This window comes from Streptomyces sp. CWNU-52B (assembly GCF_047444975.1).
Classification (GTDB): domain Bacteria; phylum Actinomycetota; class Actinomycetes; order Streptomycetales; family Streptomycetaceae; genus Streptomyces.
The window spans coordinates 1-56,885 of sequence record NZ_JBLFJV010000046.1 but is presented as its reverse complement, the minus strand read 5'-3'; the positions used below and the strand labels follow the sequence as shown (position 1 = coordinate 56,885).

At 70.2% G+C, this 56,885-nt stretch carries 50 protein-coding genes, 1 tRNA gene and 2 pseudogenes (1 of these 53 running past the window's edge); 25 read left to right on the top strand and 28 right to left on the bottom strand.

The features are described 5' to 3' along the window. On the bottom strand, nt 1-587 hold the 5' end (the start) of the coding sequence (locus ACLVWQ_RS31020) for an amidohydrolase (protein ID WP_414112552.1). The gene continues 904 nt to the left of window position 1, outside the view; 587 of the gene's 1,491 nt are visible here — the first part of the coding sequence; its start codon is at nt 585-587; its stop codon lies off the left edge, out of view. Nucleotides 588-612: 25 nt separating this feature from the next. Then, nucleotides 613-2,610: an FUSC family protein gene (locus ACLVWQ_RS31015; protein WP_414112551.1), complete on the bottom strand. Its 1,998-nt coding sequence runs from the start codon at nt 2,608-2,610 to the stop codon at nt 613-615. A 185-nt stretch (nt 2,611-2,795) separates the two neighbouring features. On the opposite strand from ACLVWQ_RS31015, the pseudogene ACLVWQ_RS31010 reads away from it, so the two are divergent. Then, a pseudogene (locus ACLVWQ_RS31010) lies at nt 2,796-3,021 on the top strand (hypothetical protein); the annotation flags it as partial. Between the two features lie 26 nt (nt 3,022-3,047). On the opposite strand, the gene ACLVWQ_RS31005 reads toward ACLVWQ_RS31010, so the two are convergent. The 3 genes from ACLVWQ_RS31005 to ACLVWQ_RS30995 form a co-directional block, all read right to left on the bottom strand. Next, complete coding sequence (locus ACLVWQ_RS31005; protein ID WP_414112550.1) at nt 3,048-3,698, bottom strand: hypothetical protein; 651 nt, start codon at nt 3,696-3,698, stop codon at nt 3,048-3,050. 759 nt (nt 3,699-4,457) lie between these two features. After that, nucleotides 4,458-5,189 carry a hypothetical protein gene (locus ACLVWQ_RS31000; protein WP_414112549.1) on the bottom strand — a complete coding sequence of 244 codons (732 nt, stop codon included), beginning with the start codon at nt 5,187-5,189 and terminating at the stop codon, nt 4,458-4,460. Between the two features lie 126 nt (nt 5,190-5,315). Then, entirely contained in the window at nt 5,316-5,951 is a 636-nt protein-coding gene (locus tag ACLVWQ_RS30995; protein WP_414112548.1) for an ATP-binding protein, read from the bottom strand. A 187-nt stretch (nt 5,952-6,138) separates the two neighbouring features. On the opposite strand from ACLVWQ_RS30995, the gene ACLVWQ_RS30990 reads away from it, so the two are divergent. The 4 genes from ACLVWQ_RS30990 to ACLVWQ_RS30975 all read left to right on the top strand — a co-directional run bounded on the left by ACLVWQ_RS30990 (nt 6,139) and on the right by ACLVWQ_RS30975 (nt 8,417). Next, complete coding sequence (locus tag ACLVWQ_RS30990) at nt 6,139-7,011, top strand: helix-turn-helix domain-containing protein (protein ID WP_414112547.1); 873 nt, start codon at nt 6,139-6,141, stop codon at nt 7,009-7,011. Next, a complete protein-coding gene (locus tag ACLVWQ_RS30985) occupies nt 7,008-7,211 on the top strand; it encodes a DUF397 domain-containing protein (protein WP_414112546.1) in 204 nt (67 codons plus the stop codon). Before ACLVWQ_RS30990 ends, ACLVWQ_RS30985 begins: the two co-directional genes overlap by 4 nt. A 173-nt stretch (nt 7,212-7,384) precedes the next feature. Then, complete coding sequence (locus tag ACLVWQ_RS30980) at nt 7,385-8,041, top strand: DUF433 domain-containing protein (RefSeq protein ID WP_414112545.1); 657 nt, start codon at nt 7,385-7,387, stop codon at nt 8,039-8,041. Between the two features lie 28 nt (nt 8,042-8,069). Continuing rightward, nucleotides 8,070-8,417, top strand: coding sequence for a toxin-antitoxin system, toxin component, PIN family protein (locus ACLVWQ_RS30975; protein WP_414112544.1), 348 nt, complete (start codon nt 8,070-8,072; stop codon nt 8,415-8,417). 203 nt (nt 8,418-8,620) lie between these two features. Here ACLVWQ_RS30975 and ACLVWQ_RS30970 read toward each other — a convergent pair whose 3' ends face one another. Further along, a complete protein-coding gene (locus ACLVWQ_RS30970) occupies nt 8,621-9,277 on the bottom strand; it encodes a hypothetical protein (protein ID WP_414112543.1) in 657 nt (218 codons plus the stop codon). A gap of 67 nt (nt 9,278-9,344) precedes the next feature. Then, a complete protein-coding gene (locus tag ACLVWQ_RS30965) occupies nt 9,345-10,844 on the bottom strand; it encodes an alpha/beta hydrolase (RefSeq protein ID WP_414112542.1) in 1,500 nt (499 codons plus the stop codon). Between the two features lie 217 nt (nt 10,845-11,061). On the opposite strand from ACLVWQ_RS30965, the gene ACLVWQ_RS30960 reads away from it, so the two are divergent. Both ACLVWQ_RS30960 and ACLVWQ_RS30955 read left to right on the top strand, forming a co-directional pair. Continuing rightward, nucleotides 11,062-12,282: a sensor histidine kinase gene (locus tag ACLVWQ_RS30960; protein WP_414112541.1), complete on the top strand. Its 1,221-nt coding sequence runs from the start codon at nt 11,062-11,064 to the stop codon at nt 12,280-12,282. Next, nucleotides 12,283-12,917: pseudogene (locus tag ACLVWQ_RS30955) on the top strand (response regulator). It begins immediately after the preceding gene. 52 nt (nt 12,918-12,969) lie between these two features. Here ACLVWQ_RS30955 and ACLVWQ_RS30950 read toward each other — a convergent pair. The 4 genes from ACLVWQ_RS30950 to ACLVWQ_RS30935 all read right to left on the bottom strand — a co-directional run bounded on the left by ACLVWQ_RS30950 (nt 12,970) and on the right by ACLVWQ_RS30935 (nt 16,725). Beyond that, a complete protein-coding gene (locus tag ACLVWQ_RS30950; RefSeq protein WP_414112540.1) occupies nt 12,970-13,422 on the bottom strand; it encodes a hypothetical protein in 453 nt (150 codons plus the stop codon). Nucleotides 13,423-13,594: 172 nt separating this feature from the next. Then, nucleotides 13,595-14,137, bottom strand: coding sequence for a hypothetical protein (locus ACLVWQ_RS30945; RefSeq protein ID WP_414112539.1), 543 nt, complete (start codon nt 14,135-14,137; stop codon nt 13,595-13,597). Next, entirely contained in the window at nt 14,134-15,324 is a 1,191-nt protein-coding gene (locus ACLVWQ_RS30940; protein ID WP_414112538.1) for a helix-turn-helix domain-containing protein, read from the bottom strand. Before ACLVWQ_RS30940 ends, ACLVWQ_RS30945 begins: the two co-directional genes overlap by 4 nt. A 228-nt stretch (nt 15,325-15,552) precedes the next feature. After that, complete coding sequence (locus ACLVWQ_RS30935) at nt 15,553-16,725, bottom strand: peptidoglycan recognition family protein (RefSeq protein WP_414112537.1); 1,173 nt, start codon at nt 16,723-16,725, stop codon at nt 15,553-15,555. Between the two features lie 188 nt (nt 16,726-16,913). On the opposite strand from ACLVWQ_RS30935, the gene ACLVWQ_RS30930 reads away from it, so the two are divergent. Next, nucleotides 16,914-17,363: a MazG nucleotide pyrophosphohydrolase domain-containing protein gene (locus tag ACLVWQ_RS30930; protein ID WP_414112536.1), complete on the top strand. Its 450-nt coding sequence runs from the start codon at nt 16,914-16,916 to the stop codon at nt 17,361-17,363. Between the two features lie 140 nt (nt 17,364-17,503). Here the strand turns inward: ACLVWQ_RS30930 and ACLVWQ_RS30925 are convergent, their stop codons facing one another. Together ACLVWQ_RS30925 and ACLVWQ_RS30920 are read right to left on the bottom strand one after the other, a co-directional pair. After that, complete coding sequence (locus ACLVWQ_RS30925; protein ID WP_414112535.1) at nt 17,504-18,220, bottom strand: aspartate/glutamate racemase family protein; 717 nt, start codon at nt 18,218-18,220, stop codon at nt 17,504-17,506. 2 nt (nt 18,221-18,222) lie between these two features. Continuing rightward, entirely contained in the window at nt 18,223-19,734 is a 1,512-nt protein-coding gene (locus tag ACLVWQ_RS30920; protein ID WP_414112534.1) for an NCS1 family nucleobase:cation symporter-1, read from the bottom strand. Nucleotides 19,735-19,900: 166 nt separating this feature from the next. Between ACLVWQ_RS30920 and ACLVWQ_RS30915 the strand changes: the two genes are divergently transcribed. Together ACLVWQ_RS30915 and ACLVWQ_RS30910 are read left to right on the top strand one after the other, a co-directional pair. Further along, on the top strand, nt 19,901-20,590 hold the full coding sequence (locus tag ACLVWQ_RS30915) for a GntR family transcriptional regulator (RefSeq protein WP_414112533.1): 690 nt from the start codon (nt 19,901-19,903) through the stop codon (nt 20,588-20,590). Next, complete coding sequence (locus ACLVWQ_RS30910; RefSeq protein WP_414112532.1) at nt 20,587-20,994, top strand: (2Fe-2S) ferredoxin domain-containing protein; 408 nt, start codon at nt 20,587-20,589, stop codon at nt 20,992-20,994. Before ACLVWQ_RS30915 ends, ACLVWQ_RS30910 begins: the two co-directional genes overlap by 4 nt. Here ACLVWQ_RS30910 and pip read toward each other — a convergent pair. Continuing rightward, nucleotides 20,991-21,989 carry a prolyl aminopeptidase gene (gene pip, locus ACLVWQ_RS30905; protein ID WP_414112531.1) on the bottom strand — a complete coding sequence of 333 codons (999 nt, stop codon included), beginning with the start codon at nt 21,987-21,989 and terminating at the stop codon, nt 20,991-20,993. The two genes, ACLVWQ_RS30910 and pip, sit on opposite strands and share 4 nt — an antisense overlap. 32 nt (nt 21,990-22,021) lie before the next feature. Beyond that, entirely contained in the window at nt 22,022-22,861 is an 840-nt protein-coding gene (locus ACLVWQ_RS30900) for a uracil-DNA glycosylase (RefSeq protein WP_414112530.1), read from the bottom strand. 87 nt (nt 22,862-22,948) lie between these two features. On the opposite strand from ACLVWQ_RS30900, the gene ACLVWQ_RS30895 reads away from it, so the two are divergent. Next, nucleotides 22,949-23,551 (top strand): RNA-binding S4 domain-containing protein, encoded by a 603-nt coding sequence (locus ACLVWQ_RS30895; protein ID WP_414112529.1) that lies wholly within the window; start codon nt 22,949-22,951, stop codon nt 23,549-23,551. 10 nt (nt 23,552-23,561) lie between these two features. Here ACLVWQ_RS30895 and ACLVWQ_RS30890 read toward each other — a convergent pair whose 3' ends face one another. After that, nucleotides 23,562-24,245 carry a class I SAM-dependent methyltransferase gene (locus ACLVWQ_RS30890; RefSeq protein ID WP_414112528.1) on the bottom strand — a complete coding sequence of 228 codons (684 nt, stop codon included), beginning with the start codon at nt 24,243-24,245 and terminating at the stop codon, nt 23,562-23,564. Between the two features lie 148 nt (nt 24,246-24,393). On the opposite strand from ACLVWQ_RS30890, the gene ACLVWQ_RS30885 reads away from it, so the two are divergent. Then, nucleotides 24,394-24,657 (top strand): DUF6343 family protein, encoded by a 264-nt coding sequence (locus ACLVWQ_RS30885; protein ID WP_414112603.1) that lies wholly within the window; start codon nt 24,394-24,396, stop codon nt 24,655-24,657. A 57-nt stretch (nt 24,658-24,714) separates the two neighbouring features. Here ACLVWQ_RS30885 and ACLVWQ_RS30880 read toward each other — a convergent pair whose 3' ends face one another. The 4 genes from ACLVWQ_RS30880 to rpsA all read right to left on the bottom strand — a co-directional run bounded on the left by ACLVWQ_RS30880 (nt 24,715) and on the right by rpsA (nt 28,617). Beyond that, the gene (locus ACLVWQ_RS30880; RefSeq protein ID WP_414112527.1) at nt 24,715-25,098 is read right to left on the bottom strand and encodes a tetratricopeptide repeat protein; all 384 of its coding nucleotides are present in this window, start codon (nt 25,096-25,098) and stop codon (nt 24,715-24,717) included. 49 nt (nt 25,099-25,147) lie between these two features. Continuing rightward, the gene (gene coaE, locus ACLVWQ_RS30875; protein ID WP_414112526.1) at nt 25,148-25,756 is read right to left on the bottom strand and encodes a dephospho-CoA kinase; all 609 of its coding nucleotides are present in this window, start codon (nt 25,754-25,756) and stop codon (nt 25,148-25,150) included. A gap of 191 nt (nt 25,757-25,947) precedes the next feature. Beyond that, on the bottom strand, nt 25,948-26,886 hold the full coding sequence (locus tag ACLVWQ_RS30870; protein ID WP_414112525.1) for a PAC2 family protein: 939 nt from the start codon (nt 26,884-26,886) through the stop codon (nt 25,948-25,950). 213 nt (nt 26,887-27,099) lie between these two features. Beyond that, nucleotides 27,100-28,617, bottom strand: coding sequence for a 30S ribosomal protein S1 (rpsA, locus tag ACLVWQ_RS30865; protein ID WP_414112524.1), 1,518 nt, complete (start codon nt 28,615-28,617; stop codon nt 27,100-27,102). Nucleotides 28,618-29,045: 428 nt separating this feature from the next. Here rpsA and ACLVWQ_RS30860 point away from each other — a divergent pair, with 428 nt between their 5' ends. Further along, nucleotides 29,046-29,909, top strand: a complete 864-nt coding sequence (locus ACLVWQ_RS30860; RefSeq protein WP_414112602.1) for a class I SAM-dependent methyltransferase — start codon at nt 29,046-29,048, stop codon at nt 29,907-29,909. 4 nt (nt 29,910-29,913) lie between these two features. Continuing rightward, nucleotides 29,914-32,505, top strand: a complete 2,592-nt coding sequence (gene hrpB / locus ACLVWQ_RS30855; RefSeq protein ID WP_414112523.1) for an ATP-dependent helicase HrpB — start codon at nt 29,914-29,916, stop codon at nt 32,503-32,505. Here hrpB and ACLVWQ_RS30850 read toward each other — a convergent pair. The 3 genes from ACLVWQ_RS30850 to ACLVWQ_RS30840 all read right to left on the bottom strand — a co-directional run bounded on the left by ACLVWQ_RS30850 (nt 32,495) and on the right by ACLVWQ_RS30840 (nt 35,517). Next, nucleotides 32,495-33,487 carry a DUF3068 domain-containing protein gene (locus tag ACLVWQ_RS30850; RefSeq protein WP_414112522.1) on the bottom strand — a complete coding sequence of 331 codons (993 nt, stop codon included), beginning with the start codon at nt 33,485-33,487 and terminating at the stop codon, nt 32,495-32,497. The genes hrpB and ACLVWQ_RS30850 overlap by 11 nt on opposite strands. Nucleotides 33,488-33,534: 47 nt before the next feature. Then, entirely contained in the window at nt 33,535-33,669 is a 135-nt protein-coding gene (locus ACLVWQ_RS30845) for an SPW_0924 family protein (protein ID WP_414112521.1), read from the bottom strand. A 153-nt stretch (nt 33,670-33,822) separates the two neighbouring features. Continuing rightward, nucleotides 33,823-35,517 (bottom strand): lytic murein transglycosylase, encoded by a 1,695-nt coding sequence (locus tag ACLVWQ_RS30840; RefSeq protein ID WP_414112520.1) that lies wholly within the window; start codon nt 35,515-35,517, stop codon nt 33,823-33,825. A 352-nt stretch (nt 35,518-35,869) separates the two neighbouring features. Here ACLVWQ_RS30840 and ACLVWQ_RS30835 point away from each other — a divergent pair, with 352 nt between their 5' ends. Further along, nucleotides 35,870-36,742 (top strand): DUF4184 family protein, encoded by an 873-nt coding sequence (locus ACLVWQ_RS30835; protein ID WP_414112519.1) that lies wholly within the window; start codon nt 35,870-35,872, stop codon nt 36,740-36,742. Nucleotides 36,743-37,279: 537 nt separating this feature from the next. Here the strand turns inward: ACLVWQ_RS30835 and polA are convergent. Continuing rightward, entirely contained in the window at nt 37,280-40,003 is a 2,724-nt protein-coding gene (gene polA / locus ACLVWQ_RS30830; RefSeq protein WP_414112518.1) for a DNA polymerase I, read from the bottom strand. A 143-nt stretch (nt 40,004-40,146) separates the two neighbouring features. Here polA and ACLVWQ_RS30825 point away from each other — a divergent pair, with 143 nt between their 5' ends. The 7 genes from ACLVWQ_RS30825 (at nt 40,147) to ACLVWQ_RS30795 (ending at nt 49,427) form a co-directional block, all read left to right on the top strand. Beyond that, nucleotides 40,147-42,426 carry an FdhF/YdeP family oxidoreductase gene (locus ACLVWQ_RS30825; RefSeq protein ID WP_414112601.1) on the top strand — a complete coding sequence of 760 codons (2,280 nt, stop codon included), beginning with the start codon at nt 40,147-40,149 and terminating at the stop codon, nt 42,424-42,426. A 67-nt stretch (nt 42,427-42,493) separates the two neighbouring features. Next, a complete protein-coding gene (locus ACLVWQ_RS30820; RefSeq protein WP_414112517.1) occupies nt 42,494-42,982 on the top strand; it encodes a PaaI family thioesterase in 489 nt (162 codons plus the stop codon). Between the two features lie 746 nt (nt 42,983-43,728). Next, complete coding sequence (locus tag ACLVWQ_RS30815; protein ID WP_414112516.1) at nt 43,729-44,955, top strand: branched-chain amino acid ABC transporter substrate-binding protein; 1,227 nt, start codon at nt 43,729-43,731, stop codon at nt 44,953-44,955. Between the two features lie 143 nt (nt 44,956-45,098). Then, nucleotides 45,099-46,025 (top strand): branched-chain amino acid ABC transporter permease, encoded by a 927-nt coding sequence (locus tag ACLVWQ_RS30810; protein WP_414112515.1) that lies wholly within the window; start codon nt 45,099-45,101, stop codon nt 46,023-46,025. A gap of 5 nt (nt 46,026-46,030) precedes the next feature. Next, nucleotides 46,031-47,821, top strand: coding sequence for a branched-chain amino acid ABC transporter permease (locus tag ACLVWQ_RS30805; protein ID WP_414112600.1), 1,791 nt, complete (start codon nt 46,031-46,033; stop codon nt 47,819-47,821). 5 nt (nt 47,822-47,826) lie between these two features. Beyond that, the gene (locus ACLVWQ_RS30800; RefSeq protein ID WP_414112514.1) at nt 47,827-48,714 is read left to right on the top strand and encodes an ABC transporter ATP-binding protein; all 888 of its coding nucleotides are present in this window, start codon (nt 47,827-47,829) and stop codon (nt 48,712-48,714) included. Next, a complete protein-coding gene (locus ACLVWQ_RS30795; protein ID WP_414112513.1) occupies nt 48,711-49,427 on the top strand; it encodes an ABC transporter ATP-binding protein in 717 nt (238 codons plus the stop codon). Before ACLVWQ_RS30800 ends, ACLVWQ_RS30795 begins: the two co-directional genes overlap by 4 nt. Nucleotides 49,428-49,529: 102 nt before the next feature. Here ACLVWQ_RS30795 and ACLVWQ_RS30790 read toward each other — a convergent pair whose 3' ends face one another. Then, a complete protein-coding gene (locus tag ACLVWQ_RS30790; RefSeq protein WP_414112512.1) occupies nt 49,530-50,186 on the bottom strand; it encodes an ANTAR domain-containing response regulator in 657 nt (218 codons plus the stop codon). A 104-nt stretch (nt 50,187-50,290) separates the two neighbouring features. Here ACLVWQ_RS30790 and ACLVWQ_RS30785 point away from each other — a divergent pair. After that, nucleotides 50,291-50,363: transfer RNA gene (locus ACLVWQ_RS30785), tRNA-Leu, on the top strand. A 104-nt stretch (nt 50,364-50,467) separates the two neighbouring features. After that, entirely contained in the window at nt 50,468-51,214 is a 747-nt protein-coding gene (locus ACLVWQ_RS30780) for a helix-turn-helix domain-containing protein (RefSeq protein ID WP_414112511.1), read from the top strand. Nucleotides 51,215-51,217: 3 nt separating this feature from the next. Here ACLVWQ_RS30780 and pyk read toward each other — a convergent pair whose 3' ends face one another. Together pyk and ACLVWQ_RS30770 are read right to left on the bottom strand one after the other, a co-directional pair. After that, nucleotides 51,218-52,654 (bottom strand): pyruvate kinase, encoded by a 1,437-nt coding sequence (gene pyk / locus ACLVWQ_RS30775; protein WP_414112510.1) that lies wholly within the window; start codon nt 52,652-52,654, stop codon nt 51,218-51,220. A gap of 176 nt (nt 52,655-52,830) precedes the next feature. Next, nucleotides 52,831-53,544 carry an SIMPL domain-containing protein gene (locus ACLVWQ_RS30770; protein ID WP_414112509.1) on the bottom strand — a complete coding sequence of 238 codons (714 nt, stop codon included), beginning with the start codon at nt 53,542-53,544 and terminating at the stop codon, nt 52,831-52,833. Between the two features lie 142 nt (nt 53,545-53,686). On the opposite strand from ACLVWQ_RS30770, the gene ACLVWQ_RS30765 reads away from it, so the two are divergent. Beyond that, complete coding sequence (locus tag ACLVWQ_RS30765; RefSeq protein ID WP_414112508.1) at nt 53,687-55,507, top strand: bifunctional metallophosphatase/5'-nucleotidase; 1,821 nt, start codon at nt 53,687-53,689, stop codon at nt 55,505-55,507. 35 nt (nt 55,508-55,542) lie between these two features. On the opposite strand, the gene ACLVWQ_RS30760 is transcribed toward ACLVWQ_RS30765, so the two are convergent. After that, nucleotides 55,543-56,885 (bottom strand): lysine N(6)-hydroxylase/L-ornithine N(5)-oxygenase family protein (locus ACLVWQ_RS30760; RefSeq protein WP_414112507.1); only part of this gene is annotated, 1,343 nt, incomplete at its 5' end.

The window sequence follows — 56,885 nt, the reverse complement described above, 5'->3', positions numbered from 1 at the left end:
GAGGAGCCCTGGGAGGAGAAGAAGGCCTGGCCGAGGTTGGCGCGCAGGCCGCTCTCGGCGGTCACGGCGGCGACGGTGTCCATCGAGAAGTAGTGGTCCGCGAAACAGGTGACCCCGCCGCGGATCATCTCGGCGCAGGCCAGCCGCGCCCCCAACTCCACATCTTTCTCCTGGAGGTTGGACTCGATCGGCCAGACGACGTCGTTGAACCACTGCTCGATGGGCAGATCCTCCGCGATGCCGCGCAGGGCGACCATCGGGGCGTGGGTATGGCAGTTGATGAGGCCGGGCATCGCGACCTGCCCCCGGGCGTCGATGCGCTCGACGGCGACGAGGCCAGCCGGCGGCGGCCCGGCGGTGAGCGTCTCGATACGCCCGTCGCGTACGACGATGGTGGCGTCCTCGACGAAGTCGATCCGCTCGTGCTCGTCGTGTACGAGGGCGGCGGTACACCCGGTGATGACGAGATCGGCGGCCTCAGTGGGGGTCGCTTCCGCGGGGGTGGCCGGGAAGGCCGGAGGCTCGGTCTTCCCGCCGGACTGGAACTCGGACTCGAACTCGGGCTCGGGCGCGGACGGCGAGGTCATCACGCCACGGTACGGCGGTGGCGCCTCACGGAGTGGGGAGACCGGTGTGTTTGGCGGGTGCGGATGCGTTATGGCTGGTCGCGCAGTTCCCCGCGCCCCTGAAAGACGGGGCGGCCGCAAGCCCGGCGTTCTCCCTCCGGTCCACGAGTTCGTCGAGGAGTGTGGTGAGGCGCTCGGTGTGCTGCGGGGTGAGTCGGCCCGTGTCGTCGAGGTGCACGGCGCAGGCGGTGGTGGTGTCCACGAGGCGTTCGAGGGTGGCCGCGACCTCGTCGGTCCCCGCCGTCTGACGGGCCAGGGTGGGGAGCTCGGCGGCGGACCGGTCGATCGCGGCGCGGGCCTCGGCCAGCGTCCGGTAGGCCTCGCGGCGCAGCGCCCAGCGGGCGGCCCGGTCGTCGTCGGCCCGGTCGTCGGCGCCGCTCAGGACGTGGGTGAGGTAGGCGTGCGCGGCGTCGGTGGCTGCCGTGAGCCGGGCCCGTACGTTCCCACCGCGCTGCCCCGGCGCCGGCAGATGGCCGACCACCAGCACGATCGCGCAGGCGAGGAGGGTCTCACCGATACGGCCCCAGGAGGCCTGCGGCTCACCGCCGACCATGACGAGGGCGAGCACGAGGACGGTGATGACGGCCGTCTGGGCGGCGAAGTGCCGGGTGGCGACGGGGATGAGTGCCCCGCTGACCGCCACGAGCGCGACCAGCCCCTCGGGCCGGGGCAGCACGGCCGCGAGCCCCGCGAAGACGAGGGCGCCCAGGACGGTACCGGCGGCCCGGTTCAGCACGCGTGAGACAAGCGGACCGAGGTCCGGCTTCACCAGGAACACGGCGGTCGCGGGGAGCCAGTACCAGTGCACGTGGTGCAGGGCCTGCGCGACGGCGACGGCGACGCCGTAACAGAGGGCGACGCGGAACCCGTACTCGCGTCCTCCGCTGCCGGTGACGGTGCGCAGGAGTGCTGTGGCGCGCAGGGGCCGTAGGTGCAGGCGCCTGCGCGTGGTCTGCTCGGCGCCGCGCCCGAGCGGATGGCTGTCGACACCGGTGCGGGGACCCGGACCGCCGCGGTCGAAGGTTTCGGCGGCGTGCAGCAGGGCGTCGTCGAGGGCGCGGAGTCCCGGTACGGTCCGGGCGGGCGCGGGCAGCGGTCCGCAGGGTGCCCCGGTCCGTACGGAGGCGGCGAGCCGTCGCGGCCCTTCCCCCGTACGGGCGGGCAGGGACTCTCCGGACCAGGCCAGCGCGGTCGCGGCCTCGGCGAGGGGCAGCGCGGCGGCGTACTGGGCCCGCAGCCGCCGTTCGGCCGCGGAGCTGGCGTACCGCCGCAGCCGTGGCCCCGCGAGGCCGTCCTGGGCGTGGTCGAGCGCGGCGGTCAGCGCGGCCCGGCGGTCACCGGCCTGCTCCCCGCCGGCCCCGGCGAGCAGCTCGGCGACGGCGTCGTACACGTCGGCGACGGCGGCCCGTTCCCCGTCGAAGCGGAAGTCACTGGCCGTGGCGCCGAGTGCCCCGGGCGTGGGCAGCGCGAGCCGCAGCAGCACCAGCCAGCAGGTGCCGACGAGAAAGAACAGGGCGCGCTGCCACCCGGGCTCAGGCAACGGCATCCCGGCTCCGACGGCCGCGGCGACGAGCAGCTGGGTCGAGGCCCCGGACGCCACGGGCCCCACCGCGCTGACGGCCCCGGCGAGCAGCCCGAGCCCGGTGAGGACCAGGGTGAGCGACACCGCCCCGAGCCCGTCCCCCGCGTACGTACCGACGACGAGCCCTGCCGCCCCCGCGAGGCCGGGAACCCCGATCCGGTGCACGGCGACCCGCCGGCTCCCCGGCCGGTCGTTGATCCCGGCGAACATGGCACCGAGCGCGGCCACGACACCGAGGGACTCCCGCCCGACGAGCACGGCCACGACCAGCAGCGGCCCGGCGGCGAGCGCCCCTCGCACGACGGCGCTCCAGGGCACGGGCCCGCGCTGCGCCCGCAACGCGTGAGTGACCCAGGGCGGCAGCACGGCGGACACACCGACGGCGGAGAACGGTCGCGGCACGGGCACAGGGCTCCTGTCGGACGAGGGCGATTGCGGGTGGGCATGCCTTCGGGCGACGTCGGCCTGGGCGCGGTGATGTCCACCGTAGATCGGATTTCCAGGCGGAACGGGACGTATGCGTTTCGGGGGTGTGACGATCGGCGGAATCACCGCATTCTTTATGCACGCAATCAGAGCGCAGCAGAATCACGGACGGGGCGTTGGCGGCCGAACCGTCGAAGAACTATCGGTACTCCACCGATCACCAGGTCGTCATCGATGCCGACACTCGCCTGGTCGTTGTGGTCGGACGAGCACGTCTTTGCCCGGATGAAGACCTGGAAGTTTCTCCACGACTGCCGGCTCAAGGGCAACGGTGTTCACCACACCGTGCGCGGCATCGCCCGGCTGCGCGATCTCAACCTTGCTGGACAGGGCCGTGGCCGAACTCAGGCAGATCACTCACCCGCGTCCGCTCGCGGGGCGCGCGGCGTGTGCCGCGGCCACTGCGCGCCCACCTGTTCCACAACAGCGGCCCGGAAAGCTTCCAAAAGGACGCCTCCGGGATAGGTCCCGAACGCTCCGTACTTCCAGCGGTAGTAGCACGACCAGTAGCTCACCACGCGCCGCTCCGTGCGTGCGAAGAAGGCCGGGTTCCGAGCGATGAACTCCCCGTAGAGGCGGCGCTGGGCCGAGCCCGGGACCGCGAGTCCGGGAAGACCTCGGCCGATCGCTTCAAGGATCTCCAGCACGTATTCGCCGGCCAACTGCACCACGAACGGGACCACCCAGGGCTCGCCCGACGCCACAATCTGCTCAAGGTGTCGCTGGCGGACCCGGCCGTCGCTGTGCCGGGAGTACAGGCAGTGCAAAATCACCTGTTGGGTTCCGGTCAGGGGCAGTTCCAAGTAGGCGCCCGGCTCCTCGTGGTAGATGCGCGACGGGATGGAGACGGTCTCGCCCTGCACCTCGACCTCGAAAGGCATCATCGTCGCGAGTCGTGCCTCCGGCATGACCGTCAGGACACCCTGCACGTCGCCGGCAAGACGGGCCGGAAACGCGGCCTCCAGGGCATGGACGACGTCCGAAGGATCCCGAGGTGGCTGCACAACCGCAGGATAGGCGGCGAACCTCTCGGTCCCTCAATCGCCCGCCTCGACGTCGCGGGACAGCCCTCGGGACAGCCCTTTGGAGCTCTCGGATCTACACCGGGGATTTTTCGGACCAGACGTCGCTCATCAGTACACGTCTCTCCTCCGGTGCTGTCAGCCGCCGGAAGCTGTCCTCGCCATGGCGATTAAATGGCGTCGCGCCCCAGAACCTGGCGCGTCCCTTCGGATGCAGAGTCAGAAGTCGAGCCATGATCGCCGAACGTCTGAGCGGCCACCAGTTCCTGGAATCGCTGGACCGGCTCCGGCAAGGTGCTCGCGAACGCGGATGAGGAGCGGGTCCGAGGGCGTAGCCGGCCCCCGGACCCTGTGATGCCACCCATGCGGCACGCCGGCACGCTTGAGGACCCAGGTCAGTGTGATGTCGCCGCGTCCTGCCTTTGGACCACCGCACATCGAGCTGTGCGGGCCGGACTTGAACCGGCATTTCGACGTCCGGAGCCTGGGTCCGGTCGATCCGGCGATCGGCGGCGAATACTGAGTCTGGAGCAATAGTCTGAGATTGATCGCGGTCTGCCTCTGCCAGTTGGGCTACCGCGGCGCGAAGACACCTCGCACGAGTGCTTGGGGTGTCGAGCTGGTGCCGCGAGGAGGACTCGAACCTCCACTGGAACCGCGAAGTCACGACAAGCTTCAGGTTCAGCTTGCGCTCCTCGCGCACCCCGGCCGCCTTGAGTGACGGCCGAGGAGTTCTTGAGATTACCCGAACAGGTAACCGAACACGGCGTCCCCGACATGCTGGTCGGTGACGTCCACGCCGTTCGCCTCTTCCCGGGCGAACTTGACGGCCTGCTGCAGCTTCTCGACCCGGTCGAGCAGCTCGTTGACGCGCCGCGCGGGCAGAGCGCCGGAGAACTTCACGGTCGTCCAGTACCCGACCGGGATGTCCTCGTAGTACACCTCGACCTGCGCGGGGTGCTTCTCGGTGGCCTCGGCCTTGACGTGGTTCCGCGGGACCTTCTTCGTCCGCAGCGTCCGTACCGGCTCGGTCTTCCACGCGTCGGTCGACGGGTCCTGGACCCACGACTCGGAGGCGTCGAGCACGGGCAGCTTCCGCACGAAGGTGTTGAGATCGGTGAGCTGCTTCTCCAGGAAGAGCAGGTAGGACACCGGAACGTCGGCGACGAGCACCCGCCCGTCGACCTTGACGTCCGCACGGGCGGAGCAGTTGGCCCAGTCCTTGGTGGCGGTCACGTCGAACAGCCGGGTCAGCGTGGCCGCGGTGTCCCGCAGCACGTTCTCGGACTGCACCTGCACCCGCGTCGACTCGGGCGGCAACTGCTCGCCCTCTTCATCCTTGGGCTGGTACGTACGCGAGATGCCGGCCAGCAGGGCGGGCTTCTGCAGCCCGTGATGAGCCGCCGTCAGGTCCTGATGGGACTTGGACTTGACGCCCTTCTCCACTGCGATGATCTGATTGAGTTTCGCCACGTCGGTGACGGTAGCAGTGTCAACTTGCGGTTTTCGACGGGTTATTCGACGGCGTACGTTCGACAGGATGCCGATCTACGACGGCCTGCCACCAGCTGGCCGCCCCGACGCGTCCTTCCCGCCCGCTCACGCGGAGGACGCGCCGCCGTCCCGTACGGTCAACGGCTCGGCCGCGTGGACCCGTAGCGCCGGGCCCTCGTCCAGCCCCAGCACGATGGCCGGCCCGCCCGCCGCGAACTGCTCGCTGCGCACACTGCGGACGGCCCGCCACTCGCCCCACGCCCGTACGGACTGGCCCTGCCGAACCATAACCGCGGCGACCTCCCTCTCGACGGGTTCGGCCACGATGTCCGGCGCCTTCAGCTCGACCCAGACGGTCTTCCCGATCCCGCCCTCGCGCTCCTCCACACCCCATCGGTGAGCCAGTGCCTCCACGAGCAGCAGGCCGCGCCCGCCGGTCTCCTCCTCGCCGGGTGTCCGCACTTCAGGCTTGCCCGCGCCCGCGTCACTGACCTCCAGCCTCAGCAGCCCGTCCTCCAACGAGCGCGCGATCCGCACACCCACCTGCCGATCGCTCGGCACCGGCACGCGCAGCGCGTTGGTCACCAGCTCGGACAGCACCAACTCGGCGGTCTCCAGGACGTCTTGCCCGACGCCCCATTCCCCGAGCGTGGCCTGTGCCACCGCCCGCGTTCTGGGGACGCTCTGGTGACAACGGGACAGCCTGAAGGTGACTTCGGAAGGGCCGAAACGCTCTGCCATGGCAGCTCCTGAGGGTCGATTGCAGCTGATCAAGTCCTCGTGGCATGGCGACAGTTGCTGAGCCGCCATGCGCAGCGTTCCGCAACAATATGAATCGGCGCAATTTTGTATGGCGCTATGACGCTTGATTCACTCTTTTAGGTAATCGCCCAGACCAGCAGGTCGAACCTCTGATAGGCAGTTGCACATGCCTACCGTCAAACCATCCACCGTGCTCGGGCGCCAACTCGGCGATGAACTCCGCAGGTTCCGCGAAGAGGCGGGCGTGTCCATGGCGGAAGCCGCCGAGGCACTCGACTGCACCAAGGGGAAGATCAGCCGATTGGAGAACGGGCACGTCCCCGTCCGCACACCCGACCTGGCAGCACTCATGCACGCCTACCGGGTGAAGGATCCGGAGACACGCGACCGCCTCAACGCCATAGCTCTGCGGGCCAACCGGCGGCGCCGCGAGGGTTGGTGGCATCAGTACGGCTCAGTGCTCGGGGACTCGTACCGGGATCAGATCGAACTGGAAGCCATCTGCGACAGCGTCCGGACGTACGAGGTGCAACTGGTTCCCGGACTTCTCCAGACCGCGGAGTACGGCCGCGCGGTGACGGTGGCTTCCCGCGCCTGGCAGACAGCCGAGGAGATCGACCAGTTCGTCCAAGTGCGACTCGCCAGGCAGCAGCGCCTCATGGGTGACGAGCCGATGGAACTCTGGGCGGTACTGGCAGAAGGCGTTCTCAGGCAGCATGTCGGCGGCCCCTCGGTGATGCACGCACAACTGGAGCACCTGGCCGCGATGGCCGAGCGACCCAACATCACCGTCCAGGTATTGCCGTTCTCGCGCGGCGCCCACTCGGGTATGTTCGGCCCGTACCTGCTGCTGAGCTTTCCCCAGGTGACGTCGCTCGACCTCGTACTGACGGAAACCCCGACCGGCAACATCTGGATGGAGCGTGAGCCGGAAGTCGCCTACTACCGAGGGCTCTTCGACGACGCACGCACCACGGCACTGCCGCCGACGGAATCGCTCGCCTTGATCCGCCGTATCGCCAAGGAGTACCGAGCATGAGTCCCAGCCCTCACATATCCTCCGTTCTCGCGGGAGCGGCATGGCGCACCAGCAGCTACAGCGGCGGCCAAGGCAACTGCGTCGAGGCAGCCACCAACCTCCCCACCCACACCCCCGTCCGCGACACCAAGAACCCCACCGGCCCCACGCTCGTCTTCAGCCACGACGCCTGGCGCACCTTCCTCACCCACGTCGGTTGAGACGCACCACAACCAGCCCAACCGAACGATGGACGCCTCCGTTCAACGCGGTCCGGACCTGAGCCCAGTGGGTCCGCCCACCATCGGGTGAAGGCCCACCCGGATCGGCCTGATGGCATGCTGGGCGTGGAAAGATCAGAGAGCACGCGACGCAGCTCAGGGAGGTGACGATCATGATCGACCGATTCGGTGAGGGCCTGCTGACGCCGACCGAGACCTCCCAGTACCTGCAGATCCCCCGATCGACGCTTGACACATGGCTGCACGGGAAGGCCGCCGGAGCTCCCCTCGTCCACCATGTCACCCCCTCACGGCGAGGGCAGCCGTCCGTTCCCTTCGTGGCGGTGGCCGAGGCCTATGTGCTGCGCTCCCTGCGCGACCTGGGGCTGAGGATGACCGAGATCCGCGAGGCCGCCACGGCCGTGCGCAGGGCCTTCGACACTCCGTACGGCCTGGTCTCGCAACGCATCGCGACCGACGGGGTCGACATCTTCATCGACCACGGCCTGGGCGACCTGCGCCGCGCGCGGGACGGCCAGGCACCCATCCAGGAGGTCGTGGCGGACTATCTGCGCTACCTGTCGTGGGACGCCGGAGACGAATTCCCCTCCAGCCTCAAGCTCCGCCAGTATCCGGACAGCGTGCCGGTCGTCATCGACCCACGCTTCGGCCACGGGCTCCCCGTGCTGGCGGCCAACCGTGTGCCGGTGAACGCGGTGACCGATCTGTGGGACGCGGGCGAGAGCATCGACGACATCGCCTACGAGTACGACATGTCCCCCGAAGACGTGGAGGCACTCTGCCGGGCCGTGGTGCGCCTTGCCGCCTGAGTTCTTCCTCGACCGGAATCTCGGCAGGATGGTGGCCGAGGAGCTCAGGCGACGAGGATGGGTCGTGCACCGCATCGCGGAGGTCTTTCCGGGCGACGCCCAGGACGTGCCCGACGAGGACTGGATCAGGTACGGCCTGGGCAAGGGATGGGTTCCGCTCTCCAAGGACGGCCGGATCAAGACCAGGGACCGTGAGATCGAGCCGGTCCGCGCGTCCTCGGCTGTGCTGTTCTATCTGGACAACCAGCAGCTGCGCAGCATGGAGATGGTCGAGCGTCTGCATGGCTGCCAGGAGGCCATCCACCGGGCCGTGACCCGTGGTGGCCCCGCCACCTATGCCGTTCGGGCAGACCGAATCGACCGCACTTGGCCGTGACTCGGAGCAGTGGTCCCGTCCCGGCAACACCTCGTCGTGCTCCGGCGCTTGGCCTTTCGCACGGGGAAGCGATCCCGTCGCTCAGTTCACGTTGACTATGGCCAGCTTGAGTATGTTGAACATGAGTGAAGGTTGGACCGATAACTCGCCATCGAGTCCGGACAGACGCGATCCGTCATCCACCCGACCAGGCTGTAGCCAGTTCAGCCCGCCGCACCGTCAAGCAGCCAGCTGTACCGCAGCCGCAGTGCCCGTTCCGTGCTCGCCACCGCGGCGCCCACCCCGACGGCGGTGTTGAGCCAGGCCGACAGATGGACAGGCGAGGTGAACGTACCGACGTGCCGGGCGATCGGTTCCACCTGGGTGAGCTGGCCGGCGAGTTGTGAGATGAGCAGGGCCAGCGCGATGGTGAGCACGACCGCCGAGAGGAAACCGATCCAGCGGCTCAGTACGGGGTGCGCGCGGTCGAGGTGCGCGCGGCGCCCTTCGGCCGAGTACCGGTCCGGGACAAGTGGGTGTCCGGTCCCCTCGGCGGTGACGTAGTGGCAGCGCTTGAGGCCGAAGGCGCTCATCCTCACTTCGACGGTGCCGCCCGGGACGGGGAAGGCGGCAGGGAGCTTGGACTGGGCGTGGTGCCTGCCGTCGAGGTACAGGTGGGCCACCCTGGCCTCGCCGGACAACTCGTTCTGTCCACGCTTCACGTCCACGGCGTAGACCTCCTGGCGACCGTCGTCATGCGTCAGCCGGAGATAGAACAGCGCCCGGAAAAGCAGCTGCCACCAGCGGAAACGCTTCAGCTCCCGCCCGTCGCCCGGCTTCACCCGCTGTACGGCCCGACGACGCCGCCACTCCGTGAACATGGCTCTCCTTCCGCTCCCGGCGCGCTCTCCGCCTCCGGTCTCTTCGCTTCCGGTCTCTCCGCTACCGCTACTTGCCGGGCTGCTGCGCCGCGCAGGCCAGGTCGTGCGTCGGGCGCTGCCCCGTCGTCAGGAACGCCGTCACCGTGTCGTTCGCGCACGTGTTGGGGCCGAACGGATAGACACCGTGTCCGCCCTGGTCGGCCGTCACCATCGTGGCCCGCTTCCCGAACGCCTGCCGCAGCTTCTTCGCGCCCGCCAGCGGCGTCCCCGGGTCCCGCTCGTTCTGCACCATGAGCACGTTCGACGGGCCCCGGTCACCGATGCGCACCGGCGGCTCGAACCGCTCCTTCGGCCAGAACGCGCACGGTCCGATGTTGGCCGTGGTGCCGCCCAGCATCGGGTGCTTCACCCGGTCGACCGCGACGTCACGCTGGTACTCCCGGACCGTCCCCGGCCAGCGCGTGTCACCGCACACCACGTAGAAACGGGCGGCCATGAGGTTCTCGATGCCCGGCGGCAGCGGAACGGACGGCACCGTCCCGTCCGTGTCGAGCGCCTGCCAGAACTCGGCCAGCTCGGGCATGAGCACGTCGGCGTAGAGACGGTCGAACGTGTACCCGCGGAACATCGTCCCGTCGATGCCCTGGACCGGCTTCTCGTCCAGCCTCTTCGCGAGATCGAAGTACTTGGCCGTCACCTGCTCCGGTGTGGTGCCAAGACCGTACTCGGGATGCGCGGCGGCGAACGCGGCGAAGTCCGGGAAGCGGTCCTCCAGCCCACGGGCGAACAGCCGCATGGCCGTGATGTCGTACCCGCGCGGTCCGAGGTTGCTGTCGAGCACGATCCGGTCGCTGCGCCCGGGGAACATCGTCGTGTACACCGCGCCGAGGTTGGTGCCGTACGAGTGGCCGAGGTACGAGAGCTTCGGCTCGCCCAGCGCCGCCCGGATCCGGTCCATGTCCCGCGCGGTGTTCGCGGTGGTGGTGTGCGGCAGCATCCACGCCGTCGACGAGGTGGCGCACTGCTCGGCGACGGCGCGCGCCCTCGGCGCCTCCCGTGTGACGTCGGCCGCGGTGTGCGCGTACGGCGGGAAGTTGCCGCGGTACTGCTGTTCCTCCGTCAGATCGCAGGTCACCGGCGTGCTGCGGCCCACGCCGCGCGGGTCGAAGCCGACCAGGTCGTAGGAGTCCAGCACCTCCTTCGGCAGCTTCGCCCCGGCCAGCACGGCCGGGTAGTCGAGGCCCGGACCGCCGGGACCGCCCGGGTTGGTCAGCAGCAGCCCGCGACGCTTCGAGGGGTTCTCGCTCGTCAGCCGGGAGATCGCGATCTCTATCTGCCGGCCGTCCGGATGCCGGTAGTCCAGCGGGACTTCGAGCGTCGAGCACTGGAGACGGGGCGCGGTGATGCCCTCGGGGCACGGGCCCCACCGCACGGTGTCCGGCGGCGTCGCCGACGACACCGCGGTCGCCGCGGTCGCCGCCGACGCCGCCGACGCTCCCGGCATCGTGGTCGCCGCTGCCACGGCGGTGGCGGCGAGGGCCAGGGACAGGGACAGGGTTCTACGCATCTGATGTCCTCCTGAAGGGGCACAAGGGCGCCAAGGGCAATGGCATGCGGGAGCCGCTCGGCACGGGAACGAGTCTGTTCGCGCGGCCCGGCCCGCACATCGGCCCGGCGGCCCGGAGCGCCCCCGACCGCGGGCGAGGCGGTTGTTCGACTCAGGTACAGGGCGGATCAGCCCTCGGTCTGACTCAGCGGCCAAGGGGTTCCGCGACAATGGCCAGGTGAACATGGACGTCGCGCCACGGCTCGGGTGGTGGCAACAGACCTCGCGCCTGGCGGTCGCCGCGGCGCTGGGCGTACCGACCTGGCTCTCCACCGGTGTGGTGCTGAAGTGGCAGGCGACCGACACGGGTGCCTGGTTCCTCGTCGGTGACCCGCTGGTGGCGCTCGGCTGCCTGACGGCACTGCTGTGGCGGCGGAGGTTCCCGCTCGCCGTCGCCATGACCGTCGTGATCGTCTCGACCGCGTCGGCGCTCGCGACCGGCGCCGCGCTGGTGGCGCTGGGCTCCGTCTCCGCCCGTCGTCGTCCGGTGGAGATCGGGGTCGTCGCACTGGCCTACGTGGCCGCGTCACAGTTCGCTGTCGCGGTCTATCCGGTCGAGATCCCGCCCGGTTCTTTGTGGCTGCAGCTCACGTTGCCGGCGCTGACCGCGGGGATCGCGGTGGCCGCCGGCCTGGCCGTCGGCGCGCGGCGGGTCGAGGTGCGGTCGCTGCGCGACCGGGCGGAGAGCGCCGAGCGCGAACAGGCCGCCCGAGCGGCGCAGGCCCGAGCCCTGGAACGCAACCGGATCGCCCGCGAGATGCACGACGTGCTCGCGCACCGGATCTCCCTGGTCGCCATGCAGGCCGGCGTACTGGACCACCGCGGCGACCTCAGTGACGAGGAGAACCGCGTACTGGTCCGCGGTATCGCCGAGGGCTCCCACCAGGCCCTCGAAGAACTACGGGACGTCCTCGGTGTGCTCAGGGCCGACCCGGGCCACCCGGAACCACCCCAGCCCTCCTTCGAACGCATCCCCGACCTGGTGGCCGACTCGCGCACGTCCGGACTGGACGTCACCCTCGCCACCACCGTGACCGGAACGCCGTCCGACGTCGTCGGACGCACCTGCTACCGGGTCGTCCAGGAAGGACTGACCAACGCCGCCAAACACGCCCCGGGCGCCCACATCCGCATCACCCTCGAAGGAACGGCGGGCGGCGGACTCGGCGTCAGCGTCCGCAACTCCCCACCCGCCAGTCACTCACCCGTCCACTCCGCGTACACCTCACGAACCGCACGAACCACGCAACCGCCCGCGTCGGGGTTCGGTCTGCTCGGCCTCACCGAACGCGTCGACCTCGCAGGCGGCACACTCCACCATCACCCCACACCCGACGACGGATACGTCGTCACCGCGCGACTGCCCTGGCCGAGCCCCACCCACGGAAAGAGAGCATGAGTGGACAGCGAGCGGACCCCGGTGCGGGTCGTCGTGGTCGACGACGACCAACTGGTGCGGATGGCGCTGCGGCTCGTCATCGACGGCGAACCGGACCTGACCGTCGTCGCGGAGGCGGCCGACGGGAACGCCGCGATCACGGTGGTGGACGAGCACCGGCCGGACGTCGTCCTGATGGACGTGCGGATGCCCGGCCGCGACGGTCTCAGCGCGACCCGGGAACTCCTGGCCCGGCCGGCGCCGCCCCGGGTGCTCATGCTGACCACCTTCGACTCGGACGATCTGGTGCTCGGCGCCCTGCGCGCCGGAGCGCTCGGGTTCGTCCTGAAGGACACCCCGCCGGCGCGGATCCTCGACGCGGTGCGGACCGTCGCGGACGGCAGCCCCGTGCTGTCCCCTACGGCGACGGCACGGGTGATCGCCGCGGCCACCGGCCCGGCGTCCCCGCACGCCCGTACCTCGTCCCGCGAAGCCGCACGCGCACAGCTGGCCAGACTGACCGACCGAGAACTCGAGACCGCCCGCTGCACATCAGCGTCGCGACCGTCAAAGCGCACACGGGCAGCCTGTTCGCCAAACTGGCGGCCGAGAACCGGGTCCAGATCGCACTCCTGGTCCGCGACGCGGAGGACTGACCCCCGGGCCGACCCCGGGACTGGCCCCGGGACTGGCCCCGGGATCGACGGCCTATCCGCGTCGCCGGGTCTCCCCGGTCGTCGCCGAGCCGTGGACCGTGCCCACCTGGATCACACCGTGGTTCACTCCGCCGCTGACGGTGTTGTGGACACTGGTCGGCCCGGGGCCCGCAACGGGACGGTCGGACGGCGGCGTCAACTCGTCCAGCAGCGCGCGGAGTTCAGCAGCCGCCGCGGGGTCGTCGCGCAGGGTGCGCCGGAGCCGGACGCGCCAGGACGCCCGTACGTCGTCCTCGGCGTCCTCGTCCTCGGCGTCGCGCGCGGCGACGAGGTCGGCGCGCGATGCCTCCAACTCGCCCTGGACGGCGTCGACGGCATCCTCGTCGCCCTCCCGCGAGAAGAAGCCGGCGACCCGGTCCCGTACGTTCCCCCACCCGTCCGTCACCATCTGCTGCACCAGTGCCGTGGCCCCCGCCGCCGCCAGCGCCGCCAACTCCGCGTCCATCGGGCCCCCTTCGTCACGGTTCGGAACAGTCAAGGTTACGCGCCGACGTGCCCGCGCCTCCGGGTCGCTCCGCGCACACTCGCCCTCCCCGTACGCCCCGTCCAGGAGCCCTACCTCATACGCCCCTGCCTCGTACACCCCCGTCTCGTACGCCCTGCCTCGTACGCCGCGTCTATCGCAGCAGGTCGTCAGGGTGGCCGGACACGCGGTGCAGGTGACGGCCCGCCGCCACCATGCGGCCCAGCAGGTCATGGCCGTCGGCGGCGACGAGCAGCCCGTCGACGACGGCCGCGTTCATCAGGTCGAAGGTCTCCTTGGTGGTGATGCCCTGCCGGCGCGCGTACGAGCCGGCCGACCGGTCGTCGGTGATCCACACGGAGTCACGGAACTCCGGGCGCCCCATGATCAGTACACAGGTCTCGGCCTCGCCCAGGTGCTTGGTCGGCATCGTCGCGACTCCGCCGAAGACCGCTCGCCGCAGCCGGTCGACCGCGGCGATCTCTTCGACGTCCGTGATGGCGATGGGCTCCCCGAGCATGCCGAGGGACATGACGTCCCGTAATCGAGGCAGGTACCGGGCCGACTGCTCGGCCTCGTGCTTGACGGCCTCGGTCCAGCGACCGCGTCCGTCGAGCACTTTCTCCAGCAGCGGTACGCGGTCGACGGCCGCGAAGTTGCACAGGACGGTGTTGTCCGGGAACCAGCAGATTCTCATGGCTGGAAGATCAGGTCCCCTTCTTCCACGTCACTGACGGATGGCTCCGGAGTGTCGGGCTCGGCCGGGTCGAGGAGGTCGTGCAGATGGTCCACGTCCACTCCCAGCAGGGATGCGAGGGGCCTGAGCGTGGTCTCCCCGTCGGCGTAGCACGTGTAGAGGGCGGCCACGAGGCGTACGGGGAACCGCTCGGCCGCGGCCCAGGCGAGCTGCCGCTGGAAGGCGTCGGTCGCGCCGGCCAGCAGATGGCAGACCTCGGTGGTCAGTCCCCTGTGGTGGGGCGCCGACTTGGCGTCGACCAGGCGGAGTTGACTCAGCCGTGCGCTCAGGGCGCTGGGCGAGACCTTGAACGCGACGACCAGCTCGGAGAACGCCTCGACGGTGAGCCTGCCGTGCCGGTCCGCCACCTGGCGGAACTGGTCGCGGACCTCGGGCTCGGGCATCAGCAGGTTGGACGCGAAGACATTGGCCCGTACCTCGGTGAGGTCCTTCTGCCGGCCCGGTGCCACATGTGACTCGACGACCAGTTCCTGGGCGTCGCGGGCCAGGATGTGGCCCAGCTCGTGCGCCAGGGTGAACCTCTGGCGGGTCCAGGTCTCCGTGGGCCCGATGAGGATGAGGCGGAACCCGTCCGTCTGCCAGGTGAGCCCGTCCACGGTCTCGGGCAGGCTCGTGATCGCGATGTCCACGCCGAACACCTGCGTACAGGCCGTGATCAGCACGTCGGTCTCCAGGCCCGCCACGGTCCGGGGGCCGTCCCCGGCCGTGAGCACACCGACCGCGTCCTGCGCGAGCCGCTTCCCCTGATCGACGAAACGCTTGAGGCCGGGGCTGACCGAGGGCATGGGCGGCAGCTTCGGCGGCCTTCCCAGCAGCTCCAGCACTTCGTACGCCGCCGTGAAACGGTCCGCTGCATCGCTGACGCGGCCCCGCCCGGGAACCACCGCGGCCGTGGTGCGGGCCGCGAACGCCGGACGCAGCGGCTCGCGCCCCGTGAGCAGCCAGTCCACGGTCCTGCCGCCCGCCTCGGCGATCAACGCCAGATCGAGCGACGTGAAGCGGCGCACGCCCGCCAGGGACTTGGACAGCTTGTCGGGCGTGAGCCCCACCTTCTCGGCGAACGCAGCCTGGCTCATCGAGGCCGCCTCTATCACGCTGCGCACACGAGCGATCACAGATTCAGGCATACACCCACCGTAACCGCGCCTTGCGAATATCGCAACGTACTGGCCAGAGCATCCGGCTGCGCGACGGCTGATGCGCGGCGCGCATCGCATCGCGGTCACCCGAGCCCTGGGCGGTCCGCCCAAGTCCGGGACGGGTCCGCCCAAGCCCGGGACGGGGCCGGCCCGGGTGGGCGGTGGGCGCACCGCGGCGGCCTGCGGCTGGGGCCGCCGGGCGCGCCCCCTGGCTCCTCAGCTTCCGCTCGCCACTGCCTTACGCAGGGTCACCAGTTCTCCGTACATCACTTCACCCGGGCACTCGGTCGACAGCCAGTCGCGGTGGCCGCTGATCTCGTCGACCTCCTTCGTCTCCGCGGTGATCGGGTTGGTGTACGTGACCTTGGCCTCCGGGTCGACCCCGTGCAGGCGGGTCAGGGCACGGACCAGGCGGGTGAGGGAGGCGCGGGCCGCGTCGGTCGGGCCCTGTTCCATCAGGTTGCCGAGGAGCGCGATCCCGAGGTTGCCCGAGTTGAAGCCGCCCACGTGGAAGGCGGTCACGAGCCCGCCGTCCGCGTCGTGGGCCGGGGCGCCGTCGTCGCCCGAGAAGCGGCCCTCGTAGACACGGCCCTCCTCGTCGATGAGGAAGTGGTAGCCGATGTCGCCCCAGTCGTTGGTGATCGCGTGCAGCTCGTAGATCGCACGCACCGTGGCGGCCGGGTCCGCGTCACCGTTGACCGTGGCGGTGTGGTGCACGGTCAGGGTCTGGAACGGGTAGTACGCCTGCGGGGTGTTCTCCGTACCGTCCTCCTTGAAGCGGAGGCTCTCGTCGGCGCCCCAGGCCGCGCGCGACAGATACGCGACGCCACGCACCCGCGTGGTGTCCTGCGGCACGGCGACCTTGCGCGCGGGGCCCTGGGTGGTGTCGATGGCCCGCGACCGCAGATCCGTGGCACCGTCCGGGGCCTTCAGCTCGTAACCCGCGGCCTTGTCCGCGTGGACGAGCAGCGCGCCGCCGTTGCTCTCCGAACAGCCGTCGCCGCTCAGGGACTTCCAGGCGCCCTTGACGCCGTCCGCGTCGGTCAGCCGGATACTGCCGCCGGCGGCCTTGGGCGTGCCGGTCCAGCGCACACCCACGTAGCCGATGGGGAAGGCCGCCTCGACGGGCGCCTCTCCCGCGGCCGCCTTGGCGCGGGTCCTGGGAAACGTCTCGGAGGTCGTACCTGGCTCCGAGTCCGCGGTGTCCGCGCCGGCCTCTTGCGAGCCGGTGTTGGCCATCACGACGGGGGTGAGCACGGCGCCCGCCGCGACCGCGCCCGCCGCACCGATCAGCCCGCGCCGCGTGACGCGCGACCCGACACGATGAGAGGCGGGAGAGTGAGTGGCGGGCTCGGAGGCCGGGGTGGGGTCGGTGGGGGGCACAGTCATGGGGGGTTCCTTAACGCTTCGGGTCGTTCCGGACGGACGCGCGGGCACATGAGAGGTACGGGCCGCACGGCCACACAGCCGTACAGCCGGCCGCACAAAGGCCCACGCTCCAGCCGTACTTGAAGACCCAAAGGATCCTAGGGCGTCGGCTCACCGGCGCCGTCCGCGGCCATCGTTAAAATCCCGGGATGCACTCTTCCCCCGCCCCGCACTCCCACACTTCCCCCACACTCTCCTCGTCTCCGGCGCGACTGGTCCGTGAGTTTCATCTGGCGTTCGGACTCGACGCCCGTACGACACCCACCGAGGTCGCACCGCGACTTGCCGCGCACCGCGGGGAGTTGCTGGCCGAGGAGGCCGCGGAGGTGGCGGAGGTGTCCGTGTCCGGGCCGCTCGACGAGCTGGCGCACGAACTGGCGGACGTCGTGTACGTCGCCTACGGCACCGCGCTCGTGCACGGCATCGACCTGGACGCGGTGATCGCCGAGATCCATCGCGCCAACATGACGAAGATCGGACCCGACGGACGGGTGAGCCGCCGCGCGGACGGCAAGGTCCTCAAGGGGGAGCACTACCGGGCGCCGGACGTGTCGGCCGTGCTGCGCGGCCAGGGCTGGGAGCCCCGACCGAACGCCTGACACCGATTCCCAAGTCCCGATTCCCAAGTCCCGAATCTCGAATCTCGAAATCCGCCGGTACCTGCTGCCGCCGTCCGCACGAGCCACACCCGAAGTACCCGAAGTACCCGAAGTGCCCGTCGCACCCGTCGCACCCGGAATCACTCCGCCGGCCGCGCCCACGTCCGTCGCTTCGGCAGTGGCTTCGCGTAGCCGCCCGCGCGGCTCGTCGTGAGGCCCAGCGACACCAGCGACTCGGCGAGTTTCACCGCCGCGCCCACCCCGTCGACGACCGGCAGCCCCAGCTTCTCCCCCACGGCCCGTTGCAGACCGGTCATCCCGGCGCAGCCCAGTACCAGGACCTCGGCGCCGGCCTCCCTGGCCCGTTCGGCCGCGGCGACGAAGGCCGCCTCCGTACGCTCCGGGTCGCCGAGGTCGAGGACGCCGAGCCCCGTGCCCACGACGGCCACGCAGTGCTGGGCGACACCCGCCGTGTACAGGCTGTCCTCGATCTGCCCGGCCGACCGCTGCAACGTGGTGACGACTCCGTACCGCCGCCCGAGCAGGCAGGCGAGATGCGCGGCCGCCTCGGTGATGTCGACGACGGGTACGTCCACGAGTTCCCGTACGCCCTCGCGCCCGTGCTCCCCGAAACCGGCCATGACGACGGCGTCGTACGGACCCTCGTACGTGCGCAGGGTGTCGAGGACGGCGGCGGCCGACAGGTAGCTGTCGAGCCAGCCCTCCGCGGACTCGGGCCCCCACCCGGGGGTGAGTCCGAGCACGGTGGTGCCCGGGCCTGCCGCTGCCCGGGCACCTCGCACGATCTCCTCGGTCATCCCCTGCGTCGTATTGCAGTTGGTGACGACGATCCGCACGCTCAGCCCTCCTGAGGAGCAGGGGACGGGGCCGGGTCCGGGTCCGAGATCAGGACCGGGGCCGGGGCCGGGGTCGCGGCGCGTTCCGAGCGGCACAGCAGCATGTACAGACCGGCGGCCAGCGCCGTCCCGATGAACCAGGAGTACGGGGCCACGTCGCTGAAGGTCTTCACCAGCGCGAGCACCGCCGAGACCGCCGCCGCGGGCAGGAACGCCCACAGGGCCTTGGGGTTGACGCCCTTGCGGTAGTAGTACCGCGATCCGGGTGCGGCGTCGAAGAGCTCGTTCACATCGATGCGGCCGCGCTTGACCCAGAAGTAGTCGAGCATGATCACGCCGAACAGCGGGCCCAGGAAGGCGCCGAGGCCGCCGAGGAAGTAGTTGACGACCGTGGGGTTGGAGAAGAGGTTCCACGGCGTGACGACCAGCGCGGCGACGGTACTGATCATGCCGCCGATCTTGAAGGTGATTTTCTGCGGCCAGACGTTGGCCAGGTCGTACGCGGGCGAGACGAAGTTGGCGACGATGTTGACGCCCATGGTGGCGATGGCGAAGGTCAACGCGCCCAGGATCAGCACCCACTTGTTGCCGATCTCCGCGACGAGGTGGGCGGGGTCGGTGATGGCCTTGCCGAACACCTCGATCGAGCCGGCCGTGACGATGACCGACACGATCACGAAGGCGGTCGAGTTGATCGGCAGGCCCCAGAAGTTGCCGCGCTTGACGGTCCGGTAGCTGGGCGCGAAGCGCGAGAAGTCGCAGAAGTTGAGCATCAGCGTGCCGTACGTGGCGAGGATCAGCCCGATCGCGCCGAACCACTGCCGCCACTGCTCACCCACGGAGACCGGGTTCGGGGTCGAGGTGAGCGAGATGGTCCAGCCGGCCTTCGCGAGGATCCAGACGGCGAGGGCGATCATCACGAGCCAGATCGCCGGGCCGCAGAAGTCCTGGAACTTCCGGACCGACTCCATACCCTGACTGATGATCAGGGCTTGGACGAGCCAGAGCGAGACGAAGGACAGCCAGCCGAGCGCGTGCAGACCGAGGAACGAGCTGTGCGTCCAGGACTCCAGCCCCGGCCAGGCCGCGAGCAGCATGATGTTGACGGCGACGGAGGCCAGGTACGTCTGGATGCCGTACCACATGATGGCGATGACGGCCCTGATCAGGGCCGGTATGTTCGCGCCCCAGACCCCGAAGCTGATGCGGCTGATGACCGGGAAGGGCACACCGTGGCTCTGTCCGATCTTCCCCATCCAGTTCATGCCGATGTAGATGAGCACGAAGCCGACGAGCAGGGACGTGAAGATCTGCCAGACGTTCATGCCGAGCACCAGCAGCCCGGCGGCGAACGTGTAGTTGCCGAGGTTGTGGACGTCGGACATCCACATGGCGAAGAGGTCGAAGACCTTCCAGTTGCGCTTGCCCGCGGGCGCGAGGTCTTCGTTGGTGAGCCGGGGGTCGGGGACGAACGCCGGCGCACTGGTGGCTGCGGCCGGATCGGCGAGGGACACAGGGCCTCCATGAGCTGAGCGGGGGACGGGGAGGTGAGGCGAGAGGACAGCTGCGGCTTGTTTGGTATACCAAACTGGAGTCATGGTCCCGCCCTCGACGACATCTCGCCATGTCCATGCGGTTACGGCTCGGTAAAACAGTCCCGGGGTCGGCGAGGATGGACGCATGACGACGGTGGAACCGCTGGGGGCGGTGCGCGAGCGAGTGCTCAGATCGCTGCGGCAGGAGATCATCGCCGGGCGGCTGCTGCCCGGCGACCGGCTGGTCGAGCGCGAGCTGGCCGAACGGTTCGGGGTCTCCCGGGTGCCGGTCCGCGAGGCGATCCGGGCCCTGGTCACCGAGGGCTTCGTCCTCTTCGAGACCCCGCGCCGCACCGTCGTACGCCGGCTGACCCCCACCGACGTGGCGGAGCTCTTCGAACTCCGAGAGGCTCTGGAGGTGTACGCCACCGGGCTCGCCGCCCAGCGCGCCACCCGGGCCGACCTGGCCGAACTCGAAGAACTCCTCGACCGCGCGGCGGAGGCGACCGACGCCGACGACGCGGAAGCGATCACCGACATCAACACCCGCTTCCACGACCGGATCCTGGCGATGTCCGGGAACAGCCTGCTGATCTCCGCGATGGAACCGCTCGACGGCCGACTGCGCCGACTCACCCGCCAGAACGAGGAGTGGCCCCAGCTCCTCACCGAACACCGGGAGCTGTACGCCGCCATCGCCACCGGCGACCGTGAGCGGGCCCGCGCCCACTCCCTGGCCCACGTCCAGGCCAACTACCGCTCGACGGTGCGCCACCTCTTCGGCGACACCGAGACCGGTGCCGTCATCGGTACCGACGGCGAAGGAGAAGCGTGACTGTACGTACGGCTGTCGGCGCCGCGCGGAACCGGCCCTGCACGCTCGTCGTCTGCCGCGGCTGCTGCTGCGGCGACGCGCGCAAGTACCCCGGCTACGACCACGACGGGCAACTGGGGCGGCTGCGCGCCGCAGCCGCCGCCTCCGGCGGTCGCCTCGCGATCCGTACGGCGGACTGTCTCGGCCCCTGCGACCAGGCCAACATCATCGTGGTACAGCCGTCGGGCGAAGGCCGCAGACGGGGCGGCCGGGCCGTCTGGATCGGCTGGTCGATGGGCGACGACTGCACCGACGAGATACTGCGCTGGGCCGAGGCCGGCGGACCCGGCGTCGCCGCTCCCCCGGCAACGCTTGAACTGCAGTTCGTGCAGTCGGCGGGCGAACGGGACCGGGCGCGCCGCTAGCCGTCGGCTTCCAGCCGCTGGGGCGTGTTCCGCGGCGCCCGGCCGGCCGCGTATCGGTCGGTGGCCGCGATCAGCTCGTCCACGACGCCGGTCGCTCGCGCGTCGTGCCCCACGTCGTCCACGACGACCAGCTCGCTGCCGGGCCACGCGTGGTGGAGCCGCCACACCGTACCCAGGAGGTTCCCGAAGTCGAGGCTGCCCTGGACGAGGGTGCCGGGGATGTCCTTGAGCAGCGGGGCGTCACGCAGGACGACGGCCTGTTCCTCGCCGAGGAAGTGGTCGTTGCCGAAGTAGTGGGTGACCGTGCGGGCGAAGGCCAGGCGGAACTCCGGGTCCTCGTAACGCTCCACCGACCGCGGCGGCGCCGGGACGATCGCCGTCTCCCAGTCGGTCCAGGCCCGCGCCGCCCTGGCCCGCACCCGCGGGTCGGGGGACTCGATGAGCCGGTTGTACGCGGCCGCCAGGTTCCCGTCCCGGTCGTCCTCAGGCAGCTCGGCGAGGAACCGCTCGAACGCCTCGGGGAAGATCTGCCCAAGTCCCCTGGTCAGGAGGGCCACTTCGGCGGTGGACCCGGTGGCGACGCACGTGAGGACCAGCTCCGACACGGCCTCCGGATGTGTCTGCGCGTACCGCAGCCCGAGCACCGAGCCCCAGGAGACTCCCCACACGAGCCACCGCTCGATCCCCAACTCCGCCCGCAGCAGCTCCAGATCACCGATCTGCCGGGCCGTCGTGTTGCGGCTCATGTCGGTCTCGTACGCGCTCGCGTGCGGTGTCGACCGCCCGCAGCCCCTCTGGTCGAACAGGACGATGCGGTACGCGGCCGGGTCGAAGTAGCGCCGGAAGCCCGGGGTGCAGCCGGAGCCCGGCCCGCCGTGCAGCACGACCGCGGGCTTGCCCCGCGGGTTCCCGCACACCTCCCAGTACACGCGGTTGCCGTCACCGACGTCGAGCATGCCGTGGTCGTACGGTTCGATCTCCGGATACAGGCCCATTCGCACGACCCTAGCCCTTACGACGCCAGCCCTTACGACCCTGGCCCTGACGCTCGCTCCGCCGTCAGCCCTGCCGTGAGCCCTGCCATACGCGCCGCCGTACGCAGCACGTCCCGCAGCATCTCGGGGGTCAGCCGCCCGGTGAAGGTGTTGCGCTGGCTGACGTGGAAGCACCCGAAGAGCTCCAGCGGCCGGTCCGGGCCGTCCGGGGACCGTTTCGCTCCCTCCGCTCCCTCCACCCCCTCAGCCCCATCCGCCCTCTCCGATGCCCCGGATTCCTCCGCCACGCCCGATACCTCCAGGGTGACCCGCGCCCCGTGCGCGAAGGCCGGCCGGGGCCGGGGCACCTGCCACCCCGCCGCGGCGAACGCCGGCAACGCGGCCTGCCAGCCGAAGCCGCCGAGCACGACGACCACGCGGAGCGTGGGTGCGAGCAGCCGCAGTTCGCTCACCAGCCAGGGGCGGCAGGTGTTCCGTTCCTCGGGGGTCGGCTTGTTGGCGGGCGGGGCACAGTGCACGGGCGACGTGACGCGGACGCCGTACAGGTCCAGCCCGTCGCCCGCGCTCTCGGAGGTGGGCTGCGAGGCGAGGCCCACGTCGTACAGCGCCTCGTACAGCACGTCCCCCGACCGGTCCCCCGTGAACATCCGGCCGGTCCGGTTCCCGCCGTGCGCCGCGGGCGCGAGCCCGACCACCAGCAGCGAGGCGTCGGGCGGTCCGAAACCCGGCACCGGGCGGCCCCAGTACGTCCAGTCCGCGAAGGCCGCCCGCTTCGTCCGGGCCACCTCCTCCCGCCACTCGACCAGCCGTGGGCAGGCCCGGCACCCGGCGATCCGCCGGTCCAGCTCCGCCAGGGTGCGCTCCTGTTCCATGCCTCCACGGTATGCCCGGCGAGAGCCCGGCCCCTCGCGACGGAAAACGACTCCGACCTCGCACCCGCCGAGGACTAAGGTCGGACCATGGCTTCAGGCACGCGAGGGACGCAGAGGAACGAGACGGGGCACGAGGACGCCGGTCCGGGCACGAACCGCCCCACCGACGCCAAGGCCGACGCCACCGACACGGAGACCAAGGCCACCAGCGACACCGGTGCCCCCGACGCCGGAGCCACCGACGCCGCCGCCGTGGCCGACGCCGTGGCCGTCGCGAAGGCTGCCGCGCCCACGAGCGGCGAGACCGTGCGCGTCGACAGCTGGATCTGGTCCGTCCGCCTCGTGAAGACCCGCTCCGCGGGCGCCACCGCCTGCCGCGGCGGCCACGTCCGTGTGAACGGCGACCGGGTCAAGCCCGCGTATGCCGTCCGCGTCGGTGACGAGGTCCGCCTGCGCCAGGCCGACCGGGAACGCGTCGTCGTCGTGAAGCGCGTGATCCGCAAGCGGGTCGGGGCCTCGGTCGCCGCCGAGTGCCTGATCGACAACAGCCCGCCGCCCCCGCCCCGCGAGGCCGTCGCCCCCGCCGGCATCCGCGACCGGGGCACCGGCCGCCCCACCAAGCGCGACCGCCGTGACCTGGAACGCCTCCGCGGTCTGGGCTCCCCCGGCGACATCCCCAAGGCCCCCTGAGTTCAGCACCTCACGCCTCCACCGGCACCGCCCGCACCCAGATCCGGTCCTCCGTCAGATACCTGTCGACCCTCAGCCCCGCCTCCCCCAACGCCTCCTCGAACTCCTCCCTGCTGAGCGGCCGGGCGAGGAACGTCTGCGTCCACACCGCGTCCGGGAACACATACTCCGCCCGCACCGAGTCGACGCCGTCCCCGACCGGCTCCGCGGACAGCATGCGCACCGTGAACCCGGTCGGATCGACCCGCTCCCGCGGCAGGTCGGAGTGGTAGTCCTCGCCCTCGCGCTGGATCAGCACACAGCCGCCGTCCGCGACATGCTTCCGGCACACGTCCAGCATTCCGCGCCGCACCGCGGGGTCGCCGGCGTGCACGAGGAACGACGCGAGTGTCACCACGTCGAATCTCTCGCCCAGGTCGAGCGTCTCGATGGCGCCGCGTATCTTGCGCGCGCCGCGCACCCGCTCCAGCATCTCGGCGGACTCGTCCACGGCCGTCACGGTGAAGCCCCGCTCCAGGAGGGGATGGGTCATACGCCCCACGCCACAGCCCAGTTCGAGGATGCTCGCCTGCTCCGGCACCGCTGAGGCGATGATGTCCGGCTCGTCACCGACGGGCAGTCGCGCGTACAACTCCACCGCGCAGCCGTCCGGCGTGATGGCGCCGGGCCCCGTGCCTTCGTATCCCTCACGCATCTCGATCGTCATACCCGTCCAACGGCTCGTGTCCGCCGCCTCGTTCCCGACCTCTTCCGCACCATCCGTTCGAGTGAGATCTGATCGGCCGGGCAACCTTGGGGGCCGACGCACCGGAGTACGTTTCACCGTAGGAGCAGTGATGACGATGCGTACAGGCAGTGAACCGACGACTGCGCGCAGTGCGCTGCGAGCGCGTCTGTGGCTCAGTGTGTGGGGGATGGTCTGGGCGATCGTGGGGACGGCCGCGTTCGCCCTGGTCGGGCGGACGGGCTGGGCGATCGCCTGCGGTGTGCTGTGGCTGATCGCCACCGTCGACCTGGTGACGGTCCTCAGGCATCTCCGCCAGGGGCCGCACTACCAGCCGGGCCCCGACATCCCACCGTATCCACCGCCGGACCGCCGCACGTAGGCGCGCCCGTCAAGTGCGGCGGGCTCAGCCCGGGCTCGGCCCGTCGCGCGGCCCGGTTCAGGATTCGTCGAACCGTGCCGCGGCCAGGTACTCCGGCTGTGGGTCCAGCGCGGCGGCCAGCCGGAAGTGGCGCTTGGCCTGGCCGGGCTGTCCGGAACGCTCATAGGTGCGGGCGAGCGCGAAGTGCGCGAACGCGTTGTCCGGCTCGCGCTCCAGCACGATGGTGAACTCCAGCTCGGCCGGCCGCAGTTGCGCCGCCGCGAAGAAGGCTCGCGCGCGCAGCAGCCGGGCCGCGGTGTTCTCCGGGTACGCGGCGATGACGTTGTCGAGCAGCTTCACCGCACCCCTGGGATCCCGTGCGGCCAACAACTGCTCGGCGGCACGGAAGTCGATGACATGCGTCTCCGGAGTACGTCCGGCGAATCCGCTGGTCTCGGGCACGGAAAATTCCTTCCCTCACTGCGGACAATCAACGCCTCGAAGGCGCCCACTATTCCGCGGCCGCCCGAGCCCGCCGCTCCAGGTCCGCCCACACGTCCCGTACTCGCTGCCGAAGCGCTTCCAGGGGAACGTCGTTGTCGATGACGACGTCCGCGATCTCCCGGCGCTTCTCGCGCGTGGCCTGCGCCGCCATGCGGGCGCGGGCGTCGTCCTCGGTCATGCCACGCAGCCGGACGAGCCGGTCGAGCTGGGTATCGGTGCTCGCGTCGACCACGATCACGAGGTCGTACAGCTTCGCGAGGCCGTTCTCCGCGAGCAGCGGTACGTCGTGCACCACCACGGAGTCCGCGGAGGCCGCCTCTTCGAGTTCACGGGAGCGGGCGCCGACCAAGGGGTGCACGATCGAGTTCAGGACGGCGAGCTTCTCGGCGTCCGCGAAGACGATCGAGCCGAGCTTCGGCCGGTCGAGGGTGCCGTCCGCGGTGAGTACGTCCGCGCCGAAGGCGTCGACGACCGCCGTAAGACCGGGTGTTCCCGGCGCGACGACCTCTCGCGCGATCCGGTCGGCGTCGATCAGCACGGCCCCGTGCTCCACGAGCAGCCGCGACACCTCACTCTTGCCGGCGCCGATCCCACCGGTCAGGCCCACCTTCAGCATGCGAAAAGCTTAGGCCCCACCACCGACACCGCCCCTGCCGGGTCCCGAAGCCCCGACGAACGCGCCCGGAAGGAACGCGGGGAACGGCGCGCCCAGCCACATCACGCCCGCAGAAGACAACCGACGCCAGACCTGGCCCGCCGCCTGTTCCCGCACCCGCTCCCGCTTCTGCTCCCGCTCCACCAGCGGAGCTACCCGTCGCCCTCCCGCTCCGCGAGAAACCGCTCGAACTCGAGACCGATCTCGTCCGCCGACGGGATGTCCACCGGCTCGGCGAGCATGTTGCCCCGCGTCTCGGCGCCCGCGGCGGCGTCGTACTGGTGCTCAAGTCCCTGTACGAGGGCGACGAGGTCCTCGTCGCCCTCCTGGATCTGCCGGTCGATCTCGGTCTGGGTGCGGTGCGCCTCGGTGCGCAGCCCGTGCGCGATGCTCGGCAGGACCAGTCCGGTCGCGGCCGTGATCGCCTCCATGACCGTCAGCGCGGCGTCCGGGTACGGGGAGCGGGCGATGTAGTGGGGCACGTGCGCGCCGACACCGAGGACGTCGTGTCCGGCCTCCATGAGGCGGTACTCGACCAGCGACTCGGCGCTGCCCGGGACCTGGGCCTCGTCGAAGGGGCTGCGGTGGCCGGGGACGAGGTCCGTCCGGTTGCCGTGCGGGGTGAGGCCCACGGGGCGGGTGTGCGGGACGCCCATGGGGATGCCGTGGAAGTTCACGGACAGCCGCACGCCGAGGCGTTCCACGATCTGCTGGACGGCCGCGGTGAAGCGCTCCCACTCCACGTCCGGCTCGGGACCGGAGAGCAGCAGGAAGGGCGCGCCGGTGGCGTCCTGGACGAGCCGCACGTCCAGCGTGGGCTCTTCGTACTCGGCCCAGCGGTCGCGCTTGAACGTCAGCAGCGGACGGCGGGCGCGGTAGTCCACGAGCCGGTCGTGGTCGAAGCGGGCCACGACCTGGTGGGGCAGCGAGTCGAGCAGCCGGTCGACGATCTGGTCGCCGGTCTCGCCCGCGTCGATGTATCCGTCGAAGTGGTAGAGCATGACAAGGCCGGCCGACTCCTGTGCGAGCGCCATGTCGACGACGGCCAAGCCCTTCGGCTCCCATGCGTACAAACCCTGCGGATCAAGCACTGTGACCGCTCCTCCTCGTGTTCGTACTCGACAACACGGCCCAGGACACGGGCATTCCCGGTTCACGTCTGTTCGCGGTCGCCTTTTACCTGCCGAGACGGGGCGCCAGGACGACAGGAAGGCGGTGGCGGCACGACGCACCGCGGGCCCGCACCCAAGTGGGTGCGGGCCCGCGGTTACCAGCTACAGCTAGCTAGCGCTGACGGTGAGCTGTCAGCTCTGGCCGCCGGCGAGCTTCTCGCGCAGTGCCGCCAGCGCCTCGTCCGACGCCAGGGCGCCGGAGTTGTCGTCCGACTCCGAGGAGTACGAACCGCCGCCGCCACCGCCGCCACCGCTGGAGGCGGCCGGAGCCGCACCCGGGGTGGTGACACCCTCGGCCTCGGCCTGGGCGTCCGCCTCGCGGGACTTGATGACCTGAGCCTGGTGCTGCTCGAAGCGCGTCTGCGCCTCGGCGTACTGGTTCTCCCACACCTCGCGCTGGGACTCGTAGCCCTCGAGCCAGTCGTTGGTCTCGGGGTCGAAGCCCTCGGGGTAGATGTAGTTGCCCTGGTCGTCGTACGACGCGGCCATGCCGTACAGCGTCGGGTCGAACTCGACCGAGGCCGGGTCGGCACCGAAGGACTCGTTGGCCTGCTTCAGCGAGAGGCTGATGCGACGGCGCTCGAGGTCGATGTCGATGACCTTGACGAAGATCTCGTCGTTGACCTGGACGACCTGCTCCGGGATCTCCACGTGGCGCTCGGCCAGCTCGGAGATGTGGACCAGACCCTCGATGCCCTCGTCCACGCGGACGAACGCACCGAACGGAACCAGCTTCGTGACCTTGCCGGGCACGACCTGGCCGATCTGGTGCGTGCGGGCGAACTGCTGCCACGGGTCTTCCTGCGTCGCCTTCAGCGACAGGGAGACACGCTCGCGGTCCATGTCCACGTCGAGGACCTCGACGGTGACTTCCTGACCGACCTCGACAACCTCGGAGGGGTGGTCGATGTGCTTCCAGGAGAGCTCCGAGACGTGCACCAGGCCGTCGACGCCACCCAGGTCCACGAACGCACCGAAGTTGACGATCGAGGAAACGACGCCGGAGCGGACCTGACCCTTCTGCAGGGTGGTGAGGAACGTCTGGCGGACCTCGGACTGGGTCTGCTCCAGCCAGGCACGGCGGGACAGGACCACGTTGTTGCGGTTCTTGTCCAGCTCGATGATCTTGGCCTCGAGCTCCTTGCCCACGTAGGGCTGGAGGTCGCGGACACGGCGCATCTCGACGAGAGAAGCCGGCAGGAAGCCACGGAGGCCGATGTCGAGGATGAGTCCACCCTTGACGACCTCGATGACGGTGCCGGTGACGATGCCGTCCTCTTCCTTGATCTTCTCGATGGTGCCCCAGGCGCGCTCGTACTGGGCGCGCTTCTTCGAGAGGATCAGGCGGCCTTCCTTGTCCTCCTTCTGGAGAACAAGGGCTTCGATCTCGTCGCCGACCTTGACGACCTCATTGGGGTCGACGTCGTGCTTGATCGAGAGCTCGCGGCTCGGGATGACACCTTCGGTCTTGTAACCGATGTCGAGCAGGACCTCGTCCCGGTCGACCTTCACGATGACGCCGTCGACGATGTCGCCGTCGTTGAAGTACTTGATCGTCTCGTCGATCGCGGCGAGGAAAGCTTCCTCGTTACCGATGTCGTTGACCGCAACCTGCGGGGTGGTGGCGGTGGTCTCGGTGCTGCTCGTCATGTGGGAAAGGGCTCCGGTACGGACAGTGAGTCGTAGGTACTGCTTACGCCGGGAGCCCGTTTCGCTCTGAAGAAGGCCGGACAGCCAAGGAAGCGCCGAATCCGGGCCGTGTTCGATGAGAACACTCGCCGGTGGCGCCTCGAAAACCGAGGGGACATACGACAGATGCGAGCGCAGCCTGCTACGTCTGAGGAGCGCAGGCCCGCAGCGCAACTTGTAGCATACGGGGGCAGCCGGACAGGGTCAATGCGCGAAGGCGCACACCCGGGGCGGATCGCCGCATACCCGGCACAAGACCCACGTGGCGGCAGCCGTACATCCGGTATCTCGCGAGGCCACGAGGCCGCGCGAACCCTGTGGTGCCCCTTTCGTGACCGCCGTCGGTACGGGTCGGACGGAAGAGCCCGCAGATTAATACGAGGGAGCCGATCATCCAAGAGCCCGAACCGTCCGAGGCCCGGTACGCGCCACCGTACGAGGCCGAGTACGAGGCCGAGTCCGAGCCCGAAGCGACCCGACGGGAGGCCGGCGGCTCCGAGAGCTCCCGGGCCAATCGCGGCTGGTGGGACCGGAACGCGGACGACTATCAGATCGAACACGGCACGTTCCTCGGCGACGACCGATTCGTGTGGTGCCCCGAGGGCCTCGACGAGATCGAGGCCGAGCTGCTCGGCCCGATGGAGGACCTGAAGGGGAAGGACGTCCTGGAGATCGGCGCCGGGGCCGCCCAGTGCTCGCGCTGGCTGGCCGCCCAGGGGGCCCGACCGGTCGCCCTGGACCTCTCGCACCGGCAGCTCCAGCACGCCCTGCGGATCGGCGCCGACAGCGTCCGGCTCGTGGAGGCGGACGCCACCGCGCTGCCCTTCGCGGACGGCTCCTTCGACCTGGCGTGCTCCGCGTACGGGGCGCTGCCGTTCGTCGCCGAGCCCGTGCGGGTCCTCAAGGAGGTGCACCGGGTGCTGCGGCCGGGCGGCCGGTTCGTCTTCTCCGTCACCCACCCGGTCCGCTGGGCCTTCCCCGACGAGCCGGGGCCCGAGGGGCTGAGCGTGGCCTCCTCGTACTTCGACCGCACCCCGTACGTCGAGCAGGACGACGCCGGGAACGCGGTGTACGTCGAGCACCACAGGACGGTCGGCGACCGCGTCCGGGACGTCGTCGCGGGCGGTTTCCGGCTGGTCGACCTGGTCGAACCGCAGTGGCCCGCCTGGAACACCCAGGAGTGGGGCGGCTGGTCGCCCCTTCGGGGAAACCTCATTCCTGGTACGGCGATCTTCGTGTGCGTACGAGACTGAGCAGGTGATCCGTTACGACGCCCTGGACCTCCTGCCCGTACGCGGCGCGCTGCCCGGCCTGCGCGACGCCCTGGAGGCCCGGGGCGCCGCCGTGCTCGTCGCGCCGCCCGGCACGGGAAAGACGACCCTCGTGCCGCTGGTCCTGGCCGGGCTGGTCGGCGAGGGGCCCGCGCGCCGGGTCCTCGTCGCCGAGCCGCGACGGATCGCGGCGCGGGCCGCCGCGCGGCGGATGGCGTGGCTGCTCGGCGAGAAGGTCGGCCGGAGCGTCGGGTTCACCGTGCGCGGGGAGCGGGTGGTGGGCCCCCACGCGCGCGTGGAGGTCGTCACGACCGGCGTGCTGCTGCAGCGGCTGCAACGGGACCAGGAACTGACCGGTGTCGACGTGGTCGTCCTCGACGAGTGCCACGAACGCCATCTTGACGCGGACACCGCGGCGGCCTTCCTGCTGGACGTCCGGGCCGCCCTGCGCCCCGAGCTGCGGCTGGTGGCCGCCTCGGCGACGACCGACGCGCAGGGGTGGGCGCGGCTGCTCGGCGACGTCCCGGTGGTCGAGGCGGCGGGTGTCTCCCATCCCGTCGAGGTGGTGTGGGCGCCGTCCGTGCGCCCGGTGCGGCCGCCGCACGGGACGCGCGTGGATCCCGTCCTGCTGACGCATGTGGCGTCGGTGGTGCGGCGGGCGCTCGCCGAACGCGACGGGGACGTCCTGTGCTTCCTCCCCGGGGTCGGGGAGATCGCGCGGGTCGCCGGACAGCTGGGCGGGCTGGACGGGCTGGGCGACGTCGAGGTGCTCCAGGTGCACGGGCGGGCTCCGACGGCCGTGCAGGACGCGGTGCTGTCCGGCGGTGCGCGGCGCCGGGTGGTCCTCGCGACCTCGGTGGCCGAGTCGTCGCTGACGGTCCCCGGGGTGCGGGTGGTCGTGGACAGCGGGCTGGCGCGCGAGCCGCGGGTGGACCACGCGCGGGGCCTGAGCGCGCTGGCGACGGTACGGGCCTCGCAGGCCACCGGGCGGCAGCGGGCCGGGCGCGCCGGGCGGGAGGCCCCGGGGGCGGTGTACCGGTGCTGGACGGAGGCGGAGGACGGGCGTCTGCCGCGTTTCCCCTCGCCGGAGATCAAGGTGGCCGACCTGACGGCGTTCGCCCTGCAGGCGGCCTGCTGGGGCGATCCCGACGCCTCGGGACTGTCTTTGCTGGATCCGCCGCCGGCCGGCGCCATGGCGGCCGCTCGGGGCGTTCTGGAGGCCATCGGCGCGGTGGCCTCCGGCGGGCGGCCGACCGATCGGGGGGTACGGATGTCGCGGCTCGGGCTGCATCCGCGGCTGGGGCGGGCGTTGGTGGACGCGGCGGTGTCCCTGGGGGCCGAGCGTGCCGCCGAGGTGGTGGCCCTGCTGAGCGACGAGCCGCCGCGGTCGTACGGGGACGACCTCGCGGCGGCGTTGCGGGCCGCTCGGCGCGGGGGTGACGCCTATGGCGGGCGGTGGCGGGCGGAGGTACGGCGACTGCGGACCGCGGCGGCGCCCGCGCGGGGGCCTGACGGCCCTCCCACGCCGGAACGGTCGCACGCCGACCGCGAGTCCGCTGGGGCCGAGCGCGCGGTTCCCCGTGCCTCTGAAGGGGCGCCCGGTGACGAGTGGGCCGTCGGGGTTGTGGCTGCTCTTGCCTTTCCTGAGCGGGTCGCCCGGAGGCAAGGGGGGTCCTTTCTCATGGTGTCCGGTACCCGCGCCGAGTTGGGGAGTGAGGGCAGTGGGCTGCGGGACGCCGCCTGGATCGCTGTCGCGGTCGCCGACCGGCCGCTGGGCGCGGGGCACGCGCGCGTGCGGCTCGCCGCGGTGATCGACGAGGAGATCGCCCGCGAGGCGGCGGGGGCCCTGTACGCCGAAGGTGACGAGGTGCGCTGGGACGGCGGGGACGTCGTGGCCCGGCGGGTCCGGCGGCTGGGCGCCGTGGAGTTGGCGGTGCGGCCCCTGAAGAAGGCCGGGGCCGGGCTCGTACGGGCGGCGCTCGTCGAAGGGCTGCGGGCGGAAGGGTTCGGGGTGCTGCGGTGGTCCCGGGACGCCGAGGTGCTGCGGCAGCGGCTCGGGTTCCTGCATCACCGGTTCGGGGCCCCTTGGCCCGACGTGTCGGACGACGCGCTGCACGCGCGCGTGGACGAATGGCTCGAACCCGAGCTGGGCCGGGCACGGCGCCGGGCCGACCTGGAGCGCATCGACGCCGGACAGGCGCTGGGCCGGCTGTTGCCGTGGGCGTCCGGGGAGGCGGCCCGGTTCGAGGAACTGGCGCCCGAGCGGATCGAGGTGCCGAGCGGGTCCCGGATCCGGGTCGACTACGCGGACCCCGAACAGCCGGTGCTCGCGGTGAAACTGCAGGAGATGTTCGGGGCGCAGGAGTCACCGACGGTGGCGGGGGTGCCCGTCCTGGTGCATCTGCTGTCGCCCGCGGGGCGCCCGGCCGCCGTCACCTCCGACCTCGCGTCCTTCTGGAAGGGCGGCTACCGGGGCGTACGGGCGGAGTTGCGCGGGCGGTACCCGAAGCACCCCTGGCCCGAGGACCCGGCGACCGCGCAGCCGACCCGGCACACGAACGCACGCCTCAGGCGCTGATCGGCTCCGGTTCACGGGCCGCCGCCGGCGAAGGCTCCTCGGGGCGGCGGCCGCGGGCCTCCAGGTACAGGGCGAGCGACAGCAGCCCGACGCCCAGGACGAGGAAGCCCCAGGGCAGGTACGAGGTCATCAGCAGGACCAGCAGCCGCTGGGACTTGACCAGGTCGACCGTCGAGCGGATGTAGTCCTCGCGCATCTTCACGTGCCCGGCGAAGGCGGTCACCTTGTCGCGGTCGCCCAGGAGGGTGCCGCCGCGCAGCTCCTCCTTGTGGATCTCCTCCCCGTAGACGGGTGCGCCGGTGACGGGTTCGACCCAGAACTTGCGGACCGTGGTGTACCAGCGGGTCGTGCCCGTCCTGGCGACCGACTCCGGCGTGATGCCTTCGACGGGCATGATCTTCGGGAAGGGCACCTTGGTCCAGGGGATGGTCTGCTCGAAGTAGTACACGTCGACGCCCCGGAAGTCCTGGGTGCCCTCGTAGTGGATGGGCGCGGTGATCCGGGCCTGCGCGTCGAAGTACTCGTAGTCCCTCTTCTCCGTCAGGAAGGGCCACTTGAACTCGATGCCCTCACGCCTGACGGGGTCGCCGTCGACCATCTCGCCGGTGGCGTGGACGGGTTCCTGGGTGTGGGCGTCGAAGATGTACCGCTCGGGGATCCTGGAGACCATCTTGCCGTCGGGGCCCTGGACGTAGGAGAGGCCGTCCCAGACGACGACGTCGCGGTTCGCGGTCCTCTCGATCTTCTCGGAGGCCTCGACGTCGCCCTTGAGGGTCTGGACGACGGTGACCTTGTCGACCTTCTTGGCGGTCATGGTGCCGTAGTCGAGGAGGGTCGCGTCCTTCGCCTCCAGCACCATGTCCTGGTACTGGCCGGCGGGGATCTTGGCGAGCCGCGGGAAGGCGTACCAGCGCAGCAGCGGGGACAGGGCCGCGAAGAACACGGCGAGGGCGAGCAGGATCAGGCTGGCCTTGCGGCGCATCTCGACGGCCCTCCCGTGCGTTGCGGATGACGTGGTGGCTGGCTTACTCATGGATGGCTGGGGACAGTGGTGAGCAGCGGCTTCGGTGACGTCCTGCCCGCGGGTGAGCCCACGGCCGTGATCGTGAGGACCAGCGCGAACGCGACGGCGAGACCGGTCGCGGCGGCGATCAGGGCACGCATTGCGGACCTCCCGGCGCACGGAACTGATACATCGTCAGATCGGGCACCGTAGCAACGGGCGGGCGAGATGAGAACACGTCGCGCACACACAGCGGCGCCCCCTCGCCTGACGGACAGGTCTCAGGGGGCGCCGCGGGTCGTCCGCCGGCTGCGCTAGGCGGCGGCCGCCGCCACCTTCAGCTCGACGGTCAGCGTCGCGCCGCCGGTCGTGGTGATCCGCAGCAGGTACGTGCCGGCCGTGTCGTCCGCGTACAGCTTCGGCAGTTCCAGCAGGCCGTTCGCGTCCGTCTTGAGGCCCGCGAGGGTGCGTACCGGCTTGTCGTCCGCGTCCTTGAAGTACGGGCCCTTGTCGTTCTCGGTGGCGTCGTCCGCCGCCTTGACGAGCGTGGCCGTGGCGGCGACACCGTCCGCGGCGGCGCCCTTGTACGTGGCCTTCAGCGCGACCCGGTCCGCGAACTCGCCACCCGGCACGCAGGTCAGCGCAGTGTCGGTGGTGCGGGCGAGGGCGTCGGCCTGGCGGGCGGTGACCGTCGCCGCGTAGTCGAGGCCGGAGACGGAGCGGCCGACGACGGTGGCGCGGACCGTGAACCCGCCGGTCTTCTCACCCGCGTCGAGCGCGGGCGCGGTCGCCACACCGGAGGCGTCGGTGACGACGGTCGCGACGCTCTCCCCGCCGGTGAAGGCCGCGTCGGTGTCGCCGACGATCGTGAACCGGACCCGGACCTTCCCGACGGGCTTGCCCGCCTTCGTCTCGGTACGGGCGGTGATCTTCTCGGTGAAGGTGTCCCCGGCGGTCGCGGTGAGCTTCCCGGTGCCCGCGTCCTCCAGGTGGTCCACCGTCTCGGTGGGCGTGGGGGTCGAGGTCGCCGGGGGTGTGGTGGCCGGCGGGGTCGGCGTGCTGCTGGGCGGCTTCGGGCTCGTGCTCGGGCTCGTGGAGCCGCCGCCTCCCGGGGTCTGACCGCTGGGCGTCGTCGTGCCCGGAGAGGCCGGCGAGGTCGGCGTCGGGCTGCTGCTCGTCCCGTCGCTGCGGCCGGAGGGCAGCGTGCCCCTGCCGTCGGGGACCTCGTGGGTGCCCTTGCGGTAGAACTCCAGCCACGACAGGACCGTGTTCAGGTAAGCCGTCTCGTTGTTGTAGCTGAGGACGGCGCGCCTGAGGTCGGCGCTGTCGGACAGGTCCCAGTCGAACCGGCACAGGTAGTGGCCGGCCGCGAGGGCCGCGTCGTAGATGTTGTTGGGGTCCTTCTTGCCGTCGTCGTTGCCGTCGCGGCCCGCCCACTCCCAGGTGGAGGGGATGAACTGCATGGGACCGACCGCCCGGTCGTGGGCGGTGTCCCCGTCGTACGCGCCGCCGTCGGTGTCGGTGATCAGCGCGAATCCGTTGCCGTCTAGGGCCGGGCCGAGAATCGGGGTGATCGTGGTCCCGTTGGCGTAGACCCGGCCGCCGTTGGCCTGTCCGGACTCGACCTTGCCGATGGCCGCGAGGAGCTGCCAGGGGAGGTTGCACCCGGGCTTGGACCGGCCCAGCTCCGTCTCGGCCTTCTTGTAGGCGTCGAGAACGGTCGCGGGTATGCCCGCTTCGGCGTCACCCGCGGCGCCCGGGGTGGCGCTCGCGCTGGGCGACGGCGTGGGGCTGTTGAGCGGCGGGAGGTCCGTGTAGTACGGCGAGTTGCCGGTCGCGCCGTCGCCGGCGTTCGGGTCGGGCGAGGGCTGGGAGTTGGCGCTCCCCTTGCCCTGGGAGGAGTCCGTCACGCCCGGGGCCTGGGATGCGGACAGAGCCGCGACCGCCAGTGCCGCCACTGCTGTGGTGGCCGCCCCCTTGACGACCCGCCTGCCGAATTGCGCCGCCATTGCGTGAACCCCTCCCGTGGACGATCACTCGTGCTCCGCGCGTTCTCCTGCTGCCCGGTGCCGTGCGGCCGCACTCCCCAGTACGGCGACCCAGGCGACCCTACGACAACTTCTGGCGCGTAGACACCTGTTCGTGCCCGGTTTTCACCGGTTGGCCACATACCGTTGGTCCGGCCCCGGAGACCCCCGGCATGCCGCGCCACCGGGAACCGTTCCCTCATACTGAACGTCACCGATCAAGGAGTGGTCGGGCCGTCCAGCAGGGCCGTCCGCTCCGCTCGGTCGGGGCCGGTTCTCCCGGGCCGGGAGGATTCTCCTCGGTCCGGGGCAATGTCGTTCGCGGGGAGCCCAGTTGCCGTTCACTCTCAGCCATGCCGCGGCCGTCCTGCCGGTGGTACGCACCGACGGGACCGGACGCGGCCGACTGGTTCCGGCCGTGCTCGTGGCCGGTTCGTTCGCGCCCGACATGACCTATTACGCGGCGAGTATGCTGCCGGGGGCAATGGAGTTCGGCGATTTCACGCACTCCCTCACCGGGGTGTTCACCTTCGACGTCCTGGTCGCCTGGGTGCTCGTGGGGGCCTGGCTGGTGCTGCGTGAGCCGCTGGTGGCGCTGTTGCCGCGCGGCCGGCAGGGGCGGGTCGGGGCCTTCCTGCGCTGCGGTGCGCCGCGCGCCCGCCTGCGGCCGTCGCTCGCCCTGTGGTGGTACGTGTCCGCGGTGTCCGGGGCGCTGACCCATGTCGTCTGGGACGCGTTCACGCATCTCGACCGGTGGGGCATGCGGGTGTTTCCCGTGTTGGGGCGGGAGGTCGCGGGTTCGCCCCTGTACTGGTATCTGCAGTACGGCGGTTCGGCCGTCGCCGCCGTGGTGATCGCGGCGTTCGTGGTGGTGGCCCTGCGGCGGCAGCGCCCCGCGGGGGCATCGGAGGCGGCGGTGGCCGTGGGCGTACCCCTGCTGTCGGTGCGTGACCGCTGGCTGGCGGGGGTCCTGATCGGGGGCTGCGCGGTGGTGGCCGCTGTGCAGCGGGCCGCTCGCTGGTGGGACTACTGGGGGGCGCGGGCCGAGCCCTGGGAGCTGATTCCGACGGTCTGTTTCGGGGCGGGGGCCGGGCTGGCCGTCGGCTTCGCGGGGTACGCCGTGGCGGTCAGGGTGTGGCGCCCGGCTCCGGTTCGCCCCAGCGCGGCGGCGGACCGTGCGGAGCGGAGCCGTCCGGTTCCCCGCTGACCGTGGTACGTCGTCGGGTGCGCCCCGGCGGGGGCTGATCGCGCAGTTCCCCGCGCCCCAAAAAAGCGGGGCTACGCCCCACTAACCCCAACGCCTCCGCCCCGCACCCAACACACGACCCCGGACACCCACTCACCCCAGGGGCACGGGGAACTGCGCACCCGACACACCACCTCGGCCCCCACCCCCTCAGGGGCGCGAGGAACTGCGCGCTCAACCCACGACGAGCCGCACCCGACACACCGCCTCGGCCCCCCACCCCCTCAGGGGCGCGAGGAACTGCGCGCTCAACCCACGACGAGCCGCACCCGACACACCGCCTCGGCCCCCCACCCCCTCAGGGGCGCGAGGAACTGCGCGCTCAGCCTCAGCGGACCCGCACCAACAAACCCGCCCAAGCCCCGCAGGGGGGCGCGAGGAACTGCGCGCCAAGCCCCAGCGGACCCGCACCGACAAACCCGGCCCAAGCCCCGCAGGGGACCGCGTGCCAAGCCACCGCCGGCCCGCGCCGCACAACGACCCCGCACCCCAGCGGAGCTAATGCGCCGCAGACTCCCAGTCCGCCCCCGAGCCCACCGACACGTCCAGCGGCGCCCTGAGCCGCACCGCCCCAGCCATCTCCCGGCGGACCAGTTCCTCCGTCTTCGCGCGCTCCCCCGGCGCGATCTCCAGGACGATTTCGTCGTGGACCTGGAGGAGCATGCGGGACGTGAGCCCGGCCTCGCGCAGAGCCCGGTCCACATGCAGCATCGCGATCTTGACGATGTCCGCCGCCGTGCCCTGGATCGGCGCGTTCAGCGCCATGCGCTCGGCCGCCTCACGCCGCTGGCGGTTGTCGCTGTTGAGGTCGGGGAGGTACCGGCGGCGCCCGAACAGCGTCGCCGTGTAACCCGTCGCCCGCGCCTCGTCGACCGCCCGGCGCAGATAGTCCCGTACCCCTCCGAAGCGCTCGAAGTACGTGTCCATCAGCGCACGCGCCTCGCCCGCGTCGATGTTGAGCTGCTGGGAGAGACCGAACGCCGACAGACCGTAGGCCAGCCCGTACGACATGGCCTTGATCTTGCGGCGCATCTCCGCGTCGACGGCGGACCGCTCCACGGAGAACACCTGCGAGGCGACCGTGGTGTGCAGGTCCTCGCCGGAGGTGAAGGCCGCCAGCAGGCCCTCGTCCTCGGACAGGTGAGCCATCACCCGCAGCTCGATCTGGCTGTAGTCGGCGGTCATCAGCGACTCGAAGCCCTCGCCGACCACGAAGCCGCGGCGGATCGCGCGGCCCTCCTCGGTGCGCACCGGGATGTTCTGCAGGTTCGGGTCCTGCGACGAGAGGCGGCCCGTCGCGGCGACCGTCTGGTGGAACGTGGTGTGGATACGGCCGTCCGCGGCGATCGTCTTGATCAGGCCCTCGACGGTCACCCGCAGCTTCGCCTGCTCGCGGTGGCGGAGCATGATGACCGGCAGTTCGTTGTCGGTCTGGGCGGCGAGCCAGGCCAGCGCGTCGGCGTCCGTCGTGTAGCCGGTCTTCGTCTTCTTGGTCTTGGGCAGGCCCAGCTCGCCGAAGAGGACTTCCTGGAGCTGCTTGGGCGAGCCCAGGTTGAACTCGTGCCCCACGGACGCGTGGGCCTCCTTCACGGCCTGCTGGACCGCGCCCGCGAACATCTGCTCCATCGTCTCCAGGTGCGCCCTGTCCGCCGCGATGCCGTGGCGCTCCAGGCGGGCCAGCAGCGTCGAGGTGGGCAGCTCCATGTCCCGGAGCAGATCGGCCGCGCCGACCTCCTGGAGCCGCTCCCCGAAGGCCTCGCCCAGATCGAGGATCACGCGGGCCTGCACCATCAGCGCGTCGGCCTCCGCCCCCTCGTCCGCGCCGAAGGCGAGCTGTCCGTCGGCGGTCGCGGCGGGCGCCAGCTCCCGGCCGAGGTACTCCAGGGACAGCGCGTCCAGGTCGAAGGAGCGCCGGCCCGGCTTCACGAGATAGGCGGCGAGCGCGGTGTCCATGGAGATGCCCGCGACGCTCCACCCGTGCTCGGCGAAGACCCGCATGACCGCCTTCGCGTTGTGCAGCACCTTGGGGCTGTCGGCGTCGGCGAGCCACCGCGCGAACGCGTTCTCGTCGCTCTCGTCGAGCTGCGACGGGTCGAACCACGCCGCCGGCCCGTCGGCCGCGGCGAGCGCGACCTCCGCGACCGACCCCGTACCGAGCGCCCAGGTGTCGACCGTGGCGACGCCGAGCGCCGCCGTGCCGTGCTCGGCGAGCCAGGGGTGCAGCCCGCCCGCCTCCAGGACCGTGCCGTCCACGGCCACGCCCGCGGCGGCCGGCTGCGCCTCGGCGGGCTCCTCGCCCGGGTCCACGGCCAGCAGCCGCTCGCGCAGCGACGGATTGCGGATCTCCAGGGTGTCCAGGACCATCGCGACCGCCGTGCGGTCGTACGGAGCGCGCTCCAGGGCGGGGACCGCCTTCGGCAGCTCGACGTCACGCACCATCTCGGTCAGCCGGCGGTTCAGCTTGACCGAGTCCAGGTGGTCGCGGAAGTTCTGCCCGGCCTTGCCCTTGACCTCCTCGGCCCGCTCGACCAGCTCCGCGAACGAACCGAACTGGTTGATCCACTTCGCGGCGGTCTTCTCACCGACGCCCGGAATACCCGGCAGGTTGTCCGACGGGTCGCCGCGCAGGGCCGCGAAGTCGGGGTACTGGGCGGGAGTCAGCCCGTACTTCTCGAAGACCTTCTCCGGGGTGAACCGGGTCAGCTCGGAGACTCCCTTGGTCGGATAGAGCACGGTCGTGTGCTCGGAGACCAGCTGGAAGGAGTCACGGTCGCCCGTGACGATCAACACGTCGAAACCCTCGGCCTCGGCCTGCGTGGCGAGCGTGGCGATGATGTCGTCCGCCTCGAAGCCGTCGACGGCGAACCGCTCCGCGTGCATCGCGTCCAGGAGCTCACCGATCAGCTCGACCTGGCCCTTGAACTCGTCCGGCGTCTTCGACCTGTTCGCCTTGTACTCCGGGAACTCCTCGGAGCGCCACGTCTTGCGCGACACGTCGAAGGCCACCGCGAAGTGCGTGGGCGCCTCGTCGCGCAGCGTGTTGGCGAGCATCGACGCGAAGCCGTAGATCGCGTTCGTCGGCTGGCCCGTCGCCGTCGTGAAATTCTCCACCGGCAGCGCGAAGAACGCGCGGTACGCCAGCGAGTGCCCATCCATGAGCATCAGCCGCGGGCGTCCCCCGCCGGAGGTCTTCTCGGTCTTCTTCGATGCTGTCTCTGCCACACCCCCGATCCTGCCACGCCCCACTGACAGTCGGACCCACAGCGCCGCTCGGCGCCGCCCGCGGCCCTGCCCCAGGTGTGTGTCGGCACCACGTGCGACCATCGGAGACGTACCTCACACACGCGCTCGAAGAGGAGGCCGAGATGGCCGGCAAGCCGCCCCAGAACGATCCGGTTCAGGACGCGCCGCAGGTCGCCGGGCCCAAGCACGCCGCGGCCGGGCTGCCCGCCATCGGGCACACCCTGCGCATCGCCCAGCAGCAGATGGGGGTGAAGCGCACGGCGCTGACCCTGCTCCGGGTCAACCAGAAGGACGGCTTCGACTGCCCCGGCTGCGCCTGGCCCGACCCGGATCACCGGCACACGGCGGAGTTCTGCGAGAACGGCGCGAAGGCGGTCGCGGAGGAAGCCACCCTGCGCCGCGTCACCCCGGACTTCTTCGCCGCGCACCCGGTCGCCGACCTCGCCACCCGCAGCGGCTACTGGCTGGGCCAGCAGGGCCGCCTCACCCGGCCCATGTACCTCGAAGAGGGCGCCGACCGCTACGAGGCGGTGTCCTGGGAGCGTGCCTTCGACATCGTCGCCGAGGAGCTGACCGCCCTCGACTCCCCCGACGAGGCGCTGTTCTACACCTCGGGCCGCACCAGCAACGAGGCGGCGTTCCTCTACCAGCTGTTCGCCCGCGAGTACGGCACGAACAACCTCCCCGACTGCTCCAACATGTGCCACGAGTCGTCCGGCTCCGCACTGAACGAGACCATCGGCATCGGCAAGGGCAGCGTCCTCCTCGACGACCTCTACCAGGCGGACCTGATCATCGTCGCCGGGCAGAACCCGGGCACCAACCACCCGCGCATGCTCTCCGCCCTGGAGAAGGCGAAGTCGAACGGCGCGAAGATCATCACGGTGAACCCGCTGCCCGAGGCGGGCATGGAGCGCTTCAAGAACCCGCAGACCCCCCAGGGCATGATCAAGGGCGCCGCGCTCACCGACCTGTTCCTGCAGATCCGCATCGGCGGCGACCAGGCCCTCTTCCGCCTCCTGAACAAGCTCATCCTCGATACGGAGGGCGCCGTCGACGAGGAGTTCGTCGGTGAACACACCCACGGCTACGAGGAGTTCGCCGAGGCCGCCCGCGCCGCCGACTGGGACGAGACCCTCACCGCGACCGGCCTCACCCGCGCGCAGATCGACGAGGCGCTGGCCATGGTCCTCGCCTCCGAGCGCACCATCGTGTGCTGGGCGATGGGCCTCACCCAGCACAAGCACTCCGTGCCGACCATCCGCGAGGTCGTCAACTTCCTCCTGCTGCGCGGCAACATCGGCCGCCCCGGCGCGGGCGTCTGCCCGGTGCGCGGCCACTCGAACGTGCAGGGCGACCGCACCATGGGCATCTTCGAGCGCCCCGCACCCGCCTTCCTGGACGCCCTGGAGAAGGAGTTCGGCTTCGCCCCGCCCCGCGGCCACGGCCACGACGTCGTACGGGCCATCCGCGCGATGCGCGACGACAAGGCCAAGGTCTTCTTCGCGATGGGCGGCAACTTCGTCTCCGCGTCCCCCGACACCGAGGTCACCGAGGCCGCCATGCGCCGCGCCCGCCTCACCGTGCACGTGTCGACGAAGCTCAACCGCTCGCACGCCGTCACCGGCGCCCGCGCCCTGATCCTGCCCACCCTCGGCCGCACCGAGCGCGACCTCCAGGGCGGCGGCGAGCAGTTCGTGACCGTCGAGGACTCCATGGGCATGGTGCACGCCTCACGCGGCCGCCTGGAGCCCGCCAGCGACCACCTGCTGTCCGAGCCGGCCATCGTGTGCCGCCTCGCCCGCCGCGTCCTGGGCGCCGAATCCCGCACCCCCTGGGAGGAGTTCGAGAAGGACTACGCGACGGTCCGCGACCGCATCGCACGCGTCGTCCCGGGCTTCGACGACTTCAACACACGCGTCGCCGACCCCGCGGGCTTCGCCCTCCCGCACGCCCCGCGCGACGAACGCCGCTTCCCGACCGCCACCGGCAAGGCCAACTTCACCGCGGCGCCCGTCGAATACCCCAAGCTCCCCGAGGGCCGCCTGCTCCTGCAGACCCTGCGCTCCCACGACCAGTACAACACCACGATCTACGGCCTCGACGACCGCTACCGAGGCATCAAGAACGGCCGCCGGGTCGTCCTGGTGAACCCCGAGGACGCCCGCGAACTGGGCCTCGCCGACGGCTCGTACGCCGACCTGGTCAGCGAGTGGAAGGACGGCGTGGAGCGCCGCGCCGACGGCTTCCGCATCGTGCACTACCCGACGGCCCGCGGCTGCGCGGCCGCCTACTACCCGGAGACCAACGTCCTGGTGCCGCTGGACGCCACCGCCGACACCAGCAACACGCCCGCCAGCAAGTCCGTCGTCATCCGTCTGGAACAATCGGCCACCAACTGAGCGTTCGCTTAGTCACCGCGGTCACGCCACGGTCACCCACGATCGACGACGCAAGGAGCCGGACCCCATGGGCGAGCAGCACCACGTGAAGTTCCCGCAAGAGGTCATCGACGAATACACGGCACTGGGTGTGGACCTGGTCGCCATGTTCTCCGCCGGACACCTCGGCTCGCGCATGGGCGTCCAGATCGTCGAGGCCTCCGCGGACCGCGTCGTGGGCACCATGCCGGTCGAGGGCAACACCCAGCCGTACGGGCTCCTGCACGGCGGCGCCTCCGCCGTGCTCGCCGAGACCCTCGGCTCCGTCGGCGCCATGCTGCACGGCGGCAGCTCCAAGATCGCCGTCGGTGTCGACCTCAACTGCACCCACCACCGCGGCGCCAGCTCCGGCCTGGTCACCGGCGTGGCCACCCCACTGCACCGGGGCCGCTCCACCGCCACGTACGAGATCGTGATCAGCGGCGAGGACGGCAAGCGGGTCTGCAGCGCCCGCCTGACCTGCCTGCTGCGCGACGTGAAGCCGAGCGACGCACAGCGGGTCGACGCCGCGCGCTGACACGGCCCACCACCCGGCCGGCCGCGCCCCGACCCACGGGCGCCGGCCCGGCCGGGCCCGTACGCCCCACACGGGGCGACAACTCCCCGCAGCCGCCCACCCCTTGGGCCACACCGCCCGCAGCGCCACCCGCCCGGCCTCAGGCCGCACCGCCGCCGCCCCGCCGCGCCACGCCCCCTCAGGGCCTCCCCGCGGCCGACGCCCAGCCAGGTCCGCGCCCCGTACCGCCCGTGACCATGCCGGGACCGCTCCGGAAGCCGTCGGCCTGCATGCATGGACAGGACGCCCGATCAGCGTCCGAATTCCCGGGACCGAACACACCGGACTGCCACTCAACGCGAGCCCAGCGCTTTTCGACGTAACACTCTGTAACACGCACGCAATACAGCAACACGCTTTCCGCCGCGGCGGCCCCCGCTCCCGAGGCCTTTACCCACGGGCCGAACCCGCCCGTGACCCGGTCCTACGGCCAGGCCCGCCCACGTGCAACCGGAAGTGCGGGTTCTCAAAATGTGGACGCCAGAGAATTTCCGCCAAAGCGGCCGAGAGCTCTCTTCCCGTATGGGCACGATCCACCACGGCATAACAAGAAAGTCACAAGCCAGCGTCGGACGATGCTCTGCCTACGGACCAGGCTTAGAGTCACGCCCAGTCACCGCTCCACCGGGAGTTCGGTACCTCGGCATCCGCCGGCCCCACAGGGACGGTCATGCCTGCGGAAAGGACTGATTGTGCGACAGCGTTCTATGGTGATATTCACCTCCATTCTCACCACCGGAGCTCTGACCCTCACCGCATGCGGCTCCCGTGACGACAGCGGCGACGGCGACAGCGGCGACTCCGGCAGCACCACCCTGACCATCGGTGTCGACTCCCCGCTCTCCGGCGAGAACTCCACCACCGGCCTCGGTATCCAGTACGGCGCCCAGATCGCCGTCGACGACGCCAACAAGAAGAACACCGTCCCGGGCGTCAAGTTCAAGATCAAGGCCCTGGACGACAAGGCGCAGCCCGCCACCGGCCAGCAGAACGCCACCGCGCTCGTCGGCGACAAGTCCGTCGTCGGCGCCGTCGGCCCGCTGAACTCCGGTGTCGCCCAGTCGATGCTCCAGGTCTTCTCCTCCGCCGACATGGTGCAGATCTCCCCGGCGAACACCAACCCCGAGCTCACCCAGGGCAAGAACTGGCAGACCGCGCCCAAGCGCCCGTACAAGACGTACTTCCGCACCGCCACCACCGACGCCCTCCAGGGCGGCTTCGCGGCCGAATACGCCTACACCGGCCTCAAGAAGAAGAACGTCTTCGTCGTCGACGACAAGCAGACCTACGGCGCCGGCCTCGCCAAGCTCTTCAACGAGTCGTTCGTCAAGGCCGGCGGCAAGATCGCGGGCACCGACCACGTCAACACCGGTGACAAGGACTTCGGAGCCCTCGTCTCCAAGATCAAGGCGTCCGGCGCCGACCTCGTCTACTACGGCGGCCAGTACGACGAGTCCGCGCTGATCACCAAGCAGCTCAAGGACGCCGGCGTCGACATCCCGCTGTTCGGCGGCGACGGCATGTACGCCACCACGTACATCGAGACGGCCGGCAAGCCCTCCGAGGGCGACCTCGCGACCGCCATCGGCGTCCCGGTCGACACCCTCCCCGGCGCCAAGGCCTTCGTCGAGACCTACAAGGCCAAGGGCTACAAGGGTGACTACGGCGCCTACGGTGCCTACGCCTACGACGCCACCACCGCGATCATCAACGCGGTGAAGGCTGCCAAGACCGCCAACGGCGACAAGCTGCCCAGCGGCGACGACCTGCGCTCCAAGGTCGTCGAAGGGGTCCAGAAGACCGACTTCGAAGGCATCAGCGGCAAGGTCGCCTTCGACGAGTACGGCGACACGACCAACAAGCAGCTCACCGTCTACCAGGTCGAGAAGGGCGCGTGGAAGGCCGTCAAGACCGGCACCTACGACGCCAACTGACAGCACCCGGCTGACGCTCCCCCCAGAGCACACACAAACGGGCCGCGCGGGAAGAGAACCCCGACCGCGCGGCCCGTTTCCACACCCACCCCCCGCGTGCACGCCACAGTGCACAACGACCACCGACCTATGGAGGCCATGCGGTGAACACCCTGCCGCAGCAGCTGGCCAACGGGCTGCTTCTAGGCTCGATGTACGGGCTCATCGCCATCGGTTACACGATGGTGTACGGCATCGTCCAGCTCATCAACTTCGCGCACGGCGAGATCTTCATGACCGGAGGTTTCGGCGCACTCACCGTCTACCTGGCCCTCCCCTCGGGCATCACGATGTGGGCCCTCGTGCCCCTGATGCTGATAGGCGGCGCCCTCGTCGCCGTCCTCATCGCCGTCGGGGCCGAACGGTTCGCCTACCGACCACTGCGCGGAGCACCACGGCTAGCGCCACTGATCACCGCCATCGGTCTCTCCCTGGCCCTCCAGGAAGTCGTCCGCAACTTCTACCCCGACGCCGACCGCGCCCGCGCGTTCCCCGGCCTCGACGCCACCCACGACATCGGCTCCGTCACCATCAAGGACGCCGACATCTTCCTGATCCTCGCAGCCGTCGTCTGCATGGCGTCCCTCGCCCTGTTCGTCCGCCGCAGCCGCACCGGCCGTGCCATGCAGGCCACCGCGCAGGACCCGGACACCGCACAGCTCATGGGCATCGACACCAACCGCATCATCGTCATCGCCTTCGCCATCGGCGGCCTCTTCGCCGCCGTCGCAGCCGTCGCCTACGGACTCAAGTACGGCAACATCGACTACCGCATGGGCTTCCTGATGGGCCTCAAGGCCTTCACCGCGGCGGTCCTCGGCGGCATCGGCAACATCTACGGCGCCATGCTCGGCGGGCTCGTCCTCGGCGTCGCCGAGACCCTTGCCTCCGCCTACATCGACGGCATCCCGGGCATGCAGCAGCTCGGCGGCGCCAGCTGGGCCAACGTCTGGGCCTTCTGCCTGCTGATCCTCGTCCTGCTCTTCAGGCCACAAGGCCTGCTGGGCGAACGCGTCGCGGACAGGGCGTGACCACCATGACTCACGCCCCCGCCAAGACGGACACCGCCGCCCGCGGCCTCATCCCGCTGCCCAGCGCCGCCGCCCGCGCGCTCACCCTCGTCGGCGCCGTCGCCACCTCGGCCTCCGCCTTCCTCGCCTGGACCTGGACCAGCAAGTTCCCCGGCGACCTCACCTTCAACGGCTACCCCGGCGGCCTGCAGTGGCTGACCTTCACCGCCGGAATCCTCACCCTGCTGTTCGCGCTCGCCCGCTACGGCACCCCCGGCCTCGGCTGGCTCTCCCCCGCGGGCAACAACGCACCCGTCGTCCTCAGCGCCCTCGGCGGACTCGGCACCACCTGGTTCACCGTCATCGCCATCGTCACGGACCTCGGCGGAACGGCCAACCTCGAACCCGGCGGGTACCTCGCCTTCGTCGCGTCCCTGCTGCCCCTCCTCGGAGCCCTCGCGCTCCCCCAGGAGGGCGTCGGCGAACAGTCCGTCAAGGAATCCCTCGGCAGCTACATCGCCAAGGCCGAGCGCATCCCCGCGGCCCGCGCCACCGCCCCCTGGATCCAGCGGCTCGTCGTCACCGCCGTCACCATCATCGGTCTCGCCACCTTCACGTACGGCATCGACACCGAATACGGCGAGCTCTTCATCGGCTACCTGTTCGTCGTCGTCCTCACCGTCTGGGCCCTGCACACGGCCGGCCTGATGGACCGCTTCTCCGCGCTCGTCGCCGCCAACCGCAGCTTCACCCTCGCGATGGGCTTCGCCGCCGCCATCGCGTTCCCCTTCACGCAGACCGACGACCACTACGCCAACATCGGCGTCAACATCCTGATCTTCGGAACCGTCGCCCTCGGCCTCAACATCGTCGTCGGCCTCGCCGGACTCCTCGACCTCGGATACGTCGCCTTCCTCGGCGTCGGCGCCTACACCGCCGCACTCGTCTCCGGCTCCGAGTTCTCCACCTTCTCCGGCGTGCAGTTCCCTTTCTGGGCCGCCGCCCTCAGCGGCGCCGCCGCATCGCTCATCTTCGGCGTCCTCATCGGCGCCCCCACCCTGCGACTGCGCGGCGACTACCTCGCCATCGTCACCCTCGGCTTCGGAGAGATCTTCCGCATCGCCGTCAACAACCTCGACGGCGACTCCGGCCCCGACATCACCAACGGCCCCAACGGCATCCCGGCCATCCCGGACCTGTCCTTCTTCGGATACAACTTCGGCGAATCCCACGACATCGCCGGCTTCACCCTCGGCCGCTTCGCCAACTACTACCTGCTCATGGTCCTGATCATGGCGATCGTCGTCCTCGTCTACACCCGCGCGGCCGACTCACGCATCGGCCGCTCCTGGATCGCCATCCGCGAGGACGAGACCGCCGCCACCGCCATGGGCATCAACGGCTTCCGGGTCAAACTGGTCGCCTTCGCCCTCGGCGCCGCCCTGGCCGGCCTGGCCGGCACCGTCAGCGCCCACGTCACCTACAGCGTCGTCCCGAACCCCTACCAGTTCGCCGGATCGACCCCGCCCAACTCGGCCTTCCTCCTCGCCGCCGTCGTCCTCGGCGGCATGGGCACCGTGGCCGGTCCCCTCCTGGGTGCCGCGCTCCTGTACCTGCTCCCGGAGAAGCTCGTCTTCCTCCAGGACAAGTCGCTCCTCGCCTTCGGCATCGCCCTCGTGGTCCTCATGCGCTTCCGGCCGGAAGGCATCATCGCCAACCGCCGCCGCCAGCTCGAATTCCACGAGACCGGCCAACTCGACGTACCGGACACCACCACGTTGACCGACCAACCGGCCGTCACCAAGACGGGGGCCTGAGCACGATGACGACACAGACGACAACGAAGACACCCGTACTCGAGGCCCGCGACGTCACCATGCGCTTCGGCGGCCTCACCGCCGTCCGCTCCGTCGACTTCACCGTCAACAGCGGCGAGATCGTCGGCCTCATCGGACCCAACGGCGCAGGCAAGACCACCTTCTTCAACTGCCTCACCGGCCTGTACGTGCCGACGGAGGGCACGGTCTCCTACAAGGGCACCGTCCTCCCGCCGAAGCCGCACCTGGTCACCCAGGCAGGCATCGCCCGCACCTTCCAGAACATCCGGCTCTTCGCCAACATGACCGTCCTGGAGAACGTGCTCGTCGGCCGCCACACCCGCACCAAGGAGGGCCTCTGGTCCGCACTCCTGCGCGGACCCGGCTTCAAGAAGGCCGAGAAGGCCTCCGAGAACCGCGCCATGGAACTCCTCGACTTCATCGGCCTCGCCCACAAGCGGGACCACCTCGCGAGGAACCTCCCCTACGGAGAACAGCGCAAGCTGGAGATCGCCCGCGCTCTGGCGAGCGAACCCGGACTGCTCCTGCTCGACGAGCCCACGGCCGGCATGAACCCCCAGGAGACACGGGCGACGGAAGAACTCGTCTTCGCCATCCGTGACCAGGGCATCGCCATCCTCCTCATCGAGCACGACATGCGCTTCGTCTTCAACCTCTCCGACCGCGTCGCCGTCCTCGTACAGGGCGAGAAGCTCGTCGAAGGCACCCCGCAGGTGGTACAGGCCGACGAACGCGTCGTCGCCGCCTACCTCGGCACCCCCTTCGAAGGCGCACCAGGAGACGACGAGGTCGCCGAGGTCGAGGCCGCGGAAGCCGTCGCGGACACGACACGGGCGGACAGCACCACCAGCACGCGAGGAGAATCCCAGTGACCGCACTGCTAGAGGTCGAGGACCTCAAGGTCGCCTACGGCAAGATCGAAGCGGTCAAGGGCATCTCCTTCAGCGTCGAAGCAGGCCAGGTCGTCACCCTCATCGGCACCAACGGCGCCGGCAAGACCACCACCCTGCGCACGCTCTCCGGCCTGCTCAAGCCCACCTCGGGCAAGATCCTCTTCGACGGCAAGCCGCTCAACGGCGTCCCCGCGCACAAGATCGTCGCCCTCGGGCTGGCCCACTCCCCCGAAGGCCGGCACATCTTCCCGCGCCTGAGCATCGCGGAGAACCTCCACCTCGGCGCCTTCCTCCGCAACGACAAGGCGGGCATCGAGAAGGACATCCAGCGCGCCTACGACCTGTTCCCCATACTCGGGGAACGCCGTAAGCAGGCCGCGGGCACCCTGTCCGGGGGCGAGCAGCAGATGCTGGCCATGGGCCGGGCGCTGATGTCCCAGCCCAAGCTGCTCATGCTCGACGAGCCCTCCATGGGCCTCTCGCCGATCATGATGCAGAAGATCATGTCCACGATCGTGGAGCTCAAGTCCCAGGGCACGACGATCCTGCTCGTCGAGCAGAACGCCCAGGCCGCGCTCTCCCTGGCCGACCACGGCCACGTCATGGAGATCGGCAACATCGTGCTCTCCGGCACGGGGCAGGACCTCCTGACCGACGAGTCGGTGCGCAAGGCGTACCTCGGCGAGGACTGAGCCCGCGCGGCCGGCCTCCCCCTGGGCGGCTCGTACGGCTGAGGCCCGCACCCCGGATCCCGGGGTGCGGGCCTCAGCCGTAGGACCGCCTCGGCGGATCGGCTAGCCCTTCGACGCCTTCTTCTCGTCGGCGTCCTGGATGACCGCCTCGGCCACCTGCTGCATCGACATCCGACGGTCCATCGACGTCTTCTGGATCCACCGGAAGGCGGCGGGCTCCGTCAGGCCGTACTCCGTCTGCAGCACGGACTTCGCGCGGTCCACCAGCTTGCGCGTCTCCAGCCGCTGCGAGAGATCCTCGATCTCCTTCTCCAGGGCCTTCAGCTCCGTGAACCGCGAGACGGCCATCTCGATCGCCGGGACCACATCGCTCTTGCTGAACGGCTTCACCAGGTACGCCATCGCGCCGGCGTCCCTCGCCCGCTCCACGAGGTCGCGCTGCGAGAAGGCGGTCAGCATCAGCACCGGCGCGATGGACTCCTCCGCGATCTTCTCCGCGGCGGAGATCCCGTCGAGCTTCGGCATCTTCACATCGAGGATGACCAGGTCGGGGCGGTGCTCCCGGGCGAGCTCGACGGCTTCCTCACCGTCACCGGCCTCGCCGACCACCGAGTACCCCTCTTCCTCGAGCATCTCCTTGAGGTCGAGACGGATCAGCGCCTCGTCCTCCGCGATGACGACACGGGTCGTCAGCGGAGGCACGTGCGACTTGTCGTCGTCGGGCGCGTCTACGGGCTGGGGCGACTCGGGGGTGGTCACGGTTGCTCCTTGTTCCAGGGCAGACAAGTACTGCTCCCAAGAGCGTACCTAGCTGCGGTATGGTGGTGGCACGGAGGGAAACCGCCAACCTTCGTTTCAAAGGGGCCCCGGTAGCCCAGCGGTAGAGGCAATGGATTCAAAACCCATACAGCGTCGGTTCGAATCCGACTCGGGGTACTTTTCCTTGGTTCCCAAGGTCACGAGCGAAGCGGATGTTCCCGTTCTGGTGAACATCCGCTTCTTGCTGTGTGTCGTCCACGTGTCCCTCGCAGAGTGGTCACATGTACGACATGGGGACGCGCGAGCAGGCGCTCGCACTGGTCGGCCAGGGCCGGAGTCTGAACTCCGTCAGCCGTGAGACGGGCATCTCACGAGCGGCGATCCGCGCCTGGCAGGAACGCATCGAGCCGTTGCCCCGCATGGCCGCTCCGGACCCCGGCCCGCTCGCCGACACCCACGCGTACGCCTACCTGCTGGGCCTCTACCTCGGCGACGGCTGCATCAGCCCGCACCCGCACGGCACCGGCTACTACCTCAGGATCGCCTGCGCCGACGCCTGGCCCGGCCTGCTGCGGCTGTGCCGCGAGGCCATCACGAAGGTCCGCCCCGGCATCGGCGTGTGCACGCTGCAGAAACAGGGCTACGCGATGGTCACCAGTTACAGCCGCCACTGGCCCCGCCTCTTCCCCCAGCACGGCCCCGGGAAGAAGCACGAACGCGCCATCGTCCTCGAACCCTGGCAGCAGAAGATCGTGGACGCCCATCCGTGGCAGCTCGTCCGGGGCCTCATCCACTCCGACGGGTGCCGCGTCGTCAACTGGACCACCCGGACGGTCGCGGGCGAGGAGAAGCGCTACGCGTACCCGCGGTACTTCTTCACGAATCTGTCCACGGACATCACCCGGCTCTACACGGACACCCTCGACCGGCTGGGCGTCGACTGGAAGCGGTCCAACTCGCGCAACATCTCCGTCGCCCGCAAGGCCTCAGTCGCCCTCATGGACGTCCACGTCGGTCCGAAGTGCTGAGGGTCACTTCGGGCTGTCGTCCTCGCCGATGTGGTGGACCCTGACCAGGTTCGTCGAGCCGGAGACCCCGGGTGGGGAGCCGGCCGTGATGACGACCACGTCGCCCCGCCCGCAGTGGCCGTACTTCAGGAGCAGCTCGTCGACCTGGTCGACCATCGCGTCCGTCGAGTCGACGTGCGGCCCCAGCAGGCTCTCGACCCCCCACGTCAGATTCAGCTGCGCGCGGGTCGCCGGGTCCGGTGTGAAGGCCAGGAGCGGGATCGGCGAGCGGTAGCGCGACAGTCGGCGGACCGTGTCGCCGGACTGCGTGAACGCGACCAGGTACTTCGCGCCCAGGAAGTCCCCCATCTCGGCGGCGGCCCGCGCGACGGCTCCGCCCTGGGTGCGGGGCTTGTTGCGGTCCGTCAGCGCCGGGAGGCCCTTGGCCAGGATGTCCTCCTCCGCCGCCGCCACGATGCGGGCCATCGTGCGGACCGTCTCGACGGGGTACTTGCCGACACTCGTCTCGCCGGAGAGCATCACGGCGTCCGTGCCGTCGATGACGGCGTTCGCCACGTCCGAGGCCTCGGCCCTGGTGGGGCGGGAGTTCTCGATCATCGAGTCGAGCATCTGGGTGGCGACGATGACCGGTTTCGCGTTGCGCTTGGCGAGTTTGATCGCGCGCTTCTGGACGATGGGGACCTGTTCGAGGGGCATTTCGACGCCAAGGTCGCCTCGGGCGACCATGATGCCGTCGAAGGCGGCGACGATGTCGTCGATGTTCTCGACGGCCTGCGGCTTCTCCACCTTGGCGATGACGGGAAGGTGGCGGCCTTCCTCCTTCATAATGCGGTGGACGTCGTCGATGTCGCGTCCGCTGCGGACGAAGGAGAGCGCGATGACGTCGCATCCGGTGCGCAGCGCCCAGCGGAGGTCGTTCTCGTCCTTGTCGGAGAGGGCGGGGACGGAGACGGCGACGCCGGGGAGGTTGAGCCCCTTGTTGTCGGAGACCATGCCGCCTTCGACGACGGTGGTGTGGACGCGGGGCCCGTCGACGGAGGTGACTTCGAGGCAGACCTTGCCGTCGTCGACGAGGATGTGCTCGCCGGGGGTGACGTCGGAGGCGAGGCCGCTGTAGGTGGTGCCGCAGGTGTGGCGGTCGCCCTGGGCGCCTTCTTCGACGGTGATGGTGAAGGTGTCTCCGCGTTCGAGGAGTACGGGGCCTTCGGTGAAGCGGCCGAGTCGGATCTTCGGGCCCTGGAGGTCGGCGAGGATTCCGACGCTGCGGCCGGTCTCCTCGGAGGCCTTTCGTACGCGCTGGTAGCGCTCCTCGTGGTCGGCGCAACTGCCGTGGCTGAGGTTGAAGCGGGCTACGTCCATTCCGGCCTCGACCAGTGTTTTGATCTGGTCGTACGAGTCGGTGGCGGGGCCCAATGTACAGACGATCTTCGCTCGGCGCATAGTTCGAGCCTAGGGCTTACCAGTGGGTAGGGAATTGGTCCGGCATGACCACTCAACAACCTTTGCGTGAAGCGCTATTGACAAGCGTCGAATTGTGCGCGGGGGTGCTCCGATGAGCATTCCGGTGCGCTCCTCGTCCGCTCCTCCTGGGCTTCTCGTGGGCTTCTCGTGGGCTTTCACAGCGCTGGCGGTGACATGGTGAAGCGGGCGTTCACCTGTGCGTACACGTGCTGTCGTTGCGGTTCGAGGTCCAGGGCCGGGGGCTGGTCGGAGCCGGGCGCGGCGCCCCTGGTCTTCATGGCGGCGAAGCGGGACTCCACGCCGTAGGGCTGGGCGTTCTCGGCTCCGATGTCGGCGAGTTCCACGAGTGCGGCGAGGGTGGTGCCGAGGGCTTCGGCGTATTCGCGGGCTCGCTGGACCGCTTCGCGCACCGCTTGCTGCCTGGCCCTGCGGTGGGCGGGCGAGTCGGGGCGCAGTACCCACCAGGGGCCGTCGACCCGGGTGAGGTCGAGGTCGGCGAGGCGGGTGGTGAGTTCGCCGAGGGCGGTGAAGTCGGTGAGTTCGGCGGTGATGTGGACGCGGCCGTGGTAGGCGCGGACGCGTTCGCCGCGGCCGTGTTTGGTGAGTTCGGGGGTGATGGAGAAGGCGCCGGTCTCCAGTTTCTCGACCGCGTCGCCGTATGCCTTCACGAGGTCGAGGACGGCGGAGTTGCGGCGGGTGAGGTCGCCCAGGGCGTCCTTGCGGTCGGTGCCGCGGGCGTTGACGGTGATGCCGATGCGGGCGATCTCGGGGTCGACTTCGAGGTGGGCTTCGCCGCGGACGGCGATGCGGGGGGCTTCGGGGGTGCCGTAGGGGGTGGGGGGTCCGGGCTGTTCGGTGGCTGTGGTCATACGGTCCACTCTGTCACTGGCGGGCCGGGCCGTGGTGGGTGCCGGTCATCAGATCGAAACCTGCGAGGGGTGTTGCCCGGTGTGGTGGCCGGGTCAGAATCTACGCGCGTTGTTGACCGTTTTCTCCGAGGAGTGGCCCGTCATGTCGTTGAACCGCCGGAAGTTCCTGAAGAAGTCCGCTGTGACCGGGGCGGGGGTCGCGCTGGCCGGTGCGGCCGCGGCGCCGAGCGCTCAGGCGGCGGTGGCGACGGGGCACGGCCACGGGCACGGGAAGCCGAAGCCGAAGCGGTACTCGCTCACCGTGCTGGGGACGACGGATCTGCACGGGCATGTCTTCAACTGGGACTACTTCAAGGACGCGGAGTACGCGGACGCGGCGGGCAACGCGCAGGGGCTGGCCCGGATCTCGACGCTCGTGAACGCGGTGCGCCAGGAGAAGGGCCGCGAGAACACGCTGCTGCTGGACGCGGGCGACACGATCCAGGGCACCCCGCTGACGTACTACTACGCGAAGGTCGACCCGATCACGGCCGAGGGCGGGCCGGTCCATCCGATGGCGCAGGCGATGAACGCGATCGGGTACGACGCGGTGGCGCTGGGCAATCACGAGTTCAACTACGGCATCGAGACGCTGCGGAAGTTCGAGGAGCAGTGCCGTTTTCCGCTGCTGGGTGCGAACGCGCTGGACGCGAAGTCGTTGAAGCCGGCTTTCCCGCCGTATTTCATCAAGAAGTTCCCTGTGAAGGGTGCTCCGCCGGTCAAGGTGGCGGTTCTGGGTCTGACGAATCCCGGAATCGCGATCTGGGACAAGGCGCTCGTGCAGGGAAAGCTGGTTTTCCCGGGCCTGGAGGAGCAGGCCGCGAAGTGGGTCCCGAAGCTGCAGTCGATGGGCGCGGACGTGGTCGTCGTGTCGGCGCACTCCGGTTCGTCGGGCACGTCGTCGTACGGCGATCAGGTGCCGTACGTCGAGAATTCGGCGGCGTTGGTGGCGCAGCAGGTGCCGGGGATCGACGCGATCCTGGTCGGTCACGCGCATGTGGAGATTCCCGAGCTGAAGGTGACGAACGAGAAGTCGGGCAGGACGGTCGTCCTGTCGGAGCCGTTGGCGTTCGCGGAGCGGTTGTCGCTCTTCGACTTCGAGTTGGTCTTCGAGCGGGGCCGGTGGACGGTCGAGTCGGTGGCGGCGTCGGTCCGTAATTCGAACTCGGTGGCTGACGACCCGAGGATCACGAAGTTGCTGAAGGACGAGCACGAGGTGGTCGTGGCGTATGTCAATCAGGTGGTCGGGACGGCGACGGAGACGTTGACGACGGTGGAGGCGCGGTACAAGGACGCGCCGATCGTCGACCTGATCACGAAGGTTCAGGAGGACGTGGTCAGGGCGGCGCTGGCGGGTACGGAGTACGCGTCGCTGCCGGTGCTGTCCCAGGCGTCTCCGTTCTCGCGGACGTCGGAGATCCCGGCGGGGAATGTGACGATCCGGGATCTGTCGAGTCTGTACGTGTACGACAACACGCTGGTCGCGAAGTTGCTGACGGGGGCGCAGGTGCGGGCGTACCTGGAGTTCTCGGCGGAGTATTTCGTGCGGACGGCGGCCGGTGCGGCGGTGGATGTGGAGAAGCTGACGAACGCGGGCGACCGGCCGGACTACAACTACGACTATGTGTCGGGGTTGACGTACGACATCGACATCGCGCAGGCGGCGGGGTCGCGGATCAAGAATCTGTCCCACGGCGGTGTGGCGTTGGACGACGCCCAGCAGTTCGTGTTCGCGGTGAACAACTACCGGGCGAACGGTGGGGGCGCGTTCCCGCATGTGGCGTCGGCGAAGGAACTGTGGGCGGAGTCGACGGAGATCCGTACGCGGATCGCGGAGTGGGTGACGGCGAAGGGGTCGCTGGATCCGGCGGAGTTCGCCTCGGTGGACTGGCGGCTGACGCGTGAGGGCACGCCTGTCTTCTAGGCGGGTGTTCTGAGTGTTCCGGTGGCCGGCTGTGCTCAGTCGGCCACCAGTGGTGTGAGGGCCGCCGGTTGTCTGGCGGACGGGATCTGGGGGTGCTGGGCGAGTCCGAAGGTGGTGAAGGCCGTTCGGGTCGGCAGGGGGTAGGGGTTCTTGCCGGTGAGGGAGTTGAGGATGCTCGCGCTGCGCCAGGCGGTGAGGCCGAGGTGGGGGGCGCCGATGCCGTGGGTGTGGCGTTCGGCGTTCTGGACGTAGACCGTTCCGGTGACGGATTCGTCGAGGACGAGGCGGTGCCGGTCGTCGATGCGGGGGCGTTCCGAGGTGTCGTGGCGCATGTAGGGGTCGAGGCCGGCGATGAGTTGGTCGAGGGGGCGTTCGCGGTGGCCGGTGGCGAGGACGACGGCGTCGGTGGTGATGCGGGACCGGCTGGCCTGTTGGACGTGTTCCAGGTGTAGTTCGACCTTGGTGGTGGCGATGCGGCCCGCGGTGCGGACGTGGACGCCGGGGGTGAGGACGGCGTCGGGCCAGCCGCCGTGGAGGGTGCGGCGGTAGAGCTCGTCGTGGATGGCGGCGATGGTGTCGGCGTCGATTCCTTTGTGGAGCTGCCATTGGGCGGGGACGAGCCGGTCGCGGACGGGTTCGGGCAGTGCGTGGAAGTAGCGCGTGTAGTCGGGTGTGAAGTGTTCGAGCCCGAGTTTTGAGTGCTCGGTGGGGGCGAAGGCCTCGGTGCGGGCGAGCCAGTGGATCCGTTCGTGGCCGGCGGGGCGGTTCCTGAGGAGGTCGAGGAAGATCTCGGCGCCGGACTGTCCTCCGCCGACGACGGTGATGTGGCCCGCGGTCAGGAGGTGTTCTCGGTGCTGGAGGTAGTCGGTGGCGTGGATGACGGGGACGCCCGGTGCTTCGGCGAGGGGGCGGAGCGGTTCGGGGACGTGGGGGGCGGTGCCGATGCCGACGGCGATGTTCCTGGTGTAGGTGCGTCCGAGTGATTCGGCTTCGCCGTCGCTGTCGAGTTGGGTGAAGTCGACTTCGAACAGCTCGCGTTCGGGGTTCCAGCGGACGGCGTCGACCTGGTGGCCGAAGTGGAGTCCGGGGAGGTTGTCGCTGACCCAGCGGCAGTAGTCGGCGTATTCGGCGCGGTGGATGTGGAGGCGTTCGGCGAGGTGGAAGGGGTGGAGTCGTTCGCGGGTCTTGAGGTAGTTGAGGAAGCTCCAGGGGCTGGTGGGGTCGGTGAGGGTCACCAGGTCGGCGAGGAAGGGGACGTGGAGGGTGGTGCCTTCGAGGAGGAGGCCGGGGTGCTGTTCGAAGGTGGGGTGTTGTTCGTAGAAGACGGTGTCGAGTCCGGCCAGGGGGTGGGCGAGGGCGGCGAGGGAGAGGTTGCTGG

Bases quoted from the DNA above. Each gene is read 5' to 3' on its own strand.
- ACLVWQ_RS30820 (WP_414112517.1), top strand. From the start codon at position 42,494: ATGGGCGAGCAGCACCACGTGAAGTTCCCGCAAGAGGTCATCGACGAA.
- ACLVWQ_RS30770 (WP_414112509.1), bottom strand. From the start codon at position 53,544: ATGACCACAGCCACCGAACAGCCCGGACCCCCCACCCCCTACGGCACC.
- ACLVWQ_RS30890 (WP_414112528.1), bottom strand. From the start codon at position 24,245: ATGCGTGAGGGATACGAAGGCACGGGGCCCGGCGCCATCACGCCGGAC.
- ACLVWQ_RS30780 (WP_414112511.1), top strand. From the start codon at position 50,468: ATGTACGACATGGGGACGCGCGAGCAGGCGCTCGCACTGGTCGGCCAG.
- ACLVWQ_RS30940 (WP_414112538.1), bottom strand. From the start codon at position 15,324: ATGCCTGAATCTGTGATCGCTCGTGTGCGCAGCGTGATAGAGGCGGCC.
- ACLVWQ_RS30800 (WP_414112514.1), top strand. From the start codon at position 47,827: ATGACGACACAGACGACAACGAAGACACCCGTACTCGAGGCCCGCGAC.
- ACLVWQ_RS30840 (WP_414112520.1), bottom strand. From the start codon at position 35,517: ATGGCGGCGCAATTCGGCAGGCGGGTCGTCAAGGGGGCGGCCACCACA.
- ACLVWQ_RS30975 (WP_414112544.1), top strand. From the start codon at position 8,070: ATGGTGGCCGAGGAGCTCAGGCGACGAGGATGGGTCGTGCACCGCATC.
- ACLVWQ_RS30965 (WP_414112542.1), bottom strand. From the start codon at position 10,844: ATGCGTAGAACCCTGTCCCTGTCCCTGGCCCTCGCCGCCACCGCCGTG.
- ACLVWQ_RS30935 (WP_414112537.1), bottom strand. From the start codon at position 16,725: ATGACTGTGCCCCCCACCGACCCCACCCCGGCCTCCGAGCCCGCCACT.
- ACLVWQ_RS30970 (WP_414112543.1), bottom strand. From the start codon at position 9,277: ATGTTCACGGAGTGGCGGCGTCGTCGGGCCGTACAGCGGGTGAAGCCG.
- ACLVWQ_RS30895 (WP_414112529.1), top strand. From the start codon at position 22,949: ATGGCTTCAGGCACGCGAGGGACGCAGAGGAACGAGACGGGGCACGAG.
- ACLVWQ_RS30930 (WP_414112536.1), top strand. From the start codon at position 16,914: ATGCACTCTTCCCCCGCCCCGCACTCCCACACTTCCCCCACACTCTCC.
- pip (WP_414112531.1), bottom strand. From the start codon at position 21,989: ATGGGCCTGTATCCGGAGATCGAACCGTACGACCACGGCATGCTCGAC.
- ACLVWQ_RS30815 (WP_414112516.1), top strand. From the start codon at position 43,729: ATGGTGATATTCACCTCCATTCTCACCACCGGAGCTCTGACCCTCACC.
- ACLVWQ_RS30845 (WP_414112521.1), bottom strand. From the start codon at position 33,669: ATGCGTGCCCTGATCGCCGCCGCGACCGGTCTCGCCGTCGCGTTCGCG.
- ACLVWQ_RS30950 (WP_414112540.1), bottom strand. From the start codon at position 13,422: ATGGACGCGGAGTTGGCGGCGCTGGCGGCGGCGGGGGCCACGGCACTG.
- ACLVWQ_RS30980 (WP_414112545.1), top strand. From the start codon at position 7,385: ATGATCGACCGATTCGGTGAGGGCCTGCTGACGCCGACCGAGACCTCC.
- ACLVWQ_RS30945 (WP_414112539.1), bottom strand. From the start codon at position 14,137: ATGAGAATCTGCTGGTTCCCGGACAACACCGTCCTGTGCAACTTCGCG.
- pyk (WP_414112510.1), bottom strand. From the start codon at position 52,654: ATGCGCCGAGCGAAGATCGTCTGTACATTGGGCCCCGCCACCGACTCG.
- ACLVWQ_RS30985 (WP_414112546.1), top strand. From the start codon at position 7,008: ATGAGTCCCAGCCCTCACATATCCTCCGTTCTCGCGGGAGCGGCATGG.
- ACLVWQ_RS30915 (WP_414112533.1), top strand. From the start codon at position 19,901: ATGACGACGGTGGAACCGCTGGGGGCGGTGCGCGAGCGAGTGCTCAGA.
- ACLVWQ_RS30995 (WP_414112548.1), bottom strand. From the start codon at position 5,951: ATGGCAGAGCGTTTCGGCCCTTCCGAAGTCACCTTCAGGCTGTCCCGT.
- ACLVWQ_RS30850 (WP_414112522.1), bottom strand. From the start codon at position 33,487: ATGCGCCGCAAGGCCAGCCTGATCCTGCTCGCCCTCGCCGTGTTCTTC.
- coaE (WP_414112526.1), bottom strand. From the start codon at position 25,756: ATGCTGAAGGTGGGCCTGACCGGTGGGATCGGCGCCGGCAAGAGTGAG.
- rpsA (WP_414112524.1), bottom strand. From the start codon at position 28,617: ATGACGAGCAGCACCGAGACCACCGCCACCACCCCGCAGGTTGCGGTC.
- ACLVWQ_RS30885 (WP_414112603.1), top strand. From the start codon at position 24,394: ATGCGTACAGGCAGTGAACCGACGACTGCGCGCAGTGCGCTGCGAGCG.
- ACLVWQ_RS30825 (WP_414112601.1), top strand. From the start codon at position 40,147: ATGGCCGGCAAGCCGCCCCAGAACGATCCGGTTCAGGACGCGCCGCAG.
- ACLVWQ_RS30765 (WP_414112508.1), top strand. From the start codon at position 53,687: ATGTCGTTGAACCGCCGGAAGTTCCTGAAGAAGTCCGCTGTGACCGGG.
- ACLVWQ_RS30805 (WP_414112600.1), top strand. From the start codon at position 46,031: ATGACTCACGCCCCCGCCAAGACGGACACCGCCGCCCGCGGCCTCATC.
- ACLVWQ_RS30990 (WP_414112547.1), top strand. From the start codon at position 6,139: ATGCCTACCGTCAAACCATCCACCGTGCTCGGGCGCCAACTCGGCGAT.
- ACLVWQ_RS30900 (WP_414112530.1), bottom strand. From the start codon at position 22,861: ATGGAACAGGAGCGCACCCTGGCGGAGCTGGACCGGCGGATCGCCGGG.